The sequence below is a fragment of the Micromonospora sp. NPDC000316 genome (assembly GCF_042898885.1).
Taxonomy (GTDB): Bacteria; Actinomycetota; Actinomycetes; order Mycobacteriales; family Micromonosporaceae; genus Micromonospora.
In genome coordinates this window covers 114622-171298 of the sequence record NZ_JBIAZG010000007.1, presented here as the reverse complement: position 1 = coordinate 171298, position 56677 = coordinate 114622, and the positions used below count along the sequence as shown (strand labels likewise).

General features: G+C 70.9%; 56 protein-coding genes (2 of these 56 running past the window's edge). 30 read left to right on the top strand and 26 right to left on the bottom strand.

The genetic code is table 11. From position 1 onward, the window contains the following. Together ACFY2Q_RS17210 and ACFY2Q_RS17205 are read right to left on the bottom strand one after the other, a co-directional pair. Positions 1-349, bottom strand: partial view of an ABC transporter substrate-binding protein gene (locus ACFY2Q_RS17210; RefSeq protein ID WP_387131299.1) — the 5' portion only. 1241 nt of this gene lie to the left of the window's left edge; only the first 349 of its 1590 coding nucleotides appear in the window; its start codon is at positions 347-349; its stop codon lies off the left edge, out of view. Positions 350-672: 323 nt separating this feature from the next. Then, positions 673-1599, bottom strand: a complete 927-nt coding sequence (locus ACFY2Q_RS17205; RefSeq protein ID WP_387131185.1) for an NADP-dependent oxidoreductase — start codon at positions 1597-1599, stop codon at positions 673-675. A 206-nt stretch (positions 1600-1805) separates the two neighbouring features. On the opposite strand from ACFY2Q_RS17205, the gene ACFY2Q_RS17200 reads away from it, so the two are divergent. Then, entirely contained in the window at positions 1806-2189 is a 384-nt protein-coding gene (locus ACFY2Q_RS17200; protein ID WP_387131298.1) for a MerR family transcriptional regulator, read from the top strand. A gap of 67 nt (positions 2190-2256) precedes the next feature. Here ACFY2Q_RS17200 and ACFY2Q_RS17195 read toward each other — a convergent pair whose 3' ends face one another. Beyond that, positions 2257-2784, bottom strand: coding sequence for a cupin domain-containing protein (locus ACFY2Q_RS17195; RefSeq protein ID WP_387131183.1), 528 nt, complete (start codon positions 2782-2784; stop codon positions 2257-2259). A gap of 234 nt (positions 2785-3018) precedes the next feature. On the opposite strand from ACFY2Q_RS17195, the gene ACFY2Q_RS17190 reads away from it, so the two are divergent. Then, positions 3019-4254 (top strand): low temperature requirement protein A, encoded by a 1236-nt coding sequence (locus ACFY2Q_RS17190; protein WP_387131182.1) that lies wholly within the window; start codon positions 3019-3021, stop codon positions 4252-4254. Positions 4255-4269: 15 nt separating this feature from the next. Here ACFY2Q_RS17190 and ACFY2Q_RS17185 read toward each other — a convergent pair whose 3' ends face one another. After that, entirely contained in the window at positions 4270-4878 is a 609-nt protein-coding gene (locus ACFY2Q_RS17185) for a TetR/AcrR family transcriptional regulator (protein ID WP_387131180.1), read from the bottom strand. Positions 4879-5058: 180 nt separating this feature from the next. Between ACFY2Q_RS17185 and ACFY2Q_RS17180 the strand changes: the two genes are divergently transcribed. The 7 genes from ACFY2Q_RS17180 (at position 5059) to ACFY2Q_RS17150 (ending at position 13271) form a co-directional block, all read left to right on the top strand. After that, entirely contained in the window at positions 5059-5619 is a 561-nt protein-coding gene (locus ACFY2Q_RS17180) for a hypothetical protein (RefSeq protein ID WP_387131179.1), read from the top strand. A gap of 1 nt (position 5620) precedes the next feature. Then, on the top strand, positions 5621-7042 hold the full coding sequence (locus tag ACFY2Q_RS17175) for a dihydrolipoyl dehydrogenase family protein (protein WP_387131178.1): 1422 nt from the start codon (positions 5621-5623) through the stop codon (positions 7040-7042). A 55-nt stretch (positions 7043-7097) separates the two neighbouring features. Beyond that, a complete protein-coding gene (locus ACFY2Q_RS17170; protein ID WP_387131177.1) occupies positions 7098-7397 on the top strand; it encodes a hypothetical protein in 300 nt (99 codons plus the stop codon). A gap of 200 nt (positions 7398-7597) precedes the next feature. Further along, positions 7598-8347 carry an alpha/beta fold hydrolase gene (locus ACFY2Q_RS17165; RefSeq protein ID WP_387131176.1) on the top strand — a complete coding sequence of 250 codons (750 nt, stop codon included), beginning with the start codon at positions 7598-7600 and terminating at the stop codon, positions 8345-8347. Positions 8348-8564: 217 nt separating this feature from the next. Continuing rightward, positions 8565-10598, top strand: a complete 2034-nt coding sequence (locus ACFY2Q_RS17160; protein WP_387131173.1) for a hypothetical protein — start codon at positions 8565-8567, stop codon at positions 10596-10598. Positions 10599-10679: 81 nt separating this feature from the next. Continuing rightward, entirely contained in the window at positions 10680-11525 is an 846-nt protein-coding gene (locus ACFY2Q_RS17155; RefSeq protein WP_387131172.1) for an alpha/beta fold hydrolase, read from the top strand. A gap of 138 nt (positions 11526-11663) precedes the next feature. Continuing rightward, positions 11664-13271, top strand: coding sequence for a hypothetical protein (locus ACFY2Q_RS17150; protein WP_387131171.1), 1608 nt, complete (start codon positions 11664-11666; stop codon positions 13269-13271). On the opposite strand, the gene ACFY2Q_RS17145 is transcribed toward ACFY2Q_RS17150, so the two are convergent. Next, a complete protein-coding gene (locus ACFY2Q_RS17145; RefSeq protein WP_387131170.1) occupies positions 13232-15379 on the bottom strand; it encodes a hypothetical protein in 2148 nt (715 codons plus the stop codon). The two genes, ACFY2Q_RS17150 and ACFY2Q_RS17145, sit on opposite strands and share 40 nt — an antisense overlap. A gap of 279 nt (positions 15380-15658) precedes the next feature. On the opposite strand from ACFY2Q_RS17145, the gene ACFY2Q_RS17140 reads away from it, so the two are divergent. Next, entirely contained in the window at positions 15659-17152 is a 1494-nt protein-coding gene (locus ACFY2Q_RS17140; RefSeq protein ID WP_387131169.1) for a S8 family serine peptidase, read from the top strand. 83 nt (positions 17153-17235) lie between these two features. Here the strand turns inward: ACFY2Q_RS17140 and ACFY2Q_RS17135 are convergent, their stop codons facing one another. Next, the gene (locus ACFY2Q_RS17135; RefSeq protein ID WP_387131168.1) at positions 17236-18837 is read right to left on the bottom strand and encodes a ricin-type beta-trefoil lectin domain protein; all 1602 of its coding nucleotides are present in this window, start codon (positions 18835-18837) and stop codon (positions 17236-17238) included. Positions 18838-19052: 215 nt separating this feature from the next. Here ACFY2Q_RS17135 and ACFY2Q_RS17130 point away from each other — a divergent pair, with 215 nt between their 5' ends. The 4 genes from ACFY2Q_RS17130 to ACFY2Q_RS17115 all read left to right on the top strand — a co-directional run bounded on the left by ACFY2Q_RS17130 (position 19053) and on the right by ACFY2Q_RS17115 (position 23645). Next, positions 19053-20705 carry a beta-1,3-glucanase family protein gene (locus ACFY2Q_RS17130; RefSeq protein ID WP_387131166.1) on the top strand — a complete coding sequence of 551 codons (1653 nt, stop codon included), beginning with the start codon at positions 19053-19055 and terminating at the stop codon, positions 20703-20705. Positions 20706-21019: 314 nt separating this feature from the next. After that, on the top strand, positions 21020-21580 hold the full coding sequence (locus ACFY2Q_RS17125) for a sigma-70 family RNA polymerase sigma factor (RefSeq protein WP_387131164.1): 561 nt from the start codon (positions 21020-21022) through the stop codon (positions 21578-21580). Between the two features lie 127 nt (positions 21581-21707). Then, positions 21708-22622, top strand: a complete 915-nt coding sequence (locus ACFY2Q_RS17120) for a zf-HC2 domain-containing protein (RefSeq protein ID WP_387131297.1) — start codon at positions 21708-21710, stop codon at positions 22620-22622. A gap of 117 nt (positions 22623-22739) precedes the next feature. Beyond that, entirely contained in the window at positions 22740-23645 is a 906-nt protein-coding gene (locus ACFY2Q_RS17115) for a hypothetical protein (protein ID WP_387131163.1), read from the top strand. A 72-nt stretch (positions 23646-23717) separates the two neighbouring features. Here the strand turns inward: ACFY2Q_RS17115 and ACFY2Q_RS17110 are convergent, their stop codons facing one another. Next, positions 23718-24176 carry a DUF4913 domain-containing protein gene (locus tag ACFY2Q_RS17110; protein ID WP_387131162.1) on the bottom strand — a complete coding sequence of 153 codons (459 nt, stop codon included), beginning with the start codon at positions 24174-24176 and terminating at the stop codon, positions 23718-23720. Positions 24177-24211: 35 nt separating this feature from the next. Further along, the gene (locus ACFY2Q_RS17105) at positions 24212-25495 is read right to left on the bottom strand and encodes a CAP domain-containing protein (RefSeq protein ID WP_387131161.1); all 1284 of its coding nucleotides are present in this window, start codon (positions 25493-25495) and stop codon (positions 24212-24214) included. Positions 25496-25726: 231 nt separating this feature from the next. On the opposite strand from ACFY2Q_RS17105, the gene ACFY2Q_RS17100 reads away from it, so the two are divergent. The 9 genes from ACFY2Q_RS17100 to ACFY2Q_RS17060 all read left to right on the top strand — a co-directional run bounded on the left by ACFY2Q_RS17100 (position 25727) and on the right by ACFY2Q_RS17060 (position 35517). Next, positions 25727-26218, top strand: a complete 492-nt coding sequence (locus ACFY2Q_RS17100; RefSeq protein WP_387131160.1) for a hypothetical protein — start codon at positions 25727-25729, stop codon at positions 26216-26218. Then, positions 26215-26511 carry a hypothetical protein gene (locus tag ACFY2Q_RS17095; protein ID WP_387131159.1) on the top strand — a complete coding sequence of 99 codons (297 nt, stop codon included), beginning with the start codon at positions 26215-26217 and terminating at the stop codon, positions 26509-26511. The genes ACFY2Q_RS17100 and ACFY2Q_RS17095 overlap by 4 nt, the downstream gene beginning before the upstream one ends. Before the next feature lie 77 nt (positions 26512-26588). Continuing rightward, complete coding sequence (locus ACFY2Q_RS17090) at positions 26589-26948, top strand: hypothetical protein (protein WP_387131158.1); 360 nt, start codon at positions 26589-26591, stop codon at positions 26946-26948. Next, positions 26945-27685 carry a hypothetical protein gene (locus ACFY2Q_RS17085; protein WP_357483114.1) on the top strand — a complete coding sequence of 247 codons (741 nt, stop codon included), beginning with the start codon at positions 26945-26947 and terminating at the stop codon, positions 27683-27685. Before ACFY2Q_RS17090 ends, ACFY2Q_RS17085 begins: the two co-directional genes overlap by 4 nt. A 3-nt stretch (positions 27686-27688) precedes the next feature. Continuing rightward, the gene (locus tag ACFY2Q_RS17080) at positions 27689-28906 is read left to right on the top strand and encodes a hypothetical protein (RefSeq protein ID WP_387131156.1); all 1218 of its coding nucleotides are present in this window, start codon (positions 27689-27691) and stop codon (positions 28904-28906) included. Between the two features lie 49 nt (positions 28907-28955). After that, on the top strand, positions 28956-30449 hold the full coding sequence (locus ACFY2Q_RS17075) for an SCO6880 family protein (protein WP_387131155.1): 1494 nt from the start codon (positions 28956-28958) through the stop codon (positions 30447-30449). Continuing rightward, positions 30446-32149, top strand: a complete 1704-nt coding sequence (locus ACFY2Q_RS17070; RefSeq protein WP_387131154.1) for an ATP/GTP-binding protein — start codon at positions 30446-30448, stop codon at positions 32147-32149. Before ACFY2Q_RS17075 ends, ACFY2Q_RS17070 begins: the two co-directional genes overlap by 4 nt. Continuing rightward, a complete protein-coding gene (locus ACFY2Q_RS17065; RefSeq protein ID WP_387131153.1) occupies positions 32146-33909 on the top strand; it encodes a type IV secretory system conjugative DNA transfer family protein in 1764 nt (587 codons plus the stop codon). Before ACFY2Q_RS17070 ends, ACFY2Q_RS17065 begins: the two co-directional genes overlap by 4 nt. Before the next feature lie 405 nt (positions 33910-34314). Next, a complete protein-coding gene (locus tag ACFY2Q_RS17060) occupies positions 34315-35517 on the top strand; it encodes a hypothetical protein (RefSeq protein WP_387131151.1) in 1203 nt (400 codons plus the stop codon). Positions 35518-35572: 55 nt separating this feature from the next. On the opposite strand, the gene ACFY2Q_RS17055 is transcribed toward ACFY2Q_RS17060, so the two are convergent. Continuing rightward, a complete protein-coding gene (locus tag ACFY2Q_RS17055) occupies positions 35573-36208 on the bottom strand; it encodes a GyrI-like domain-containing protein (RefSeq protein ID WP_387131149.1) in 636 nt (211 codons plus the stop codon). Positions 36209-36335: 127 nt separating this feature from the next. On the opposite strand from ACFY2Q_RS17055, the gene ACFY2Q_RS17050 reads away from it, so the two are divergent. Further along, positions 36336-36623, top strand: coding sequence for a hypothetical protein (locus ACFY2Q_RS17050; RefSeq protein WP_327025697.1), 288 nt, complete (start codon positions 36336-36338; stop codon positions 36621-36623). 88 nt (positions 36624-36711) lie between these two features. On the opposite strand, the gene ACFY2Q_RS17045 is transcribed toward ACFY2Q_RS17050, so the two are convergent. From ACFY2Q_RS17045 to ACFY2Q_RS17035, 3 genes are all read right to left on the bottom strand, one after another. Beyond that, positions 36712-37152, bottom strand: coding sequence for a hypothetical protein (locus ACFY2Q_RS17045; RefSeq protein WP_387131147.1), 441 nt, complete (start codon positions 37150-37152; stop codon positions 36712-36714). A gap of 122 nt (positions 37153-37274) precedes the next feature. Next, a complete protein-coding gene (locus ACFY2Q_RS17040; protein WP_387131146.1) occupies positions 37275-37667 on the bottom strand; it encodes an ester cyclase in 393 nt (130 codons plus the stop codon). 24 nt (positions 37668-37691) lie between these two features. Further along, on the bottom strand, positions 37692-38378 hold the full coding sequence (locus tag ACFY2Q_RS17035; protein ID WP_387131145.1) for an SDR family NAD(P)-dependent oxidoreductase: 687 nt from the start codon (positions 38376-38378) through the stop codon (positions 37692-37694). A 110-nt stretch (positions 38379-38488) separates the two neighbouring features. Here ACFY2Q_RS17035 and ACFY2Q_RS17030 point away from each other — a divergent pair, with 110 nt between their 5' ends. Together ACFY2Q_RS17030 and ACFY2Q_RS17025 are read left to right on the top strand one after the other, a co-directional pair. Beyond that, complete coding sequence (locus ACFY2Q_RS17030; protein WP_387131143.1) at positions 38489-39097, top strand: TetR/AcrR family transcriptional regulator; 609 nt, start codon at positions 38489-38491, stop codon at positions 39095-39097. 155 nt (positions 39098-39252) lie between these two features. After that, positions 39253-40629, top strand: coding sequence for an AbfB domain-containing protein (locus tag ACFY2Q_RS17025; protein WP_387131141.1), 1377 nt, complete (start codon positions 39253-39255; stop codon positions 40627-40629). A gap of 70 nt (positions 40630-40699) precedes the next feature. On the opposite strand, the gene ACFY2Q_RS17020 is transcribed toward ACFY2Q_RS17025, so the two are convergent. Beyond that, positions 40700-41578: a fructosamine kinase family protein gene (locus ACFY2Q_RS17020; protein WP_387131140.1), complete on the bottom strand. Its 879-nt coding sequence runs from the start codon at positions 41576-41578 to the stop codon at positions 40700-40702. A gap of 10 nt (positions 41579-41588) precedes the next feature. Beyond that, complete coding sequence (locus ACFY2Q_RS17015) at positions 41589-42347, bottom strand: IclR family transcriptional regulator (protein ID WP_387131137.1); 759 nt, start codon at positions 42345-42347, stop codon at positions 41589-41591. 188 nt (positions 42348-42535) lie between these two features. Here ACFY2Q_RS17015 and ACFY2Q_RS17010 point away from each other — a divergent pair, with 188 nt between their 5' ends. Genes ACFY2Q_RS17010 through ACFY2Q_RS16995 form a run of 4 tightly spaced genes read left to right on the top strand, consistent with a single transcriptional unit; the run spans position 42536 to position 47213 of the window. Then, the gene (locus tag ACFY2Q_RS17010; RefSeq protein ID WP_387131136.1) at positions 42536-42739 is read left to right on the top strand and encodes a hypothetical protein; all 204 of its coding nucleotides are present in this window, start codon (positions 42536-42538) and stop codon (positions 42737-42739) included. Next, positions 42736-43932, top strand: a complete 1197-nt coding sequence (locus ACFY2Q_RS17005) for a fumarylacetoacetate hydrolase family protein (RefSeq protein WP_387131135.1) — start codon at positions 42736-42738, stop codon at positions 43930-43932. The genes ACFY2Q_RS17010 and ACFY2Q_RS17005 overlap by 4 nt, the downstream gene beginning before the upstream one ends. Continuing rightward, the gene (locus ACFY2Q_RS17000; RefSeq protein ID WP_387131133.1) at positions 43929-45443 is read left to right on the top strand and encodes an aldehyde dehydrogenase (NADP(+)); all 1515 of its coding nucleotides are present in this window, start codon (positions 43929-43931) and stop codon (positions 45441-45443) included. Before ACFY2Q_RS17005 ends, ACFY2Q_RS17000 begins: the two co-directional genes overlap by 4 nt. Positions 45444-45485: 42 nt before the next feature. Then, entirely contained in the window at positions 45486-47213 is a 1728-nt protein-coding gene (locus tag ACFY2Q_RS16995) for an IlvD/Edd family dehydratase (protein ID WP_387131131.1), read from the top strand. 73 nt (positions 47214-47286) lie between these two features. Here the strand turns inward: ACFY2Q_RS16995 and ACFY2Q_RS16990 are convergent, their stop codons facing one another. The 12 genes from ACFY2Q_RS16990 to ACFY2Q_RS16935 all read right to left on the bottom strand — a co-directional run. Then, positions 47287-48522, bottom strand: coding sequence for a cellulose binding domain-containing protein (locus tag ACFY2Q_RS16990; protein ID WP_387131129.1), 1236 nt, complete (start codon positions 48520-48522; stop codon positions 47287-47289). Positions 48523-48741: 219 nt separating this feature from the next. Beyond that, positions 48742-49713 (bottom strand): PaaX family transcriptional regulator C-terminal domain-containing protein, encoded by a 972-nt coding sequence (locus tag ACFY2Q_RS16985; protein WP_387131128.1) that lies wholly within the window; start codon positions 49711-49713, stop codon positions 48742-48744. 90 nt (positions 49714-49803) lie between these two features. Then, positions 49804-50412, bottom strand: a complete 609-nt coding sequence (locus ACFY2Q_RS16980; RefSeq protein WP_387131126.1) for a class I SAM-dependent DNA methyltransferase — start codon at positions 50410-50412, stop codon at positions 49804-49806. A gap of 40 nt (positions 50413-50452) precedes the next feature. Continuing rightward, on the bottom strand, positions 50453-50869 hold the full coding sequence (locus ACFY2Q_RS16975; RefSeq protein WP_387131124.1) for a RidA family protein: 417 nt from the start codon (positions 50867-50869) through the stop codon (positions 50453-50455). Then, positions 50866-51579, bottom strand: a complete 714-nt coding sequence (locus ACFY2Q_RS16970) for a 2-keto-4-pentenoate hydratase (protein ID WP_387131122.1) — start codon at positions 51577-51579, stop codon at positions 50866-50868. Before ACFY2Q_RS16970 ends, ACFY2Q_RS16975 begins: the two co-directional genes overlap by 4 nt. Next, positions 51576-52598, bottom strand: coding sequence for a 4-hydroxy-2-oxovalerate aldolase (gene dmpG, locus ACFY2Q_RS16965; RefSeq protein ID WP_387131121.1), 1023 nt, complete (start codon positions 52596-52598; stop codon positions 51576-51578). The genes ACFY2Q_RS16970 and dmpG overlap by 4 nt, the downstream gene beginning before the upstream one ends. Continuing rightward, entirely contained in the window at positions 52595-53506 is a 912-nt protein-coding gene (locus tag ACFY2Q_RS16960; RefSeq protein ID WP_357483177.1) for an acetaldehyde dehydrogenase (acetylating), read from the bottom strand. Before ACFY2Q_RS16960 ends, dmpG begins: the two co-directional genes overlap by 4 nt. Next, complete coding sequence (locus ACFY2Q_RS16955) at positions 53503-54297, bottom strand: 2-keto-4-pentenoate hydratase (protein WP_387131119.1); 795 nt, start codon at positions 54295-54297, stop codon at positions 53503-53505. Before ACFY2Q_RS16955 ends, ACFY2Q_RS16960 begins: the two co-directional genes overlap by 4 nt. Continuing rightward, positions 54294-55772 (bottom strand): 2-hydroxymuconic semialdehyde dehydrogenase, encoded by a 1479-nt coding sequence (locus ACFY2Q_RS16950; protein WP_387131295.1) that lies wholly within the window; start codon positions 55770-55772, stop codon positions 54294-54296. The genes ACFY2Q_RS16955 and ACFY2Q_RS16950 overlap by 4 nt, the downstream gene beginning before the upstream one ends. Before the next feature lie 47 nt (positions 55773-55819). Continuing rightward, complete coding sequence (locus ACFY2Q_RS16945; RefSeq protein ID WP_356999312.1) at positions 55820-56068, bottom strand: EutN/CcmL family microcompartment protein; 249 nt, start codon at positions 56066-56068, stop codon at positions 55820-55822. Beyond that, on the bottom strand, positions 56068-56394 hold the full coding sequence (locus ACFY2Q_RS16940; RefSeq protein ID WP_356999314.1) for a BMC domain-containing protein: 327 nt from the start codon (positions 56392-56394) through the stop codon (positions 56068-56070). The genes ACFY2Q_RS16945 and ACFY2Q_RS16940 overlap by 1 nt, the downstream gene beginning before the upstream one ends. A gap of 20 nt (positions 56395-56414) precedes the next feature. Then, positions 56415-56677: the 3' portion of a BMC domain-containing protein gene (locus ACFY2Q_RS16935; RefSeq protein WP_354824231.1), read on the bottom strand. It continues 28 nt past the right edge of the window; only the last 263 of its 291 coding nucleotides appear in the window; its start codon lies off the right edge, out of view; it ends in the stop codon at positions 56415-56417.

Here is a 56677-nt window from a genome sequence, read left to right as displayed (position 1 = left end):
ACACGACGTCCTGTGCGCTCAAGACGGTGCCGTCGTGGAACTGCACGCCGTCGCGCAGCTTCGCGGTGACTGTGCGCCCATCGGCTGACCTCAGCGGCAGGTCGGTCGCCAGGCCGGCGACGAGCCGGTTGTCGGCGGCCCGGGCGACCAGGCCGTCGAAGATCAGCGAGCCGCCGTCGACACCGTAGTTGAGCACCGGGTTCAACGCGTCCGGCTCGTCGGAGGTCGCCACGACAAGCGTTGTGTCGCCGGATGAACCGTCGGGGGTGCTCGGGGCCGAGCAGCCGGCGAGGACGAGTGCCCCCGTGGCCGCGGTCGACGCCACGAGGCGCCGGAGGATCGGACGCATCCGGGTCACAGACGGGCTCCTGTGGTGTGGGGATCATGGGGTGTCGGCGCTTGTTCCGACCGCCGCACCTTTGTTGATCACCGTGGCACAGTTGCAACTCATTGGCAATTGCCAGGTGTTTGCATCACAATCAGGGCGGCACGTACGTGCGGCGGCTTCTTCGTGGACCACGACGGCGAGCAGATCCGGGGCGCGTACCGGCGGATCCGGTCGAATGAGCAGGACGGGCCCCCGGCGACCTGCCGGCGGACCGCGACCTGTTCCGCCGGCACCGCACCCCGGCGTCTGCGTTTGCGTCTTGTCGCCGAGCTGAGCTGAGCTGATCAGGCGGCGACGGCGATCACCAGCTTGCCTGTGGTGTGACCGGTCTCGACGGCCGCCAGCGCCTCGGCGCTCTGGTCGAAGGTGAACGTCCGCGTGATCTGCGGATCAATGGTGCCGTCGACCATCAGCGCGGCGACTGCCTCAAGCGACTCTCTGCCGAGGCGGCGGGTCAGAAACTCGCCGCCCAGTTCGCTCACCGCGTTGTCTGCGGCCGACAGCAACTGCTTGGCATCCTTCACCAGTCCGGCGACCGTGCGCAGCGAGTCGCCGCCGACGAGGTCGATCAAGCCGTCGACGCCGGACGGGGCGAGCGCGCGAACCTGTCCGGGGACGTCGCCTGCTGTGTAGCTGACGAATGTCACGTCGAGAGCCTCGGCCACCGCCCGCTTGCTGTCGCTGCCGGTCCCGATGACCGTCAGTCCCCGCGCTCGGGCAAGTTGCGCCGTGGCGAGGCCCGTACTGCCACCAACGCCGTTGATGAGCAGCGTCGAGCCCTCCGGCAGGTCGAGCCGGTCGAGCGCGTCGAGGGCTGTCGTGCCGGACACCGGTACTGTCGCCGCCCACTCGTAGGGCAGTGACTCCGGCTTACGTGCCACGTTCGCTGCCGGCAGGGTCGTCGCCTCGGCATACGTGCCGGCGCCGTTGAGCGCGAACCCGAACACCGCGTCGCCCACCTCGATGCCTGTGACGCCGGCGCCGATGGCGAGCACGTCACCAGCGGCCTCCATCCCCATCACCTGTGGGAACGGCACGTGCCCGTTGAGCATCTGGACAGCTCCGGCTCGGAGCAGGTGGTCAAGGCGCGCTACTCCGGCGGCCCGAACCCTGATCAGAATCTCATCGTCGCCGGGCTGCGGGTCGGGCCGATCGAAGTACAGCTGGACCTCGGGGCCGCCGAAGGCACGGTATCCAAATGCACGGCTCATTGTCGTCACTCCTTCACTGGTTACTGACCAGCGACGCTAACTACTGACGTTGACGTCAGAGGCAACTAGGTGTGACGCGGCTCACACCTGCGCCAAGGGGCGGGGGGAGATGCCCCGCGTCACGGCGGCGACACCGGCTACCGTTGCTGACGGTGACGTCAGAGGTAGGAGCACCCGACGTGGTGTGGCGCAGAGGAGGGGCGGCCGTGCGCATCGGCGAGGTAGCGGAACGATCCGGGGTCAGCGTCCGTGCGCTGCGCTACTACGAAGAGCAGGGCCTGCTGTACGCCGAGCGCAGCGCCAGCGGGCAGCGCCACTACACCCCGGCGGCGGTGGAGCGGGTCCGCCTCATCCAGCAGCTCTACGCCGCCGGCCTGTCCAGCAAGGACGTCCTCGAACTCCTGCCGTGCGTCTACACCGGCAACGCCACACCCGACATGATCGCCAGGCTCGCGGCCGAGCGCGACCGCATCGACCGGCAACTGCGAGGGCTCACCGAAACCCGAGACCGGCTGGATTCGGTGATCCGCACCGCGTACCAGCACCTGACCCCCGAGGTCGGGCAGCGTACGGAGCAACAGGTGTCGTGATCGCCGGGTCGGCAGGGCCCGCGATGGCGCGGGTGGCCCGGGAGCGCGCTGATGCCCAGCCCGGCGGTCAGAGCATCTCGGTGCGGTATGCGGGAGCCAGGTCGGCCGCGCGTTGCCGGCGTTCCGCCATGTCCTCGTCGGTGAGATGCGGCGGCTGTGCGTCCTTGTCGGCGACTTCGTCGCCCACACGCAGGAAGTATTCGTCCTGACCCGCCGGGGTGCACATGCACAGCATGCGGGCGGGTGCGCCGGAGGCGTTCCGGAAGTTGTGCGGCGCGTTGGCCGGGATGTTCACCGTGGAGCCGGCCCGGACGGTGTGCCTCTCCCCGCGGAAGGTGAACTCGACCTCGCCCTCGAGAACGGTGAACATCTCCTCGAAGTCGTGCCGGTGCGGCGGCGGCCCGCCGCCGTCGGGGATGCGCATGTCGATGAGGCAGTACTGCCCGTTGGTCTGCTTGCCGGTGACCAGCATGGCGTAGGTGCCCCCGGCCAGGGAGATGTAGGTGGTTGCCGGGTCGTCGGGGTTGGCCACGGCCAGTGTGCGCGCCGGATCGTCGTCGGGGATGGCAGGGGTGGAACGGCCGAGGTCGGTCATGCTGCTCGTCCTCCCTGGTGTGGTCCTTCGTGGCGCAGTACGGCGCGGGATGCGGGAACGTGACATCGGCGTTGGTGAGACGCAGTCATGACCCGATCCTAGTGACGACGAGATCACGCGGCGCCACAGCACGAGAACATCCGTCCGCAGTGCACCTGAGCGGCGGGGCGCAGGCTGGCACAACTCCTGCGACACCGGTTCGTTGGTGCGACAAGGGGCGGACGGAGGCGGACGATGGCGGCACGCCGGGGTGCCGAACTGCTGCGCCCTCAGACGAGTTCGGGCCGCGCGACGTTCCTGGAGCTCTTCTTCGACCTGGCCTTCGTCGTGGCCCTCACCCGGGTCTCGCAGCGATTCGCCGGCCTGAGCGATGACGCCGGTTGGGAACTCGTCACGGGGTTCGGCCGTACCCTGCTGCTCTTTCTGGCGCTCTGGCTGATCTGGTCACACACCGCCTGGATCACCAGTCGCTACGAACCGGAGCGGCCGCTCATCCAGGCCGTCGTGGTCGGCACCATGTTCGCCGGTCTGATCATGGCGGTGACACTGCCGCACGCCATGGAGGAGCGGGCACTGCCGTTCCTGGCCGCGTACCTGATGGTGATGTTGGTGCGGCCGCTTGTGATCGCCGCCGCGCTGCACAGCCATCCGCGACGGCTGGTGCCGCTCCGGCTTGCCGCATGGGCTGCGGCGAGCGCGCCGCTCTGGCTGGCCGGCGCGCTGGGCCCGGACCATCTTCTTCTGCCGCTGTGGGCTGCCGCCCTCGCGGTGGACTACCTCGCGTGGACCCTGGGCTGGCCGCTGCCGAGGCTTGGGGCCTCGAAGGTGGGCGCCTGGCGGATCGCGGGGACGCACCTCGCCGACCGTTACCAGCAGATGGTCCTCATCGCGCTCGGTGAGTCGATTCTGGTCATCGGCGTGGTGTTCAGCGGCAGGGACTACTCGTGGGAGCGGGCAGCCGCCTTCACGGCCACCTTCGTCACAAGCGCGCTGCTCTGGCGGATCTACTTCTACCGCGCCGGTCTGCTGCTCATCGAGGCGTTCGAACGGGCGGCCCTGCCCGGCCGGTTGGGCGCGACGTCGGAACGGACGCATCTGTCGATTGTGCTAGGCGTCCTCGTCACATCGGTCGGCTACGAGCTGGTGATAGACCAACCGTTCGGGCCGGCGCGGCCCAGTTGGCTCCTGTTCGTGGTGGGCGGTCCGGTGCTCTTCCTCGTCGCCCGCGTGCGGCTGGAGTACGAGATCTTCGGACGGCTCACCTCATCCCGGCTGATCGGTGTGGCGGCCCTCCTGCTGCTCGCGCCGGCGTTGGCGCTCTGGGCGCCGATGGTCGGGCTGACCGCGGTGGCCGCAGTGCTGGCTGTTGTCGCGTTCCTCGACGCGCTGCGCGGCCGGAGGCGGCCGCTGGAGGTTGCCGCCTCGCCGATTGGTCGGGAGGCATCCGACGAGCGCGACGCCGAGGCGTGACCGCGCGGGGCCGCTCTAGCGGGCGGACCTGGTCGACTGACGCTCCGCATTGATCCGCAGGAGTCCTTCGACGCCGCGGAGAAACGTCTCGGACACCAGCGCCGGGTCGTAGAGGCATCCGGCTGCCATGGCGCCGTCGCGGAGCATGACGAAATGGCGCGCTGCGGGATCCGCCGTCTCCTCGTGGACCTGCGCCATCAGCATCGTGAGCGTGTCCAGGAACCACTGCCGGTGGGTGATGATCTCCTGGTTGACGGGATGGCCGTTGTCGGGATATTCCGCGGCGGCGTTGAGGAAGGCGCACCCACGGAACCCGGGGGACTGGATGTTGTGCGCGATGGAGCCAGCGATGGCCTGGAGGGCGTCGACAGGCGCCGGGTTGGCGGCGAGGGCCGCATCGACCGCGCGGCGATCCATCTGATGGACTTCTCGCAGGTAGGCGAGGATGAGGTCGTCCTTGCTGGGGAAGTGCCGATAGAACGTGGCCCGGGTCACCTTCGCCTCGGCGATGATCCGGTCGACGCCGACGGAGTGGATGCCCTCCGCGTAGAAGAGCCGGGTTGCCGTGGTGAGGAGCCGGAGTCGCGCCTCAGAGGGCCGAGTGTCGGATTCGCCGCGCGTCATGCACCCCATCTTAGCGAAAAGAACGTTCGGTCTGCGCACTGCGACCATCCCTGAGCTGCGGTGCCGCCTACTCCCGGCCCGAGATAGAACGTTCGGTCTTGACACGTGCCGCGCCCGGTGCCATGCTGGCACGACAGAACGTTCGATCTCCCGATAGGCCCCTCCGCTGAAAGGGTCACCGTGACCACAATTACTGCTCCGCCCGCCATCTCTCAGACGGCGTCCGCGCTGCGGCGGCTGTACTTCAGCCGCTTCGCGTTCGCCATCGTGTGGGCCGGCGTGACGATCGCTACCGCCAAGGAGATCGGCCCACTCACGGTGGCGCTGTTCGTTCTCTACCCGCTGTTCGACGTGGGCGCGGCGATCTACGATCTTCGCTCGTCGCGGACCACCGGCTCGCCTGCCCTGCTGTACGTGAACATCGCGGTCAGCCTGATCGCGGCGGTCGGCGTGGGCGTGGCCTCCGCGTCCGGCATCCCTGCTGTCCTGCGGGTGTGGGGCGCCTGGGCGATCGTGGCCGGCCTCGTCCAGTTGATCGTGGGTGTCACCCGTCGGCAGATGGGCGGCCAGTGGCCGATGATCATCAGCGGCGGGATCTCGGTGCTGGCTGGTGGCTCGTTCATCGCCAGCGCGTCCGCGGACAACCCGTCGCTGACAAACGCGGCCGGCTACGCCATCCCCGGCGCCATCTTCTTCCTCATCGCGGCCATCCGTCTCGGCCGCGCCGCGAAGGGCAACTGACATGACCACATTCGAGTACGACGTCGTCGTGATCGGTGCGGGTCCGGTCGGGGAGAACGTTGCCGACCGGGTCGTGAAGGGTGGCCTGACGGCCGCCATCGTCGAGCGGGAGTTGGTCGGGGGTGAGTGCTCCTACTGGGCCTGCATGCCGACCAAGGCGTTGCTGCGCAGCGCCTCCGCGTTGCGGGCGGCTCGCCAACTGCCGGGCGCGCGGGAGGCGGTGACGGGAGACCTGGACGCGGCCGCGGTGCTGAGCCGGCGGGACTCCTTCGCGTCGCACTGGCGCGACGACGGGCAGGTGTCGTGGCTGGAGTCGGTCGGGATCGCGCTGCACCGCGGTCGCGGACGGATCAGTTCCGAGCGGGTCGTCGAGGTGACCGGCGCCGACGGTGTCACGACGACGTTGACCGCGCGACACGCGGTGGTCGTCGCGACCGGCAGCAGCGCTCTGTTGCCGGACATTCCGGGCCTGCGTGAGGCGTCGCCGTGGACCAGCCGTGAGGCCGCCTCGGCCGCGTCGGTTCCCCGCCGGCTCGCCATCATCGGCGGTGGCGTGGTGGCGACCGAGATGGCGACCGCGTTCGCCGCTCTGGGGTCGTCGGTGACGATGCTGGCGCGCGATGCCGTGCTGCCGTCGGTGGAGCCGTTCGCCGCTGAGTTGGTCACCGAGTCACTGCGCGAGGCAGGTGTGTCGGTACGCCCCGGCGCGGAGGCCGTGTCCGTCGAGCGCGACGACAGCGGAGTCGTCCAGATCGTGACCGGCGACGGCGACCGGATCGAGGCCGACGAGGTGCTGGTGGCGATTGGTCGTACGCCCAACACTCAGGACATCGGCCTCGACGGCATCGGGCTGGCCCCGGGCGCCTGGCTGGCTGTCGACGACACCCTGCGCGTCGTCGGCGGCGGGGAGTGGCTGTATGCCGCGGGCGACGTGAACCGGCGGGTGCTGCTGACCCACCAGGGCAAGTACCAGGCTCGGGCGGTCGGCGACGTGATCGTGGCCCGGGCGAAGGGTGCGACTGTCGACGACGGCCGGTGGGGCCGGCACGTGGCGACGGCCGACGAGCGCGCGGTGCCGCAGGTGATCTTCACCGACCCGGAGATCGCGTCGGTGGGCCTGACAGCGGCCGCGGCCGAGGCAGCCGGGCTGCGGATCCGGGTCGTGGACTACGACCTGGGCGCCGTCGCCGGGTCCACCCTGCACGCGGATGGCTACAAGGGTCACGCCCGGATGGTCGTCGACGAGGACCGGAAGGTGATCGTCGGCTTCACACTGGCCGGCCCGGACGTGGCGGAGCTGATCCACGCCGCGACGATCGCCATCGTCGGCGAGGTCCCGCTGGACCGGTTGTGGCACGCGGTTCCGGCGTACCCGACCGTCAGCGAGGTGTGGCTGCGACTGCTGGAGACCTACGGCCGCTGACGGTCGATCGTGGCCCGCCAGCCACGACCACAATGCGAATTGCGAGGAGAATGTCATGCCCACGAAGATCACGTTGATCATCGGTAATCCCGAGAACCCCGACGAATTCGAAAAGACCTATGCGGAAGTGCGGCAGGCCGCAGACACGTTCCCGAAGGTACGGCGTGTCGAATCGGCAAAGGTGTGGCCGAAGGAGGACGGCACCGCCACCCCCGCCTACCGGACCCTCGACCTGTACTTCGACAGCTACGAGGACGCCTCCGCGGCGGTCGCGACGCCCGTCGCCGGTGTCGTCTTCGGCGGGCTCACGCAGGCGCAGGTGACGATCATGGGGCTGTTCTCCGACATCGAATAGCGGGGCCTCGGCGGGCGCCGGCCCGGTCGGCGGGCGGCTCGTGCATCCGCATCTGTGGATCTTGCTGACAGGCGTCTCGACCGTACTGGATATTGGGTTCTGCTGCACCGCATCGGTGCCGGAATGCCGACCGTCCTCGCCGCTCAGGTCCGCGCCGGCACCTGCTCCGGGCAGGAGCGGCCTATCGAAAGGAATGCCACATGAACGCTGCTCCTGATCGGTCTGCCCAGGAGGCAGGGAAGCCGACAATCGTTCTCGTCCATGGGGCATTCGCCGACTCGTCCAGTTGGAACGGGGTGATCGCACACCTCAAGCGTCAGGGCTATCCGGTCATTGCCGTCGCCAACCCGCTGCGTGGTGTGCAGAAGGACGCCGCCTACGTTCGCGCGCTCGTGGACAGCATCGCCGGGCCGGTAGTGATGGCCGCCCATTCGTACGGCGGGGTGGTCATGACCGAGGCCGCCGAGGGCGCCTCCAACGTCAAAGCTCTGGTGTACGTCGCCAGCGTGAGCCCGGACGTGGGCGAAAGCGTGGTCGGGTTGCTCACCACGCACCCCGGAAGTCAGCTCGCCACAAGCATCACAATGGTCCCGGTCCCTCTCGAGGACGGTTCCACGACCATGGACCAGTACGTCCAGCAGGACAAGTTCCCGGCGGTGTTCGCCGCCGACGTCGACCCCGACACCGCCCAGCTGATGGCGGCGACGCAGCGTCCCGCGTCGTCGGGCGCCCAGGAGGAGGCGGTGACCAGGGTCGCCTGGAAGACGATCCCGTCGTGGACCCTGGTCAGCACCCAGGACCAGGGCATTCCGCCGGACCTGCAGCGCTTTCTGGCCGAGAGGGCAGGGTCCACGACAGTCGAGATCGCCGCGTCCCACGCCGTGGCGGTCTCCCAACCCGGCCCGGTCGCGGACCTCATCGACACCGCCGCCCGCGCCACAGTGCACTAGCTGCCCTGCTCACGCTGACAAGGGGGTGGTCGCCCGTCGGGGCGACCACCCCCTTGCGCCGCCTGCCTCGCCGCGTTTCCCGAACGTCGGCGTCGGTGCGGTGGGGGAGCGAGGGCGCACCGGCCTTGCTGAGATCCATTCACGAGCGTAGGAAGAACACCACTCAGCACTGTCGGCCCTCGCGTCGATCCACAGTCCCGCGTCGAAGGAGATGCGTGTGCACACCCCCAGACGACTCCGCCTCGCCGTGTCCGTGCTGGTGACAGTGAGCGCCGTCCTGCTCGGCGCCACCGCCGCCATCGCCCATCCCGCGCGCCCCGCACCCGCCGGCCACGGGCCCTGCGACCCGATCGACACGACGGCGTGCCTGCTGCCGTTCCCCAACGACTACTTCACCGTGCCGGACCGGACCAGCCCCACCGGCAAGCGGGTGCGGTTCGCGGCCTCCGCGATGCCCGCGAGCGTCCAGGGGATCCCGATCGACCCGACGGAGTGGAACCGGCAGGACGGGTTCAGCCCCGGCTCGCCGATCCTGGTGCGCGTGCCCGGTCTCGACGCCGCGGCGACCGGGATCGCGCCGGTCACCGACATCGGCCGTTCGCTGGCGCCGGACGCGCCGATCGTGCTGCTCGATTCCCGGACCGGCAAGCGCATCCCGTACTGGGCCGAACTGGACGCACACGCGGCCGGCAAGCCCGACCGGCAGGTGCTGATCATCCGGCCGGCGGTGGCGCTGTCCGAGGGCACCCGTTTCGTCGTCGGTCTGCGCGGTATGCGCGACGGCAGGGGGGCGCCGATCCCGGCGCCGAAGGCGTTCACGGCGTACGTGCGGGGCGTCGGCCTCGACCACCGGGACAGTCGCGTACCGCAGATGAAGCGGATCCTCGCCGACCTGACCAGGGCCGGCGTCAAGCGGCAGAGCCTCTACCTGGCCTGGGACTTCACAGTGGCCAGCCGGCAGGGTCTGACCGGGCGGACGTTGTCGATCCGGGACAGCGCGTTCGCCGGCCTCCGCCGGGCCGCACCGACGTTCACTGTCACCCAGGTGACCGACTACCCGCCGGAGCAGGAGCCGCTGACCGCCCGGCAGGTGACCGGCACGATCGGTGTGCCGTCCTATCTCACCGGCGACGGCGGGCCGGGCTCCCGGCTGCACTACGGGCCGGCCGGCGGCAGCGGGGCACCGCCGACGCCGAACTCCCTGCCCACCCCGTCCGGCGCGACGGTGGCGGCGGACTTCGTCTGCAACATCCCGCGCAGCGCCTCCGCCGCCAAGCCGGCGCACCTCTCGCTCTACGGCCACGGCCTGCTCGGCAGACCGACCGAGATCAACGCTGGCAATGTCAAAACGATGTCGAACACGTACGACTTCACGTTCTGCGCGACGAGTTGGATCGGCATGGCTGCCGCCGACGTTCCCTTCGTGGCCGGCGCCTTCAGCGACCTCAGTGCCTTCCCGGCGGTGGTCGACCGGTTGCAGCAGAGCTACCTGAACTTCCTCTTCCTGGGCCGCGCGATGATCCACCCGGGCGGGTTCGCCGCCAACCCGGCGTTCCGGGACGCCGCCGGCCGGCCGCTGATCAACGTGGCCGGTGGGCTGCACTACGACGGCAACAGCCAGGGCGGCATCAACGGTGGCGCGCTCACCGCGATCGCCCAGGACTGGACCCGGTCCGTGCTCGGCGTGCCCGCGATGAACTACTCCACGCTGCTGCAACGAAGCGTGGCCTTCGCCCAGTTCCAGGCCATCATGGATGGCTACTACCCGGACAAGGCCGACCAGCAGGTGATCCTCGCGCTGCTCCAGATGCTGTGGGACCGCTCCGAGGCCAACGGGTACGCCCAGCACATGACCGACCGGCCGTTGCCTGGCACACCTGCGCACCAGGTGCTGATGCACGTGGCCTTCGGCGACAAACAGGTCTCGCCCGCGGCGGCGGAGGTCCAGGCCCGCACCATCGGCGCCCGCCTGCACACCCCCGCACTCGCCGACGGCTGGTCACAAGACGTGCGGCCGTACTGGGGCATCGAGCCGATCCGCAGATACCCGTACACCGGCTCGGCGATCGTGATCTGGAACAGCGGCACCGCCCACGCGCCGCCGCCGACAAACCTCGCCCCGACGGGGCCGGAGTACGGCGACGATCCGCACGAGTTCCCGCGCGCCCAGGCCGCGGCCCAGAAGCAGAAGGCGATCTTCCTGCTCACCGGCAAGGTCGTCGACGTCTGCGCGCGTACACCCTGCCCGTGACGCCCACCGGGCGGCCCCGTCGGGATCACGGTCCCGGCGGGGCCCGTCGGCGGCGCCGCAGCGGTCAGGCATCATTCGCGCATGACCGCACCAACCTTCGTCTTCGTCCATGGCGCCGCCAGTAACTCGTTCACCTGGGCACCGATGCAGCGGGAGTTGGCCCTGCGCGGGCATCGTTCCCTCGCCGTCGACCTGCCCGGGCACGGGTTCGGCGCGACGTTCCCGGCGGCATACCAGGCGCCGCAGGATCTCGCCGCCCTGGCAACCGTGCCGAGCGCGATGGCCGGCATCGGCCACGCGGACAACGTGGCGCACGTTCTGGACGTGGTGCGGCAGGTACGCGAGTACGGGCCGGTGATCCTCGTCGGTCACAGCCGGGGCGGGCTCACCCTGACCGGGGTCGGCAACGCCGCACCGGACCTGGTGGATCGGCTGGTCTACATCTCGGCGTGGTGCTGCACCGCCGACACCCCGGCCGGCTACCAGGCTTCCGCGGAGAACGCATCGAGCGCGTTGGCAGGTCTCGGTGGCCTGGTCGCCGGCAACCCGATGGAGCTCGGCGCGTTGCGCTTCAACTGGCGTACCGCCGACCCCGAACTGCTCGCCACGCTCCGGGAGGCCGTTCTGGCCGACGGCACCGACGACGAGTTCTACGCGTACCTCAACTCGCTGGAGCCCGACGAGAGTCTGGACGTCGGCGAGGAGCGGGCCGACCCCGAGACGTGGGGTCGCATCCCCCGCACCTACGTGCGGCTCACCGGCGACCTGTCGATGCCGATCGCGCTCCAGGACCGCTTCATCGCCGACGCGGACGCGCTGACCCCGGGCAACCGTTTCGACGTCCGGTCGCTCGATGTCAGCCACGCCGCTGTCCTGGTCCGCCCCGGTGAGGCCGCGGCACTGCTCTCCGAACTGCTGCCGAAGTGACCGCCCGTTGACGGCGCCCTCCTGCTGGTGTCGACACCGGACCGCCAACCGATCACTGTCACGTTGAACCGTCGCGACCCCGGCTCGTATTACAGGACCGGAACGGCAGGATTCGGATGGACCGAGGGTACGGAGGCGATGGTGCTGATACGGCGAGCCGTGGCAGCGGCACTGGTGCTGGTCGGGCTCGTCGTGGGTGCCCCAGCGGGGCAGGCGCGTGCGGCCCCCGCCGAGACCGGCCGCTACTACGTGGTCGGGCCGGCTGTCGACGGCCAGCGGGAGTACCTGTACGCCATCGCCCTGCGCACCCTCGGCAACGGCAACCGGTACCGGGAGATCGTCGAACTCAACGTGGGGCGCAAGCAGCCCGACGGTGCGACGTTCACCGACGGCCTGGTGCTCGAACCCGGCTGGATGTTGGCGCTGCCGGCGGACGCGAAGGGCCAGGGAGTACGCATCGGCAGGATGCCGACGATCGCCTCGCGGCCCCCGCGACCGGCGCCGAGTGCGGTGACGCCGAGCGCCGCACCGTCGAGCCCGGCGCCCCGGTCGGTCGCCCCGTCCACACCGGCCGCGTCCACGCCTGCCCCATCGACGGCCGCCCCGTCCACCGCCGCGCCGCAGCCCTCCTCGGTCCCTGCCGTGGCGACGGCGGAGACCGAGGCCCTCGCCCGGCCGGGGGACGAGCGGACGGCTGCCACCGATCCCGTCAACCCACTGCTGGTGCGGGGTGGTGCCGGCGTACTGGCGGTGGTCTTCGCCGTGGCGGCGCTGATGCTGCTGCGCCGGGTGGGATCACGCCGGGGTGCGCTCGCCCTCACCGACGACGGACCGTGGCCGCCGCAACGGCACCACACCCCGACCCCGGCCGATCTCGCGGCCGAATCCGGTGCCGGTCACGCCCCGTCGCCGGCCGCTGCGGGGCCACCACCCGCCGTCCTGCCGGCCTCGCCGATGTCGCCGACGTCGCCGACGTCACTGTCCACTCCGGCCCCGCCGGTCGCGGAGTCGAAGGTCGGGCCTCCGGGTCCGCTGCCGGAGCGCGCGGTCCGGCCGTCGGCCGCGCCGGCGGTGCCACGACCGGGGCGCACGGCGGTCGGGCCGCCGGGGCCGAGCAGTTCCGCGAGGCCGCCGGCCGAGCCGGAGCCGACGCCGGAGGTGCCGCGACCGACGGTGCCGAGCGGCGACGAGGTCCCCTACCTGAGCGCCGACCTGGACACCGAGGCCGGTCCGATGCGGGTCCGGCTGGCCGGGGTGGCGACGGGGCGCGGTTCCGCGCCCGCGTACGCCTGGCTCGGCGAGCGGGAACCCGCCCCGCCGGCCATCCTCCCGCTGGTGCTGGGCAGCCAGGGTCCCTGGCGGCTGCACGTCGACCTCGGGCGGGCCCCGGACGTGCTCACCCTCGTCGGGCCCGTCGACGACTGCCGGCGAGCGGCTGTGCTCCTCGCCCGGCGGCTGCACGCCTCTGGGATCGGCGTGGCAGTGGTCGGCGCGGCACTCGGCGCGGACGCCCCCGGCGGCACCCGGGTCCTGGACGCACTGCCGCAGCCGCCCACGCCGGAGGAGGAACTGCCGAAGCCGTACGTGGTGTTCACCGCCGGGTTGCCCGCGGGCGGCGCGGCCGGCGCGCGGAGCCTCGCCGCCACGACGGGCGGACGGTGCGTGCCGGTGGTGACCGGCCCGGTTCCCGGCGGCCGGTGGTCGATTCAGGTCGGGCCGGATGCCGTGGCGGTGGCGGCGGACTGAAGTCGACGCAGCGTGGCGGGCAGCGGCCCAGGGGTGACGCCACTGCTGCGCTGCCAGCCGCCGTCGCGGGCCTCGTGGACGCGCCGCACCTGGATCCGGTCATAGGAGCGGCTGCCCAGGATCAACTCCACCCCGGCCCGTTGCAGCGAGTCCGCACGGGTCCGCACCGAGGCGAGCGGGGCGAGCACGGCGGCGGTGGCGGCCACGTCGACGGTGCGGCTGCGGGGCACCCGCACCTCGACCAGCAGCCGGCCGGGGCGGGGCGCTGGCGGTTGCCGGTAGAGCCGCAGCCAGCCTCGGGGAAGACCGCGCGACCGCACCGGCAGGAGGGCGTACGCCTTCCGGGTGCCGAACTCGGGCCAGCGGCGTACGTCGTTCGGCAGGCCGGCGGTCGAGAGGGAGGTGGGGGCGGACCGGATCCGCGTCGCGCCGTGCGCCTCGCCGAGCGGCACGAGCCATCCGATGCCCTCGGTGCGGAACCCGCCGACCGGGCGCACCCGATCCAGTCGGGCCGCCGGGAGCAGGTAGGTGTCAGAGGTGCCGAGGAGGTACTGCAACCGGGCCGGTACGTGGGATCGCAGCGTGGCCACCGCGATCGCGCCGCCCGGCTCGATCCGTACGCGCAGCAGGTTGCAGCCCTCGGGCGCGGACCGGGGGTCGAGGAAGGCGATCAGGAACAACTCGGCGCTGGGCATGCCGTCGGCGACGACAGCGGCGGGGTCGCCCGGCGTGCGGACGAACGCTTCGAACGTCTCCGCGTTTACCTGCTGGCCACGGCGCAGCCAGGGCGGGCCGTAGTCCGACGCGCGGCGGCGCTCGGTGACAAGCGCGGGGCGGGGCAGCGGCGGGGTCAGCACCGCAGTGGGCGGACCGGCCGGCTGGGCTTCCGCCGCCGGTTCTGTAGGCGTGCCGTCCGTCGACGTCGTCGGCGGCGTACCGACAGCTGCCTCCGACGGTGTGGCCTCTGCCGCATCCGCGTCTGCCGGCGTTCCGGCCGCAGCATCCTGGTCGGCCGTCGGCGACCCGTCGACGCCCGACGCCGGGGCATCCACGTCGGACGTCGGGCCGTCCGCCTTGGTGGCGACAGCCGGACGAGTGACGGTAAGCGCGATCCGTTCCCGGGTGAGTCGCGACACCAGCAGCCCGTCGGGAGTGGCGTCGAGGGTCGCCGGACCGTCGGCGTACCTCGGCCGGTACGCCCGCCACGGCGCGACGGCGCCCGCGGCGTCGAGCGCCCGCAGGTCCCGGTGGTCGTCGATCAGCTCGGCGCGTCCACCCGGTGGCGGGGTCCAGACCGTGGCGCCTGTCGTCTCGGCCAGCTCGATGGTCTGCTCGGCGAGTCGGGCCTGCTCGTCGGCGTCGGAGGGCCACGTCAGCCAGAGCCGCAGGTCGGCGCCGTAGAGGGGAAGGTCGCCCACGAGGGCGGCGAGCTGGCGTCCGCTGTGCACGCCCTGGGTGCCGCTGTAGGTGCCCACCAGGAAGCCGTCGGCGCGGGCCGTGACGGCAACGGTGACGATGCCCTCGGAGACCAGGCCGAGCCGGTGCGCGGTGGCCCGGCGGGCCACGAAGTCGGCCCTGGTCGCCAGGGCGAGCCCGTCGGCGAGTGGCAGACGCACCACGCCGGTGCGGGGCCGGACCAGGCCCTCGTCCAGGGCGAACCAGCCGGGCAGGTGGGTGGCGAGGTCGGGTGGCTGGAGTACGAGCCAGTCCATCGGCTGTCGGGTGACCCGGTGCAGCGGCACCGCGTGCAGCGGCCCGGCGGTCCCGGCGTCGGCACCGTTGACCCGGGGGGCGGTGTGCCGGATGTCGGTGCCCTCCGGGCTGATCAGCACGTCGTGGCCGAGCAGCCCGGCCACCTCGGTGAAGAGGTCGACGTGCCGGGCGCCGTCGTCGGTGAGGATCCGGATGTCGTCGCCGGCGTCACCGGTGCGCCGCACGAGGTCGGCGATGGACCGGGCATCGAGCATCCGGTTCGGGTCGGTGGGCACCATGAGCCGGCCTTTCGGGCCCGGGGCCAGCCACAGGTCGAAAAGCCCGGCGACCCGCCGGTGCCGGCGCGGGTCGAAGCGCCGGGTCACCGGGACCCGGTCGATATCCCTGCTGGCCACCGCCCTGGCGGTACGTCCGAGTGCTGTCACCGCCGCCCTGCCTTCGTCCCCACCGGATCATCGTCGTGACCGAACCACTGTGCACGGTCGACGAGGCGTGCCGTCATGGTGAGTCCTGAGAAGTTCGTCTCTCAGGGCTCGCCGGTACGCTCGACCGACCTCATGACGAGGTTCGTCGGGGCCCGGTTCAAATTGATTTGAACTAACGCGGCGCGAATCCGCAATAGACGGTGGAACGCGGCGACGTTCATGGCCGTGGTGACTGAAGGAGGACACCCAGTGCTGGCGAAGCACCCCATCCTTGCCCGCCTGCTCGTGGTGGTGATGACCGGTTGCGTGCTCCTGGCCGTACCCCGGCTGTCCGCGGCGAGCCCCACACCCGACAGCCGGCCGTACGTGAAGTACTACGTGGTCGCGGCCCAGTACAAGGGCCAGCCGGAGAATCTGACCGACATCGCGTGGCGGCTGCTCGGCAGCGGCGAGCGGTCTGATGAGATTTATCACCTGAACACCGGACGGGTGCAGCCGGACGGGCTCCGGCTGACCGACCCGGGAGTCCTTACCGCCGGGTGGTATCTGGTGCTGCCCTGGGACGCCGCCGGTGAGGGGGTCAAGTACGGCCAGCTTCCGGCGCCACCGGCTCCGACACGGACGGCACGTCCCGGAGGCACACCGAAGCCCAGCGGCACCGCGAAGCCCAGCGGCACTCCGTCGCCGTCGGCGAGCGCGACGAGCGGCAGCCCTGGACCGGGTGCCACTGGTGGCACCCAGAAGTGCACCGCCGCCGCCGGGTCCAGCAGCCGCTCGGACTGGGCGCAGTTGCGGATGGCCGCCGACAGCGCGTGGACCCTGACCCGGGGCAACGGGGTGAAGATCGCGGTGGTCGACACAGGCGTCGACGCGACCCTCCAGCAGTTGAGCGGCCGGGTCGCCGTCGGCGCGGACGTGACAGTCGGCAATGGTCGCGGCGACACCGACTGCGTCGGTTCCGGCACCGCGATGGCGGGCATCATCGCCGCTGACAGCAGCGTCGACGGCAGCCCGGTCGGGATCGCCCCGGACGCCACGATCCTGCCGGTCCGGATGGTGGGGTCCGGTGCTGCCCGAGCGGCCGACGCGGCGACCGCCATCGAGGTGGCGGTGAGCGCGGGCGCGTCCGTCGTCGCGCTCGGCTCCCACGTCGACCTGGCGGCTCCGGCGGTGGCGGCCTCGCTGACCACGGCCCTCAACCACGACGTGCTCGTGGTGGCGGGCGCACCGACCAAAGCGACACCGTTGCCGTCCGCGGGCAGCGGGGCCGCCGGCGGTGCCCTGCTGCTCGCCGGTGGGGTGGGACCCGCGGACCAGCTCGCCGACGAATATCTGGAGGGGACCGTCGAGGTCGTCGCACCGGGTGTCGACGTGGCGAGCCTCGGCACCGGAGGCAGGGTGGCCGGCAGGACCGACACCGGGCTGGCAGTCGCCTTCGTGGCGGGGCAGGCGGCCCTGATCCGGGCGGCCGAGCCGAACCTCACCGCGGCCCAGGTCAAGGAGCGGATCCTCGGCACCGCCGATTCGCTCGGTGGGCAGGACCCCCACCCCACGTTCGGCGCCGGCATGATCAACCTGGCCGCCTCGGTGGCGGGTGCCCTGGACAACCAGGGTCCGGTGGCAGCGAGGCAGGACAGCGGAGGCTCCGGCGCGGCGATCATCGTCCTGCTGGGCCTGGCGCTTGTGTGCGCGGGTGGTGTGTTCTTCGGCCTTCGGATGCGCCGCCGCCGCTACGCCGGCTGAGCGTCCCGCCACAGACGGCGGTGCCCGGCGGTCGTCCCCCTTCGGGACGACCGCCGGGCACCGGCCGGTACGACAGACCCGGGCTACCTCTGGCTGAACGTCTGCTTCGGGTTGAACACGCAGATCCAGATCATCATGGGCGCGCCCGCCGCGTGGCCATCGACGTCCAGGCACTTGTCGGTCGCACGGTTGAAGAGTGAGCGGCGCCCGTTCATCTCGATCCACTCCCACTTCTGGGCGGGCACTGCGGTGCAGTGGGCGGACTGCACGGGAGCGCCGTCGCGCTTCTCACCCCAGGCGACGTCCAGGCAGAGGCCGTTCACCCGAACGGTGCCGTCGGAGGGGAAGGACCACCACTGGTTGCGCACCTCCTGGCACTTGCGCACAGTGGCCCGAACGCCGTCGCCCTCGCCGCCGCTGAGGCAGAGCCCGCTCTCCTGGGCGACGATCTGCTTGGTGCCGGCCGGCCGGACCGGTGGCGCCGGTGCCTTGGTGGGCTCGTTGGGCCGCTCGGGCTGCGCGGGCGGCACCGGAGGCTGGGCGACGGCCTTGCTGGCGGTGGGGGACGGCGACGCGGACGGCGATCCGCTTGGCGTCGGCGGTGTGGCCGGCGCGGTGGGCGTCGCCGGCTTCAGCCGGGCGTCGAGGGCGTAGAACTCGGTGTTCTCCCGGACGGTCCGCAGGAACACCTGGGTCGGGCCGTCGAGTTCCCCGCCGGTCTGCCGCACTGTGGTCGGCCCGTTGCGGAACGCGGCAAGCGCCAGCAGGTACGGGTCACCCTCGATGCCGTTCAGCTCGTTGCGCAGCGCGCACATCACGGTGCCGACAGCGGGGATGGCCACCTGCGGGTCCCAGACCGAACCGTCAGCCGGGCCGTGCTCCTGCCACAACTCGGGCAGGAACTGCGCGATCCCGCGCTGGCCCTCCTCGCCGAGCATGTTCGGGTCGAAGCCGGACAGGGCCATCACCTGGCCGGCGACCGCCGCGGGCGGCACCTCGGGGCAGGCCTCGCCGGCACGGACGAGCAGTTGGACGTACTCCGCGGGGACCGCCTTCGGCTGCTGCGGCTTGCTGTTCGGTCGGGGCTCGCCGGCACCGCCGAACGGCACCAGGTTGGCGTAGAAGGCGGCGTACCCGCTGGCGTGGTCGACGTAGTCGACGGAGCTGGCCGGCACCCCCTTGGCCTTGCGTACCTCGTCGATGCCGGCGTTGAACGCGGCCAGCGAGAGGCGCCAGGGGTCGCCTTCGATCTTGGTCACCCGGACCTGACCGCTCAGATCGCACATCTTGTGGGCCAGCGCGAGGATGTTGGCCGCGCTGTCCGAGCGTCGCGCACCTGGCCACGGCACCCAGGCTTCCCATGCCGCGTCGTCCAGGCCGGCGATGCCCTGGCCGCCGGAGGCTGTCTTCTTGGCCCGGCCGTCGAGCCCCGACTCGGCCATGAGCTGACCGGCGAGCCGGGCCGGGGTCAGGGCTGGGCAGGAACGGGCGGCGGACCGGATCGTGGTCAGTTGCTCGTCGGACACGGCCCGACCGACAAAGTCATCGTCCTGAGCCGAGGCGACTCCCCAGCTGACGCTGGCGACGACCGCGGACACCACCGCCAGGCCGGCGACCACACCGGCGGCAGCGCGACGCGAGATCGGACCCAGCCGGCTACGGGGGGAGGGCTGATCGGGTTCCACGGGAGCATCCCTTCCGGTGATGGCATTGCTGTCTCGACGGACGCGCGATGCCATCGGTTCACCGGGTCGTGATCGGATCGAACGAAATTTTCCTGCGGGGTATTGAACCGAGGGGCACGCCGAACCGTCAACGCTGCAACCGCCGGCGCGGGTTGTGTGTCACACCGCAGAGACGCCGTCGGCCGACATGCAGACCCTTTGATCGGAGTTGATAGATGCTGACTCGCCGCAGGATGCTCCGGATCGGACTTGTCGGAGCCGCTGTGGTCGGGGCACCCCTGGCGGCCGCACCACTGGTCTCGCGGGCCTACGCCGACGACGGGTTGCCGTTGACCATTGTGAACAGTACCGGCCGTTTCGACAGCACAGCCATCACCATGTATGTCGTCGGCACCGACTCGGCGACCGGCCGGCTGGGGTACGTCCGCGAGAGCGGCAGGTTCACACCCGCCAACCCGGCCGACAACGGCCCGGACGGCTTCGCCAACATCGGGGTACGCCTGGACGCCTCCGGCACGACCCGTTTCGTACTGCCCAAAATGTCCGGTCGGATCTACTTCGCAATCAACGAGCGGCTGAGGTTCACAGTGGTCAGCGGCGGTGACGGCCAGCCGGGCTTGCAGTACCCGGTGGGCTGGGCGGAGGGCGACCCGGCGTTCGGGGTGCTGCACGACTGCTGCGAGTTCACCTACAACTCCTCCGTGCTGGCCTGCAACACCACGACCGTCGACATGTTCAGCATCCCGATGGCGATCCGTCTGCGCGGCAACACCGAGCAGGTCACCGGCAAACTTGTCGACGGCGGACGCGAGGCGATCTTCGCGGAGTTGTCCCGCCAGCCCGGCTACGAGCGTCTCGTCATCGGAGACGGGCTGCGGGTGATCGCGCCGGGCAAGGGCATCGAAACGGGCCGGTTCGATCCGCACTACTACGACAGCTACGTCGGTGAGGTGTGGGACCGCTACAGCCGTACCGAGCTGCGGGTACACACCCCGTCCGGCACCCGCCGGGGCCGCGTGGCCGACGGGCGGCTTGTCTTCGACGGCGTGCGAGCCTTCGACAGGCCCTCGACGTTGGACGTTTTCTACTGCGCCGGCGCCCTCGGCACCACTGGTGACGAGGCCGCCAACCAGGTGGCGCGGGTCCTCGGCGCCGGCTTCAACAGGTCCACCCTGGATCAGCACGACCAACCGACCACCAACCGCAGCGCCTTCTACCAGCATCCGGTCACCAACCACTACTCCCGGGTGCTGCACCGATACGCCGCCGACGGCAAGGCGTACGGGTTTCCCTTCGACGATGTGATCGAGGATGCCTCGTACATCCAGGACACCGCTCCCGAGGAGATGACGATCACACTCACGCCGTTCGGGGGAGGAGCGGTGGCGGTGCCGCCGCCCGCGACCACCGAGACGGTGGTCGTGCCGCCGGTCGTGTCGGCGGCCCGCGTCGAACCGGGTGCCCGGGGGGTGGGCAAGGAGATCGCCGCCACGAGTTTCGACAGGCAGCACGGGGTCCGGACCGAGGCGTCCAGCGAGGGTGGAGAGCACATCGGCTTCCTCGCCAACGGTGACTGGGCCGGTTACCAGGCTGTCGACTTCGGCGCCACGCCGGTCACCCAGTTCCAGGTGCGTGTCGCCTCCGGAGCGCCGGACGGGATCTCCGGCCTGGTCGAGGTGCGCCTCGACGCTCCGGACGGCCCGCCGGTGGGCTCGATCGCGGTGGCCAGCACCGGCGGCTGGCAGAGTTGGACGACGGTGCCGGGAGGCATTGCCCCGGTCACCGGCACGCACGACGTCTACCTGACGTTCACAAGCGGGCAGCCGCAGGAGTTCGTCAATGTTCGCTGGCTGCGGTTCAGCACGTGAGCGCGGCAGTCCTCATCGACGCCGGTCGGCGCAGCGCGCTCACCACCACTGAGCCGCGCGAACAGCGGTCTACATCGGACTCGGCGGCTGCTCAGTCGGGTCCGGACGGACGCCGCCGACGGCCCGTCACCGGCGCACTCCGGTCACCCGCCGGCAACGCCGACCCACGCCCGCGTGAACCCGTTGGGCGGCGGCCACGATGGACGTCCGTCGGTTCCAGCTATCCTTCCCCCCAGGGTGTGATCGACGTTGACACGTCGGCGCGACCGCACGGGCACGATCCGTGCGTGAGGGGGAGGCGTTCTGTGTCGGCGGTGCCCAACGAAGCGCTGGGATCTGAGGTCGTCGGCGACACCGTGACCGGGCAAACCTCGCCGGATGCCCTGATGCGGTCGATCCACGAGCAGTACCGGGGGCCTCTGCTGCGGTTTCTCACCCGGCTCGTCCTCGGTCAGCACGAGCTGGCCGAGGATCTGGTGCAGGAGACCTTCCTGCGGACCTGGCGAAACCTGGATACGCTTGCCGCCGATCCACGGCGGATCGCCCCCTGGCTCTACACAGTCGCCCGGCACGTGGCGATCGACGCGATGCGCGCCCGGCAGGCCCGGCCGCCCGAGGTCGCCATCCCCGACCTGAACCGGCTCTCCGTCCCGACGGACGACATGGACCGGGTGGCGTCCGCCCACACGGTCCGGTTGGCGCTGCAACGGATCTCGCCGGAGCATCGCGCGGTGCTGATCGAGATGTACTACAAGGGCGCGTCGGTCGCCGAGGCCGCGGAGAGACTAGGAATACCGGAGGGTACGGTAAAGTCCAGGACGTACTATGCGGTGCGCGCGTTGCACGCGGCAATTGGTCCGATCGAGTCGTCCTGATGGCACCTCACCTGATGCCTCTCCTGATGCCTCGTCGCCCCGGGGCCTCGCCAGGTCTCCGGCACGGAGGTCGTTGCGGGCGGCGACACGCCGTTCGCGGTGCTCTGGGTCCGAGATGGGGGGCGTGATGCGAACCGGCGAGGAGAATCCGACTGCCGAGCACGCCACGCTGGCCCGCTATCTGCTCGGCGCTCTCGACGACGCCGAGCGCGTCGAGTTCGAGGCGCACCTGGCCGGCTGCTGGGAGTGTCTGTCGGCGGCGGGGGAGATGGGCAGCGTGACAAGTGCCCTCCCCGAGTTGGACTCCGCCGACTGGGAGGCGCTCGCGTCCCTTCCACCGGAGTTCGCGCCGCCGATCGAGCCCGACACGTCAGCTGTCGTGCCCCCGGCTCCCCGATCGTCCCTCCCGCCTGGCAGCCTCGCGGTCGACACCGCCGCCGACCCGGCCGAGCCCGCAGCCGACCCGGCCGAGGTGACCGCTCCCGCGCCGGCAGGCGCCGCGGCTGACGTCGTGCGCCGCAGGAGCACCCGTGGCGGCTCCGGTCCACGTACCGGCGGGTCGGTTCGGCCGACCGGAAGCCGACCGGGAACGCCAGCCGCACCCGAGAGCCGCCCGGGTCGGCCACCGGGTGACCCACGGCGTCGCCGGCTCAAGCTCTGGGCCGGTGTGGCCGCCGCGGTCCTGGCCGTCGTCATCGCCGGTGGTGGTGTCGTGGCCGGCCTCGGCCTCACGAACAGCGACGTGGTGCTCACCGCAAACGGGGAGGCAACCGCCCAGGGCGTGAGTCTCGCCGTCACGATCACCACAAACGAGGACAGGTCCAGCATCGAGGTCACCGCCATCGGTCTGCGTCCGGGCCTGCGATACCGCCTCTTCGGGGTGACCCGGGACGGCGCCACCCACGTGATCCGCGACTGGACGGCGTCGTCCGGGCCGCAGGATGTGGCCGCCGAGCTGTCGCTGCCGGTGAACGACCTCGCGTTCGTCACTGTGGGGCTTGTCGACGGCACGGCTATCGTCACCGCCCCGATCTCCCGCTGACCGACCTGCCGGCGGCTGACCGGCGGGTCGGCGGCTCCTCCGGATCGGTGCTGAACCGAACGGCGCTTGCAGCCGTAGGGCCTGCGACGGCGATGACCGAGGCCACCGGAGGTGTCCATGCCTGAGCAGACGCGAGCGCCCAACCCACACGTCGAGCGGCTGGCGCTGAAGATCGTCGAGAACGATCTGCGCACGATCAAGCGCACGGCTCGCACCCGCTCGGCGGATCTGGCGAACAAGTGGAGCGACGCGGCGAGATTCGTCGACGACAAGCAGCGCAAGCTCGACCGCGGAGGGCCACCCCCGCCCGGCGGGACGCGGCGACGCGACAGGGATCCGGGTCAGGATCTGGACCCGGAGGAAGCGCAGTGGCAGCCGGAGGCCGCTGCCCACCAGGGATCGGCGAGCACCATCGGGCGCCTGGCACGGAAGCTGTTGCAGATGCTGGACGGGCCTCCGACGCAGCCGACGGCGACGTATCCGGCCGCCCAGGGGCCACCGCGCGGGGCGCCAGGGTCGTGGCCGGCCCCGCCTGCGACGCCGTACGGGCTGCCTCTCCACGACTCGCCGATGGACATGCGACCGATGTCCGCAATAGAGGAGGCGGAGCTGCGCAGCCACCTCACCGAGGCCGTGGACTCGATGCTGAAGGAGAGCCCCGCGCTGCGCGAACTGTACGACCAGCTCGACCTGCCCACGGTGTCGCACTTCCTCAAGGGCCGCGCGGACGGGGCCGAGGCGAAGCCGGAGGGTGCCGAGACCCGGCTCGACCGGGCGGCGGGTGAGACCCGGGCGGCGGGTGAGACCCGGACGGCGGGTGAGCCAACCATCGCCGACCTGGCCGCGCTCACCAGCCCGGGTGGCGGCCGACCGCCGCTGTCCCGGCGCGCCTCGGACGTGTCGGTCGCGAGCCTGGCCGCCTTCCGGTCGTCACCGGACGTCACGCGGGACAGCCCGCCCATCTCGCCGATCAGGCGACAGCCGAGCATCGCCGCGTCGAGCCGGAGCGTGAAGGGGCGGTAGCCGCGCGCTGACCCGTGGCCTCCCGTCCCACGCGGCCTCCCGTCCCCCTCGGCCGGGAGGCCGCCTGCGGACTCAGTACGGGTCGACCTGCGGGATCTCCTTCGCCCGGTGCGCGCCCGCCTTACAGCCGGCGAACGGACCGGACGGATCGCGCAGCGCGTTCATCACCGGACCGAGGTGGTCCCGGTGCCAGTTCGCCGGCCCACTCAGCCCGGCGTTCGGGCCGGTGAGCTCCTGCCACGCCAACCACAACCCGTAGAACTGGGCGATCGCCTCGGGATGCAGCCACCACCGGGAACACCAGGGCGCGGTCGAGGAGACCTCCCGGGCGTAGACCGGCACGAGCAGGTGTCGTACCCACAGCGTCAGCATCCGCAGCGCCTCGGCGTACTCGTCGCCCTCGAGATAGAGGATGAACGGCGGCTTCCTCGGCGCGGGTGGGGTTGACGCGTCCGGGGCGGTCGGCAGAGCCGGTTCCCCGGCCGGCGGTGCGGGCTCGCCGGCCCACTGCTGCTCCTGTGATGACAGCATGTCCTCTCCTTCTCGCTTGGTCGATGTGCTCACGGTCAGCTCGGCGCGGCGAAGTTCTGCGTCCAGTACGGGCCGTCCCCGGTGTCGGCCCGGCCGACCCCGATCTCGGTGAACGCGCAGTTGAGGATGTTGGCCCGGTGGCCAGGGCTGTTCATCCAGGCGTCCATCACCGCCTCCGGCGTCGGCTGGTTGTACGCGACGTTCTCCCCGTAGGTGCGCCACGCGTAGCCGGCCCGGTCCAGCCGTTGGCCCACGTCGCTGCCGTCGCTGCCGGTGTGCGACATGCTCCGGTGGTCGGCCTGGTCCTGACTGTGCCGCTGCGCTGCCGTGGTCAGCTCCGGATCGCTGTGCACCGGCGCGCAGCCGGCCTCGCTCCGCCTCGCGTTGACCAGTTCGAGGACCCGGCCCGTGGCGGCAGCGCTGGTGCCACCACCCGCATCGTCGGAGTCGTCGTCCACGACGGCAGCCCTGACGCCGCCGTCATCGAACGTGCTGTCGTCGTCTGCGTCGGTATCGGTGTCGGTGGTCGCCTCCGGGCTCGGGCCGGTGGTCGTCGGCGTGGCGTACGGCTCACCGAGGATCCCCATGTACTGGCCGAAGTACGCGCGTACCTTCGCGGTGTAGGCGCGGGTGTTCGTGCTCGGGCTGACCCCGCCGGCGTCGCGCACCGCGTCGATCCCGTCCTGGTACGCCGACAGGGTCAGGTCGAGGGCGTCGCCGATCACCTGCCCGTCGTCGAGTAGGGTCTGGACCTCCTTGGCGAGCGCGCACATGTACTTCGCCTGCGCCATGATCGAGTCTTTCGGGTCCTCCGGGCGGGTCTTGTCGTTGTCGTCGGTGTCCTCGCCGTACTTCTCGAAGATCTCGGGATCGAGCTGGGAGATGCCCACCTTCCCGTCCTCGCCGACCTTCGCCGTGTACCACCCGGAGCCCACCTGGATCTGGGCGGCGATGACCACCGGGCCGATCTCGGTGCACTCCTTGCCGGCGTCCTCGATGGTCTCCAACAGCGAGGCCGGCACCTGGTCGGTGTCCAGTTCGCCCTTGCCGTCGCCCCGACCCGCCTCGATGGACTGTCGGGCGGCGTCCTGGACGTCGATGTCCGGCCCGCCGCCGCTTCCGCTGAACCCACCGAAGAGCCAGATGAGCAGGATCAGCGGGAGCAGCAGGATGTAGAGCGCGCCGACCACGACGACCAGGGCGCCGCCGAGCGCCAGCGCGATCGGGCTGGACATCAACGCCATGCCGCCACCGATCGCCGCGCCGATCACGGCGATCCGGGTGCCGCTGCCCTCCCCACCCGCACCGGAACCACTCACGTCGCCTCCCGCCCTCGGGTCGCTTGAAAAATCTGGAACTCGTCTTGAACCGGGGCGTCGGACGCCCCGTAGAGGCGTCCGTCAACGAGCCGGACGGCCGCACAACGGGGCCGAGGGCCTGTCGGTTCAAACCCGGTCGGGACAGATCAGATCGGGATTCACGAGGAGGAGGTGGATGGCATGATGCCCGCGACGACGGTAGGGCCGGCATCGCGCGTGCCACCGGGATCGGTGTCCGGGCGACCGCCGGGTCACAGCCCCGCCCCGCCGCCCCGCCGGTACCTGTCCGACGAGGGGATCGGCTGGATCGCGGCGCACGGGGGTGCCGGCACGACGACACTGGCCCGGCTCCTCGGCGGCACCGACCTCGGCTGCCGATGGCCGGACGCCGCGTTGGCCGAACCCGCCACGGTCATGCTTGTGGGCAGGACCAACGCGGAGGGGATCCGGGCACTGTCGCGGGCCCTCAACGCGCTGCGGGAGGGCCGGCACCCACCCGGCATGCGGCTGACCGGCCTGGTGCTGCTCGCCGACGCCCCGGGCCGGTTGCCGATGGCGCTGTCCCGGCGGATCCGGGTGCTGCGCTCGGTGGCCCCGGTGCACCGGGTGCCGTGGGTCCCGGAATGGCGTCTGGGCCGCCAGGCGCGTACGACGCCGAAGGCGATGCTGCGGCTGGCCACGGCGGCCGGTCTCCGTTCCGACACGCGGGGGAGACCGTCGTGAACCTCGATTTCGAATCTATCCGCGCGGCAGATCCGAGCCCGTTCGTGCCGCCGCCCGGGTACACCCCGGTCTCCGAGGCGAACGACCTGCTCGGCCTGCTCGCCTGGTGTGTGACGGCGGCTGCGATCGCCGGTCTCATCGTCGTCGGCATCCAGATGGCCTTGCAGTTCAACCGTGGTACGCCGGGCGAGGGTGCCGAACACTTCCGTGGCCTGGCCGTCGTCGCGCTCGCCTGTGTCCTGGGCGCCTCGGCCGGCCCGCTCGTCGCGTTCTTCGGCGACCTCGGTCTCTGACCAAGTCGTCACCGGTCGACCGGGAGCCCCCGGATCGCCGATCGTCCTGATCCGCTTCCTCCACAAGGAGTTTTCCGATGTCGCTCACCAGCCTCAGCCAGTCCGCCGCCGCCCACGTCCTCGCCCGGCTGCCGATGGAGCCGGCTCCCGACGGCGGTGGCGTGGTCAACCCGACGCCGAGTGCCCCCACCGCGCTCAGCAATCTGGTCAACAAACTGCTGGGGTTGATCGCCTGGGGCGGCACCGCCGCGGGGGTGGCCGGGGTGCTGATCACCGGCACGATGATGGCGATCTCGGTGAAGCGGGGCGAGAGCTCCGAGCACATGTCAAGGCTCGGCCTCGTCCTCGGTGGGTGCATCCTGATCGCCGTCGCCGGCCCGGTGGCGAACTGGTTCCTCGGCGGCGGTGGGGACACCACCCAGAGCGGGGCCCAGTGACCGACGGCGGCCGACGATGGTCGGAGGACGGGAAACCGCCCTTCTGGACGGAACGGGGGTGGATCGTCTCCGCGGTCTTCCTCGCCGGGGCGGTCCTGCTCTCCGGGATGGTCTGGATCGGCGGGCTGGGCGGAGACGACTCGGCCGACCTGGGGGGTCAGGCCGCCGCGGGGCCCGCGAAGCAGCCGGCCCCACCCTGTCCGACGACCTCCACAGTGGCGTCCGCTCCGGCGCAACCACCTGCCCCGACGAAACCACCCGCCGACGTGTCCTGGCGGGCCGTCGACGTCGGCTACCAGGTGCCGGTCTCGGCCAGCCAAGGGCCGCTGCGCATCGAGGGCGGGGTGCTCCGCTGCTTCGCCCACACTCCTATCGGTGCGGTGCTCGCGGCGCACATCATTCCGGTCAAGTTGGACGGCCCCGACTGGCAGACAGTTGCCGACCTTCAGGTTCTGCCCGGCCAGGGCCGGGAGGTGCTGACCGCCCGGCTCGACCGGGTGGTCAACAACAACCGTCGGGGTGGGGGCAACTACGCCGGCTACGCGGTCGACGCGTACACGCCGGAGGCGGCCACCGTGCAGCTACTCGTGCACGGCGCCGGGTCGTACATGGCGAGCCGGATCGAGCTGCGCTGGGACGACGGCGACTGGAAGCTCGCGCCGTCGCGGGTCGGCGTGGTGTTCGAGTCCATCGGCACGGTCGCCAGCAGCCGTGGCTTCAGTGTGTGGAGGCAGTGACACGTGTGTGACACGAATCCGCTGAACAGCCTGAAGGACATCTTCGAGCTCATCATCAACCCGGTCGGGATGTTCGTCCGGATCATCGCCAACCTGATCCTCGCCGGGGCGATCTCGATCTTCGGTGAGCTGACCGACGAGGTGCCCACCCTCTCTGCGGAGGCGGACGGCGAGCCCTCCATGGCCGTCCCCGGGATGATCAGCGACCAGATCGAGTGGCTCATCGTCTACCTGGCGGTCGGCTCGATCCTCTTCGCTGCCGCCAAGATGGCGATGGATCGGCGCGCCGAGGCCGGCAAGGTGGCGCTGCGCGGCTTCCTCCGGGTGATCCTGGTGGCCGGGGCCGGCTCGTGGATAGCGATCAAGGCCGCCGCCATCTCGGACGACTACACCCGGCACCTCTTCTCCACGGCCTCCCTGAACATCATCAAGAGCGTGCCGTGCATCGACGACGGCTCCGGGATGGAGGCGTTCCTCCTCCTGGTCCTGGCCTTCCTGTTGCTGATCTCGGCCATCGTGCACGTCCTGCTGCTCTACGTCCGCCTCGGCGTGATGATCCTCCTGCTCGGCACCCTGCCGCTGGCCGCCGCCGCCTCCATGACCAACTGGGGTGCCGGCTGGTGGCGCAAGCACATCGGCTGGACGGTCGCCTGGCTGCTCTACAAACCGGCGGTCGGGCTGATCATGTATGCCGGCTCGCAGATGATCGCCCAGGGAAACAACTACGAGAACGGCATCCACAGCCGAATAGCCGGGGTCGGCGTACTGCTGCTGTCGGCGATCGCGCTCCCCGCCCTGCTCAAGCTCGTGGTCCCGGCAACGGCGGCGCTGGGCACCGGTGACCCCGCCGGCACCGCCATCTCCGCGGCCGGTGGCGCTATCGCCTCCGGTGCGAAGAAGATCGCCAGCGGTGCCGCGTCGTCGTCCGGCGGCAGTGTCGGCCCGTCCGGGTCACGCGCGCCCAGCGGTGCCTCCGGCCCCGCCGGCCGCGACGGTGGCTCCGCGAGCGGGGGTCGCGACGGAGCGTCGGGCCGCAACGGTGCCGGCGGGCGACCCGCCCCGAGCAGTGCCGGTGCCGCGACGAGCGGCGCTGGCGCCGCAGCGAGCGCCGCCGGACCCGCCGCCGCCGTGATCGGCGCGACGTACCAGGCGGCCCAGGTCGGCCGGCGCATGGTGTCCGGCGCGGTGGAGCGAGCCGACGGCGACGCGGGCCACAACTGACGGTGCGTCGGCGGCCGACCGCCGACCAGAAGAGGCGAGGGAGAGGTCTATGTCGACGGAAGCCGCCATCGAACCGACGTACGGGAACTGGCGCCGGCCACGCCGCGCCGGGCTGGGGCCGTTCGGTCTGCTCGGCACTGTCGGGGTCTTCGGCGGGCTGGTGGTGGTGCTGCTGGCGTCCCTGGCATCGCTGCAGGCGGCGATGGTGATCGGTACGCCGTTCGTGCTGGGCCTTGTTCCCATGGCGGTGCGCACCCCGGACGGCCGCAACCTGTACCAGCTCGTGACGCTGCGCATCGGCTGGTCCCGGCGCCGGGCCCGGGGCGAGCACCTGTACGTCTCGGGGCCGCTGTCGGCCCGCCCCGAGGGCCGGTTCGCCCCGCCCGGCATGCTGAGCGGAGTGGTCGCCCTGGAAGGGAGGGACGCCTACGACAGGCCGTTCGGGGTGCTGCACCACCGCCGCCGCAACCTCTACACGATCGTGCTGCGCTGTGAACCCGACGGCGGGTCGCTCGTCGACCCGGACCAGGTCGACACCTGGGTGGCGCTCTGGGGCGAGTGGCTGTCCCGACTCGCCCACGAGCCGGGGCTGCGCGGCGCGTCGGTGGTGGTGGAGACCGCGCCCGACCCGGGCACCCGACTGGCGACCGAGGTGCTGCCCCGGCTCGCCGCCGACGCCCCGCCCGCCGCCCGCGCGGTGATGCAGGAGGTGGTCGACGACTACCCGTCGGCGTCGTCGGAGATGAACTCGTACATCACCCTGACGTACGCGCCCGTGGGTGGACCTCGCCGCGACCCGGAGGACGTCGTCACCGACCTGGCCATCCGGGTGCCGAGCCTGCTGACCGGGCTCGTCAGCGCGGGCGGTGGGGTGGCCGAGCCGCTCGACGTCGAGCAGATCGCCGAGGTGGTTCGAGTCGCGTACGACCCGGCCTGCGCCGCCGACGTGCTCAGCGTGCGCGCCGAGCACGGCCGCACCGGTTTGGAGTGGATCGACGCGGGGCCGGTGGCGGCGGTGGAGACGGTCGACGCGTACCAGCACGATTCCGGTGTGTCGCGGACCTGGCTGCTCACCCTGGCTCCTCGGGGCACGGTCCGGTCCAGTGTGCTGCGGACCATGCTTGACGCCTCCGCCGGCACCCGCCGCAAGCGCGTGGCGCTGCTCTACCGGCCGATCGACCCGGCCACCTCCGCCCGGATCGTCGAGGCGGACCGGCGGACCGCCCAGTTCATGGCGACCTCGGGTCGCGGCATGGTGCAGGCGCGGGCCGCTGCCGAGGTACGCGCCGCCGAGCAGGCCGCCTCCGAGGAGGCCACCGGGGCCGGGCTTGTCGAGTTTTCCCTGATGCTCACCATCACCGTCGACCGTCCCGACCAACTCGACGACGCGTCGGTGGTGGTGCGCAACCTGACCGGTGCCGCCCGGATCTCCATGCGTCAGGCAAACCGGATGCAGGCCGCGGCGTTCAGTTGCACCCTGCCGACCGGAATTCTGCCCTGGGAACAGACCATGCTGCCGCACGAACTCCAGGAGGCGATGTGAGCACCCCACTCAGTGCGGGCTGGCCGGTCGGGCACGCCGGGGCGTCCACGGCGCTCACGGGCCTGGTCGGTGACCCGGACGACGAGGCCCCGAAGCCGGTCAAGGCCACGCCACCGAAGCCACGCCGGGACGCCCCGGTCTCGGCGCGGGGCTGGGACGGGCCGGGCGGCGGCAAGGTCGGTTACCTCGACGCGCCGACGATGTGGCGGGCCACCACCGTGCAGGCGTGCGGGCTCTGGCCGTTCTCGGCCGGCTCCGGCGCGCCGATGTCCGGGGTGCCGCTCGGCCAGCACCTCTTCACCGGCGCGACGGTCTGCGGCGACCCGATCTCCTGGTTCACCCGGGCGAAGTACATCTCCAACCCGTCGCTGTTCATGCTCGGCATGCCCGGCCTGGGCAAGTCGACCCTGATCAACCGGATGGCGGTGGGGCTTGCCGCCACAGGTGTGGTGCCGCTGGTCCTCGGCGACCTGAAGCCTGACTACGCGGACACGGTCCGCGCCCTCGGTGGTCAGGTCATCTCGATCGGCCGCGGGGTCGGTGGCATCAACGTGCTGGACCCGGGAGCGATGGGGCTTGCCGCCGAACGGATCGGCGGTAAGGCCGGTCAGGCGTTGGCCGCCGAGACCCACGGCCGGGTGCTCAACATGGTGGCGGCGCTGCTGACGATCGTGCGGGGCCGGGCCCTGGACGACCACGAGCAGGCGGTGCTCTCCGCGTGCCTGCGGCACCTGCGGGAACGTACCCCGAACGGTCGTGCCCCGGTCCTGCCCGACCTGTTGCGGGTGTTGGAGGAGGGGCCGGACCGGGTCCGGGCGGTGACCCTGGACCGGGGGCAGGAGACCCGGTATCGGGACGCGGTGGATCCGCTGCACCGCTCCCTGCTCGGCATCCTCGACGGGGCGCTCGGCGACACCTTCGGCTCGACCACCTCGACCCGGATCAACCTGGACGCGCCGGCCGTCTGCATCGACATCTCTCGGATCGGCGAGTCCGACACCCAGCTCACCGCCGCGGCGATGCTCGCCGCCTGGTCTGACGGACTGGGCACGGTGGCCGCCGCGCACGCCCTGGCCGACGCCGGACTGGCGCCGCGCCGCTGGTTCTTCACCATCCTGGACGAGTTGTGGCGTCCGCTGCGGGCGGCCTCCGGCATCGTCGACCGGATCGACGCGCTTACCCGGCTCAACCGGTCGCTCGGCCTCGGCGACGCGAAGATCACCCACACCCTCAAGGACGCCGAGGCGCTCGGCACCGATGCCGACCGGGCCAAGGCGCGTGGTTTCGTGGAGCGCGCCGGGATCGTCGCCTGCGCCGGGCTGCCGGCCGCCGAGATGACCGACTTGGGCCGGGTGATCGGCCTGTCCCGCCGGGAGATCGAGCTGGTCTCGTCCTGGTCGTCCCCGCCGGGCTGGGCGAGCAGCAGCAGCAACGAGGAGCCGCCCGGCCGGGGCCGTTTCCTGATCAAGGTGGGTGGTCGGCCCGGCATCCCGATCCGGGTCTCGATCACCGACACCGAGCGCCGGCTGCACGACACCAACTTGCGCTGGGTGCAGAACGGGTACGCCGAGCAGCAGGCCGCCGAACGGGCCGCGGCTCGGAAGGCGGTCTTCGAGGCCGAGGCCGAACTGGGCAACCTGAGCACCCAGCCGGAGTACGCCCAGATGACCGAGGGACCCAGCGGGGGGTGGGAGGCGTGAGCGGGAAGATGTCCTCCGGCCCGCCACGCGGGTCCGACCTGTTCTTCTGGGCCTTCAGCCTTGTCGTCCTCGCCAACCTCGGGCTCTTCATCGTCGCCTGGACCGGCGGCACGCTCGGCGCCGGGGTGACCGGGCACGGCTGGCACGCGCCGCCGTTCACCGTGGGCTCGTACTTCGCCCTGGTCTCCGGCGACCTCGACACGCTCTGGCCCGGCGCGTCCCCGTACGCGGTCTACGGCGGGATGGTCGTGGTGGCCGCGCTCCTCGTCGTGCCTGTCGTGCTCGCCGGGCGTTGGCTGCTCGACCGTCGCAACAAGGGCGTCGGGCTGGCCCGCAGGAGCGATCTCGCGTCGTTGGCCCCGGCCGGCATCGCCGCCCGCGCCCGGGAGTTGCGTCCCTCGCTGGCCGGGATGAAGCACCTACCACCGGACGAGACAGGCAACCTGCTGGGCGACCTGTCCCCGAACGGCCCGGAGCTGCGCTCCTCCTACGAGGACGTGGAGCTGGACCTGATGGCACCCCGGGCCGGCAAGTCCACAGGCATCGCCATTCCCCGGGTGCTGCGCGCCCGGGGCGCGGTCCTGCTCACGTCCAACAAATCCGACGTGTACGCGGTGACCCGCGCCGAACGGGAACGCGTAGGCACCGTCTGGACGTTCGACCCGCAGGGCATCGCGCACGCGCCTCGGGAGATGTGGTGGGACATCCTCGGCGACTGCGTCACGATCGAGGGCGCGCGGCGGCTGGCCGGGCACTTCGTCGCCTCGGTAAACGACGACAGCTCGAAGAAGGACTTCTGGATCTCGGCGGCGCAGAACACCCTTACCGCGCTCTTTCTGGCCGCCGCCCGGGGTCGGGCCCCGGTCACCGACCTGCTCGGCTGGCTTGCCGACCCGGCCGACCGTACGCCGATCGACCTGCTGCGCGACGCGGGCATGCAGGCGATGGCCGAGCAGTTGCAGGGCACCGTACGCGGGGCGGTGGAGACCCGCGACGGCATCTACGAGACGGCCCGGCAGTGTGTGGCGTGCCTGCTCGACCCGGAGATCCTGGCCTGGGTCAGCCCGGACCCGTACCTGCCGCAGTTCCGTCCGGATCGGCACGTGCTCGGCCGGGACACCCTCTATCTGCTCTCCAAGGACGGCGGCGGCTCGGCCGCCGGGGTGATCGCCGGACTCGCCGACGCGACGCTGCGGGCCGGGGTGGTCGCCGCGGAGCGGATGGGCGGCCGGCTGGACCCGCCGATGACGGCGGTGCTCGACGAGGCGGCGAACGTGTGCCGGATCTCCGACCTGCCCGACCTCTACTCGCACCTCGGCTCGCGGGGAATCAACGTGGTGACGCTGTTGCAGAGCTACCGGCAGGGCTCCCGGGTGTGGGGCGAGGCGGGCATGGACGCGATGTGGGGCGCCGCCACAATCAAACTGCTCGGCGCGGGGCTCGACGACGCCGACTTCGTGGAGAAGATCTCCAAGCTGGTCGGTCAGCACGACGTGAGCACGGTAAGCGTCTCGCGCAGCAGGGACGGCTCGTCCCGGTCCGTCTCCTACCGCCAGGAGAGCGTCCTGCCGGCCGACCGGATCCGGGCGCTGCCGAAGGGGACCGCGCTGCTGCTGGCCACCGGCGTCCGACCTGCGGTGATCAAGCTGCGGCCCTGGTACAAGGAGCCGGACGCGGGACGAATTTCGGCGCTTGCCAAGCAGGAGGTCGCGGCCATCACCGAGCGGGCCGCCGCCAAGCTCGGCGCGGGATGGACGTAGGCCTGGCCTCGTCCGACCTGCGGGCCCCGGTAGAAGATCTTGTATTCGGGGTGAACCGGGGGGCGCGGCGCCGCGTAGAGCGGGAATCCACTTCCACCGTCGACAGGAGACGATGAGATGGAACGAGACCAAGACCCCCGACAGCCCTACTACGACAGAGGCAACGGCGGCAGCCGCCGCAGCGGTGACGACACCTACTTCGCGGACCCCGGCCCGGCACCCGCCGGGAGCCCGTACCGGTCGCCGGCGAACGTGAGCGTGTCGTCGTGGGCGAGTGTGCCGTTGCCCTCGACCCGCATCGACGACTCCGCACTGCGCCCGTACGAGAGTGCGCCGTCGCTCCCGACAGGCGGCTTCGGCCTCGACCCGGCGCCCGACGAGAGCCGGCACTGGTCGCCTCCGAACGTGAGCGTGTCTTCGTGGGCGAGCCTGCCGATGCCCTACGAGAATGCGCCGTCGCTCCCAACAAGCGGCTTCGACGTCGGACCGTACCCGTACCCGTACCCGTACCCGCCCGTCGCCTCGCAGTCGCCGCAGGGGCCGTACGACTATCCGCCCAGCCCCGAGCAGCCCGTCGCGGTCGACGACCCCGCCACCACAGAGTTCGAGCGGTGGGCTGATCAGGAGGTCGCCAACGGGCTCACCGCCGTCGCGAACGGGGACGAGTTCCAACTCGGGACGTACCCGCACCGTCCAGGGGAAATGGTGGTCGTCCCCACCGGCTCCCCGCTCGCCACCCCCAACCACACCCCGAGTGGATCTCCGCCCCGCTCGACCCACAGCGGGCATTCGCTTGGCGCCCCCGCGGGCGCGCCTGCCGGGGATGGCGCGGGCGCGTCGTGGGCGGACACGTTCCGGCTATACGCCGGGCAGCTCCAGCAACGTGGAAGGAGAGGCTGGGAACTTGTCAGGAATGAGGCCGTCGGAGGCAATGTCTTGTACGCGGTCGGCAGCGCGCTCGAGGCGTTCGGGCGATCCAACGGAGTGCCTTACGCCATCTCGACCGGAAACGCTGTGATCCTCAGTGCCGACATCATCCCCAAAGTCCACAGCATCTACACGAACCTCACCTCGCCGCAGGTCAACATGCCGCGTCTGGCCAAGGACGCCGTCAACGTCGTAGGCCTCACCGCCGGTATCGCGGCCGGCTACACCCTGATCTCTGGTGTGAACCGGGATTTGTCCACGAACGATCACCTCACCATCGACAGGAGTCACGTCCGAGCGGCGGGTTATCTGGGCGGCGGCTCTGCGGTCGCGTTCGGCGCCGGTGCAGTTTTCGCTGGCATGGAAAATAACAGGGCGGCAGCCCGGCCCGCCGATACCGAAACCGGCAGCGAGCGGCATCGGTCGGAGTCGCATCGGCCGGAGTCGCATCGGCCGGAGTCGCATCGGCCGGAGTCGCATCGGTCGGAGCGGCATCGGTCGGAGTCGCATCGGTCGGAGTCGCATCGGTCGCGCGGGAGGACCAGCGAGACTGCCGGTATGGCCGCTCCCCGTACCTCCCGTGAGCACGGCGAGAGGCAGCCGGCGGAGTCGAGCTCCCTCGCGCCCAGTCAGCACGAAAGCCGGCACCGCGACAAGGGCAAGGCGCGGGCGACACGCTGACGCTCAGTCTCCGCCGAGTGGGGCAGAGGCGCGTGTCCGGCCTCTGCCCCACCCCCTACCCGCTGGCTGCGTCCCCGGTGGTGACGGGCTGTCGGAGGATGGTGCGCTGCCTGTCGGGGGCAACTCTGCGGAAGTCGCTCAGATAGATCTCGTGGTGCTGGCCGACCAGCTGGAACCCCTGGCTGGGAATGAACTCGTGATGCAGCTGCGCGAGCACGTCCGCCTCGTCGTCGAAGGAGCCGACGTGCAGTGTCTGCACGGACCGCCCCTCGGACAGCGTCGCCAGGCGCACGTCATCGAGACGCCCTGACGGGTTCTTGGCCCCGGCCCGCTCGATGGCGGTGGTGAACATGGCCCGGGTGATCCAGTCGGGGACCATGAGCAGCAGTGTCCAACTCCACAGCGACTTGTCCCGCGCCGCGGTGAAGGCTTCCATGTCGTCGGCCCACCACAGACCCTCCAGGGGCGGCACGACGTAGTCGCGCCCGAGGTCCACCTTGCTGGCGAACTTCAGCGTGTACGCCACTGGATAGAGCGCCTCGACCGCCGTGGTGAAGGCCGGCGCCGTGTTCGGGTCGCCCTGCCCGTCGATCATGAGGTATCGCATGTCCGGCACGTCGACGATCCGAAACCGACCCCGTGGTGCCCGGTACGTGTCGAGGGTCTTCTTGAAGTCGATTTTGTCGCTCATGCGGTCAACTCCACAGCCGCACTCTAGCGTTGGAGGATCGCCGCACTGTCGCTCTCCGAGGCCGATCGCGTTGCGGCGCGGATGTCGTGGCGGCGAACAAGCGTGGTCCAGGATAACCTTGCCGGATATGGCTACCTATCGCAGCGCCTCAGTGCTTCTCTCCTCGGACGGCACCAGGACCCCCGGCACCGCCGCGCTCTTCGCCGAGCCCGCCCGCAGGGGTGGGATCCCGCCGTGGGCCGGCGACTTCCGACCCGCCAACAGTGCCGGCAACGGCCCCAAGAACGCGGTCGGGAAGACCTTCACGTTGGAGCTGCCCGACGGCAGCACTGGCAAGGTCGTGGTCCAGGGCCTCAAGCGGGGCAAGGGCGGCGTCGTTCTGGCCTTGATGGGCGAGGACGCGCCCCCGTTCTGATCAACGAAAACTAGTCGCCGCCGCCAGTGGTGGTGGCTCGGACCGGGCTGCCCTGGCCGGCGGGCGGCCCGCCGACCAGGGCCGTCGGTCAGCGGCGACCGGCGGCCAGGGCGACGAGGTATTGTCCGCCGCCCGCGTCGACGCTTGCGGTCACCGGCAGCCCGGGCACCAGCCGGGAGAACCTGTCGACCAGCCAGTCCGCAGCCGCCCGGGCGTCCTTCTCGCTCGGGCAGCGGGCCACCAACTCCCGGCCGCCCTTGCGTTCGAGTCGCTCGGCGACGGCGATCAGCGGTGCGGGCTCCACCACGTGCAGGCGGTCCGGCCAGGCGATGACCACCTTGACCGCGCCCTTGCGGGTGTTGCAGGCCCGGTGCGCGAGTCGCTCGGCGACCTTGGCCTTCTTGTCGGCGGTACGGCTGTCGACGCTGGGACCACGCGGGTCGTTCACCGACCTGTCGGCGTCGACCGGCTCGTCACACACCCAGCATCGCCAACTGTCACGCCTGGCGACGTCATCGAGGAGACTCATCAGAGCAAACTAGCCTGTCAGCCTCTGGTCGACGTCAGCCGACGTCGGTAACCGACGCGGACCTCGGCTCTGCCGCGTCCGCCCCGCGGAAGGAGCGGACGCGGCAACATGGATCCCTGGTCTCAGGCAGTCAGCTGTCGAAGCATCTCGGCTGAGTCGTGCAGGGCGGTCATCTGCACGAACCGGCCGTCGCTGACCTTGTAGATGGCGTACTCGACGATCTCGAACGACTTGCCGGACGGCTGGACGCCGAGCCACTCCTTCACCGGAGTGCCGGTGTTGATCGCGCGTACGGCGATGCGGTCACGGTCGAACAGCAGTTCCTTGACCTCCCAGTGCAGGTCCGGGACGGCGTCGACGTCGTGCCTCTGAACTGCCAGGACGTCGTCTCGGGTGCCGGGCTCGCCGTTGAGCATCACCGTGTCGTTGATGAACTCGTCCATGCCGTCGAACTTGTGGGCGTTGAGGTCGGCGACGTAGCGCAGGTACCAGTCACGCAGGTTGTTCTCGGTCATCAGATTTTCTCCTGTTTCTTTCGATTACCAGCTCAGCGGGCCGAACTCGTCGGTGAAGGTCCCGGTCGGGCCGTCGGGGCCGAGCGTGGCCAGGCGTACGACAGTCTTGGCGCTCTCCTCGACGGGCCTGCCGATTCCGTAGGCGGCGGTCATGTCGGTGGCGGTGGCACCGGGTTCGATCGCGTTGAACGTGATGCCGGGCTGGGACTTGGCGTACTGGATGGTGAGCATCGTGGCTGCGGCCTTGGACGCCGAGTAGAGCGCGACGGGAAGGTTGTACTCCGGTCGTTCGGGATTGGTCACGGCCCAGAAGGAACCCATGCTGCTGGAGACGGTGACGACCGTCGGGTTTGACGACTTTCGCAGCAGGGGCAGCGCTGCCTCGGTGACTCGGACGATCCCCACCGCGTTGGTGTCGAACACACGTAGGGCATTTGGTCCGTCCATGGGGCCGTCTCCGAGGACGCCCGCGTTGTTCACCAGGACGTCGAGCCGGCCCTCCGCAGAGTCGATTGTCGCCAGCGCATCGGTCACCGATGTGTCGTCGGTGACGTCGAGCTGCACGAACCGTGCGCCCAACTCGGCTGCGGCCTTCTCGCCTCGCTCGACGTCGCGTGCGCCGATGTAAACGGTGTGACCCAGGTCGAGAAGCTGCTTGGCGGTCTCGAACCCGATGCCCTTGTTCGCACCGGTGATCAACGTGATTGTCATGTCTTCCCCTGCTCTTTTGTACCGCTCGGTTGCCGGGTAACCGTAACAGATTCTGTACCGATCGGTAGGTGAGCCGGCTCACGATCTGTACCGCGCGGTAGGATGGGGTCATGAGCAGTGCGACACCCACCACCGGACGACCCCGGGCCTTCGACGAGGAGACGGTCCTCGACCGGGCTGTCGAGGTCTTCTGGCGACACGGTTACGAGGGCACGTCCCTGAGCACCCTCACCAGTGCCATGGGCATCAACCGGCCGAGCCTGTATGCCGCGTTCGGCAACAAGGAGCAGCTGTTCCAGCGTGCCTTCGACCGTTACCAGAAGATCCAGCTGGACAGCGCCCGCGTCGCACTCGAACAACCCACCGCGTACGCCGCCATCGAGGCATTTCTGCGCGCCAGCGCCGACGGCCTGACCGCCGGCGACCACCCCGCCGGGTGCCTCTCCATCCAGGGCGGCCTGGCCTGCTCGCCGGAGAACGCCCGCATCGCCGAGATCCTGGCCGTCGGCCGGGCCGCCACCGAGTCCGCCGTCCAAGAGCGGCTGACCCGCGCGGAGAAGGAGGGCGACCTGCCGGACGGCATGGACGCCCGGGCGCTGGCGCGATTCGTGATGGCGCTCAGCGAGGGTCACGCCGTCCACGCCGCAGCCGGCGCGTCCCGCGACGATCTCCAGGCCTCGGTCGACATCGCGATGCGGGCCCTCGCGCCGCACTCCTAGCGAGGTAGCCCCGGGACGCGCGCTGGCGCACGGCTGGCCGCGGGCGCACGACGGCGCGATCCGACCTGTCGCACCTATCCTCTAGGAGGCGGCGCGTTTTGACGCGCGTCGATGCCTACTCGGCACCAGCCCGCCCTCCGAGAGGAAGCCGTCCCATGAGACTGACCGCCCGCTGGCGCGTCATCGCGTCCGCGATCATGTCCTTCGCCATGGTGACCACGGCAGTGGTCGCCATGCCCGCACAGGCGGCGAACCCGATCGTGACTCGATTCGCCGGGGACCCGTCGATGCTCGTCGCCAACAATCGCGTGTACGTCTACGCCACCGACGACCAGGGCAACAGCGGGACGTACTGGGACTCCAACGCGTGGCGGGTCTACTCGTCGAGCAATCTCGTCGACTGGACCGACCACGGCGCGCCCTTCTCGGTGAGCGGATTCTCCTGGGCGACGCGGTACGCCTGGGCGCCGTCCGCGGTGCAGCGCAACGGCTACTACTACCTGTACCTTCCGGTCGACCGGACGAAGATCGGTGTAGCGCGCAGCACGTCGCCCACCAGCGGCTTCAGCGACCCCCGTGGCAGCTCCCTCGTAGAGCGCGGACGCGACGCCAACACCGGCGACGAACCGATCGACCCGGCGGCCTTCGTCGACGACAACGGGCAGGCGTACCTGTACTTCGGCGGCGCCCGCGCGCCCAAGGTCGTTCGCCTCAACGCCGACATGATCTCGACCTCCGGCGGTGTCCAGAACCTCACGATCACGGGCACCGGCAGCAGCACTGCCTTCGGCGAGGCCGGGTTCGTGCACAAGCGCAACGGGATCTACTACTTCTCGTACTCCACGGGCTGGCCCGGCCAGATCGCCTACGCCACCGCGAGCAGTCCGCTCGGCCCGTTCACCTACCGCGGGATCCTGCTGGACTACACGAACAACAACACCAACCACCACTCGATCGCGGAGTACAACGGCCGCTGGTACATCGCCTATCACCGCAACGCCCTGCCGGGGAGCAACGACTACCGGCGGTCCCTGGCGATGGACTATCTGAACTACAACAGCGACGGCACCATGCAGCGCGTCACCCAGACCAGCGTCGGCGTCGGCACGCCCACGCTGCCGGTCAACCGTTTGCAGTCGTACAACTTCGCCGACCGCTATGTGCGGCACGCCAGCTACGACGTGCGAATCGACGCGAACGTGAGCCCGTCGGCCGACAGTCAGTGGCGGATGGTGCCCGGCCTGGCCAACGCGTCCAGTGGCTACGTCTCGTTCGAGTCGGTGAACTTCCCCGGCTACTATCTCCGGCACTTCGACTACGACTTCTCGCTGGCACGTAACGAGGGCACTGCGCAGTTCGCCGCGGACGCCACCTTCCGGCGGGTGGCCGGGCTTGCCGATTCCAGCGCGGTGTCGTTCCAGTCGTACAACTTCCCGGACCGCTACATCCGGCACTGGGAGTACCTGTTGCGGCTCGACCAGATCACCACCTCCACCGGCCGCGCGGACGCCACCTTCCGCGTCACCGGCTGACTTCCGGAGCCCGACTCGACTCTCCGGCCGACCTGACCGGCCCCGGCCCCGGCCCTCTGAGCCTGATCGGTCAGGGCCGGGTCCGGAACGGTGCGAGGGTGGCACGAATCTGGTCGGCCGCGCCCCAGTCGTCGTCGAACTGGGCCAGCACGGCGAGGTGCTGTCGCAACTGGACGATCGGCATGCGGGCCCGCCAGTCGGTGTCGAGCGAGGTCAGCTCCGCGTAGACCGCGAAGAACCGCTGCGCCTCGGGCGGAGACGCGGTCGACCACACGTGGGCGAGGTCGACCTCGGCCCATATGTAGGACACGGCCGGGTCGATAAGCGCCGGCTGCCCGTCGGCGGTGGCCAGGATGTTCTGTGCCCACAGGTCGCCATGCGTGAGGCACGCCGGCCGCTCCGGCAGCAGGTCGGGCAGCCGGTGACACAGCCGCTCCAGCGCCGCCCGGTCCGCGGCGTCGAGTGCCGCCTCGACGCGTGGCTCTCCGAGCCACCGAAGCAGGCGGTGCTGGGCGAAGAACGCGAACCCGTCGTCAGCCCAGGTGTTCGTCTGACGGCGGCGGCCCAGCCAGTTGTCGTGGTCCCAACCGAAGCGCGGATGGGTCGTGCTCAGGTGCATCCGGGCGAGCACGTGTGCGAACTGCTCCCAGAAGTGCTCGCTTGGCGGTCTCGGCCGCAACAGCGACAACACCAGCAGGTCCCGGTCGGCCAGGATCACCTCGGGTGTCGCCACGCCGCCGCGTTCGCGTAGGGCGGCCAGCCCGTCGGCCTCCACGACGAAGACGTCGTCGGCTGGCGCGTCGGTGAAGGCCTTGACGAACACCGGCGGCGCGTCCCGGCGGGCGGCTATGCCCGCGAGCGCCGCGAGCCCGCCAGTTGCCGGCTCGACGCTGACCACGTCACGCAGCCCCGCTCGACGCAGGCGCTCCCACAGGATCGTCGAGTGCATCAGGACGCACTCAGGAGGGCGGGGGTGTGTAGCCGAGCTCGCGCGAGATCTTGTTCGCGGTCTCCAGCAGGAGCGGAAGGGCGCTGCTCAGTTCGTCGAGGCTCGCGATGACCTCGATGGCCGTCATCGAGGCGGCGGCGATGACCTGCCCCCGCGAATCCCTGACCGGTGCGGCCACGCACATCACGTACGCGTCGTGCTCGCCGTTGTCGACAGCCCAGCCCCGCTCGCGGATGCCGGCGAGCTCGGCCTCGAGGGAGTCGTGGTCGGTGATCGTGGTGTCGGTGAACCTCTCGAAGACCACGTGCGACAGCAGGCGGTCGCGTTCCTCCGACGGCAGATACGCCAGGATGGTCTTGCCGACGGCGCTCGCGTAGATCGAGACGGCCCGGCCCACCCGGGACGGCAGCTTCACGGCGTCGAACGCCTGACTGTCCACTTTGTCGATATAGATGATCTCGTCACCGGTCAACTGCGCCAGGTGCACTGTGTGGCCGGTCTCCCGCTGGAGCGCCCGGAGGTGTGCGGCGGCGAACTGCCGCATATCCATCGAGCCGAGCGCCAGTTCGGACAACTCGATGACCCCGCTGCCGAGCACGTAGGTGCCCGCGCCGGTCCGGCGCACGAAGCGGGCTGCCTCCAGGGTCTGGAGGATCCGCAGAGCCGTGGACTTGTGGACGCCGAGCACCTCCGCCGCCTCGGTGAGTGACAGCGGGTGCTCCGCCGATCGACGGATGAGGTCGATCGCGCGGCGAATGGATTGCGCCAAGACCCTGTCTCCCCTCGCACGCCGGGTTGGCCCGTCGCGGTCGTTGCGTCATGTGCAATCTAGTTCACGCGGTACGCAACCTCCGCTTGACACCGTTGCACATGGCGCTACGATCGTTGCAATTTACTTCGATTGACTTTGATGCGTATGGGTCGCCCCGTCGATCGTGGCGAAGGGCTGAGCGAAACATGAAGATCGTCGCTGTCGACACACCTGTCATCGACTTGTGCCGCACCAACCTCGTCATCGCGCGTGTCCGGGCGAACGGCTGGTTCTCCGGAGCCGGCATGCCGGAGACCCACGAGGATGCGACGCGCGGGGCGGGGGAGTCCGGTTGCGACATCCGCCCTCGGGACGAGCGGCCCTTGCACAGCCTGACGAGCGGCTCATGACGGAACTGGCCGCTGGCGGGGACTGGTTCGGATCCCCCGCCGAGGCGCTGCCGCACGACGCCGACCAGAGCGTCCTCATCGGCCGGGTCTGGGTCCCGTCCGCCGACGGACCCTCACCCGTCACCGTGCGGGACGGCGAGGTCATCGACCTCAGCCACCTGATCCCGACCATCCGGGACGTCTGTGAACTGCCGGATCCCGCCGCGACGGTGGCCGGGCTCGACGGGCCGCGGCTTGGCGACTTCGGGGAGATCCTTGCCAACACGGGTGCCGCGTCCCCGGACCGTACCCGGCCCTGGTTGCTGGCCCCGGTCGACCTCCAGGCGCTCAAAGCCGCAGGTGTGACATTCCCGGTCTCGCTTATCGAACGCGTCATCGAGGAGCGGGCACGGGGAGACCTGGCGGTGGCCTCGGACATCCGTCGGCGCATGTCCGACGACATCGGCACCGACCTCTACAGCCTGACGCCGGGCTCGGCGGAGGCGGAGAGGCTCAAGGACCTGCTTGTCGGCGAGGGCCTCTGGAGCCAGTACCTGGAGGTGGGGATCGGCCCGGACGCGGAGATCTTCACCAAGGGGCAGATCCTCTCCGCCGTCGGCACCGCCGTTCCGGTCGGTGTGCTCGCCGCGTCGACCTGGAACAACCCGGAGCCCGAGGTCACGCTCATCGTCCAGTCCAGCGGCCGGATCGTCGGCGCCACCCTCGGCAACGACGTGAACCTGCGCGACGTCGAGGGCCGCTCGGCGCTCCTGCTGCCGCTGGCAAAGGACAACAACGCCTCGTGCGCCCTCGGCCCGCTCATCCGGCTCTTCGACGAACGCTTCGGCCTGGAACAGGTGCGTGAGCTGAAGGTGGGCCTGGAGGTCTGCGGGGTGGACGGCTTCCGGCTGGAGGCGGTCTCGGAGATGACGCGGATGTCGCGCGCCCCGGAGGCGCTTGTGCGTCAGATGATCGGCCCACACCACAGCTACCCCGACGGCGCGGCCCTGATGCTCGGCACCATGTTCGCGCCCATCCAGGATCGGGACCGCCCCGGCGAGGGCTTCACCCACAAGGTCGACGACGTCGTGCGGATCAGCTGCCCGTCACTCGGCACCCTTGTCAACCGTGTGCGGCACGCGGAGATGTGCGAGCCCTGGCAGTTCGGAGTCCGGGATCTGATGGCCAACCTGGCAAAGAGAGGACTGCTGTGAACGTGGTCAGCACTGTCGATCCCCGCGACGGCCGACGTCGCCCGACGGATCTCACTGAGACCGACGAGTCCCGGCTGGCGGCGATCGCCGGCCAGGCGTCCGGGGCGGCGCAGTGGCTGTCTGACCTGGGCCGAGTCGGCAGGGCGGGGATGCTCGACGCGATCGCCACGTCCCTGGAGTCCCGCCGCGCGGAGCTGGTCGCCACCGCGGAGGCGGAGACCGGGCTGAGTCACGCGCGACTCGACCAGGAACTCACAAGGGCCGCGCTCCAGTTCCGGCTGTTCGGCGAGGTGCTGCGCGACGGCGCGTACGTCGAGGCGGCCATCGACCACGCGGCAGACACACCGCTCGGGCCCGGCCCAGATCTGCGGCGGATGCTCGTGCCCCTCGGGCCGGTCGCCGTCTTCGGGGCCAGCAACTTCCCGTTCGCGTTCTCGGTCGCCGGGGGCGACACCGCCGCCGCCCTCGCCGCCGGCTGCCCCACCATCCTGAAGGCACACCCGTCGCACCCGCTGACCTCACGCGCCTCCGCCGAGGCGATCGGGTCGGCGATCCGCGACCTGGGCGGCCCCGACTGTGTGATCGCCACCGTGTACGGGGAGCAGGCCGGCCGGGCACTTGTGCGCCACCCCGCGATACGGGCGGCGGCCCTGACCGGCTCCGTCGGCGCCGCTCGTGCCATCCAGGCGGCCATCGACGAACGGCCCGATCCGATTCCCTTCTACGCCGAACTGAGCAGCGTGAACCCGATAGTCGTCCTGCCCGGCGCGTCCGCCGACCGGGCAGAGCAGATCGCCGAGGGGCTGTACGCGTCCTTCACCGGCTCGGGCGGTCAGCTGTGCACCAAACCCGGTCTGGCGTTCGTCCCGTCGGATCCGGACGGTGAACACCTGGTCGACGCGCTGCGGGGCAGGGTTGCCGCCTCGGGCGGCGCGGTGCTGCTGAACGAGCGCATCCGGGACGCGTACGAGAGCGGGGCCCGGGCGTTCGAGCGGGCCGGTGCCGAGGTCCTGGCGCGGCCGGTTGTCGATCCTGGCGCGGGCTTCACCGTCGCCCCGACGCTTCTGGAGGTCGGTCTGCACGGCCTGACCGCCGAGATCACCGACGAGTGTTTCGGCCCGATCATGGTCGTCGTCCGCTACGGCGATGTCGCCGACCTCAACGCCGTGCTGTCAACCGTCGCGCCGTCGTTGACCGGCTCCCTCCACATCGGCCCGAGGGACGACGCGGCTGTCGTGCGCCGGCTCGTCGACGCGCTCGCCGCCACCTCGGGTCGCATCGTCTTCGACGGCTATCCCACTGGTGTCCGGGTGTCGTGGGCCCAACACCATGGCGGCCCCTGGCCGTCGACAAACGCCGTGCACACCTCGGTGGGCGCCACGTCGATCCGGCGGTTCCTTCGACCGCTCGCGTGGCAGAACGCCCCGGAATGGATCCTCCCCGAGGAGTTGCGAGACGCGTACACAGCCATTCCCCGGCGCGTCGACGGGAGGTTGGTGTCAGCCCTCTGAGGCCGACGCCCGTCAACAGATGGATGACAGAGAGGTGTGCTGATGTCGACGACAGATGGACCGCTGCGCAGCGCCCAGTGGTTCGGCGCCGAAGGCCGAAACGGGTTCGTCCACCGGTCCTGGATGCGCAACCAGGGGTTCGCCGACGACGTCTTCGACGGACGCCCGGTGATCGGCATCGCCACCACCTGGTCGGAGCTGACGCCCTGCAACGCCCACCTGCGCGACCTGGCCGAATCGGTGAAGCGCGGCGTGTGGGAGAGCGGCGGCCTGCCGCTGGAGTTCCCCGCGATGAGCCTCGGCGAGCCCCTGATGCGACCCACGACAATGCTCTACCGCAACCTGCTGGCGATGGAGCTGGAGGAACTTGTCCGGGCCAACCCGCTCGACGGGGTGGTGCTGCTCTCCGGCTGCGACAAGACCACCCCCGGCCTGCTGATGGGTGCGGCAAGCGTCGACCTGCCGACTCTCATGCTGACCGGCGGCCCGATGCTCAACGGCAAGTTCCGCGGCCAGGACATCGGCTCGGGCACCGTCGTCTGGCGCTTCACCGAGGAGGTGCGGGCCGGCCGGATGACAGTGGCCGACTGCGCGGAGGCCGAGGTCGGCATGTCCCGCAGCCGGGGCCACTGCATGACAATGGGTACGGCCTCCACGATGGCCTGCGTGACCGAGGCGCTCGGGGTGCAGATGCCGGGGGCCGCCGCCGTGCCCGCTGTCGATTCGCGCAGGTACGCGCTCGCGCACGCCGCCGGCCGTCGGATCGTCGCCATGGTCTCCGAGGACCAACGCCTGTCCACTGTGCTCACGAGGCAGGCGTTCGAGAACGCCATCCGGGTCAACGCGGCGATCGGCGGCTCCACAAACGCCGTCGTACACCTGCTCGCGATCGCCGGCCGACTCGGCGTACCACTGACCCTTGAGGACTTCGACACCCTCACCGCCGACGTACCCATGATCGTCAACCTGATGCCGTCCGGGACGTACCTCATGGAGGACTTCGCCTATGCCGGCGGCGTGCCGGCGGTGATGACGGAGATCGCCCCGCTGCTGCACCTCGACCACGTCACCGTCAGCGGAAAGAGTGTGGCCGACAACATCAGCGGCACCCAGTGCTGGAACCGGCAGGTCATCGGCACCCTCGCGGCGCCGTTCCAGCCGGCCGGGTCGGGCACCGTGGTGCTGCGCGGGTCGCTCGCGCCGTCCGGGGCGGTGCTGAAGGTCTCCGCCGCCTCAGCCCACCTGCTCACGCACACCGGGCCGGCGCTCGTCTTCGACCGGATCGAGGAGTACGTCGTCGCCGCCGACGATCTGGACCTCGACGTCACCCCGGACACGGTGATCGTGGTGCGGAACGCCGGACCACGGGGCTACCCCGGCTTCCCGGAGGTGGGCAACGTGCCCATGCCACGGCGGCTGCTCGCCGACGGCATCACGGACATGGTGCGGATCTCCGACGCCCGCATGAGCGGCACCGGGTACGGCACATGCGTCCTGCACGTGGCCCCGGAGGCGTCGGTGGGTGGCCCGCTCGCGCTTGTGCGTACCGGTGACCTGGTCCACGTCGACGTCCCGACGCGCCGTCTGGATCTGCTTGTCGACGACACGGAACTCGCCCTACGCCGGGCGGCCTGGCAGCCACCGCCGCCGACGGCCGACAGGGGCTGGACACGGCTCTACAGCGAGCACGTCCTGCAGGCCGACACGGGAGCCGACCTCGACTTCCTCGTCGGCGGCAGCGGCAGCGCCGTGCCCCGACACTCACACTGACCGGCGGCGGAACACCCTCGGCGGGCCGGTGATCGGGCACCGGCCCGCCGAGGGGCTCACGCGGTGGTGGAAATCAGCTTCCGGTGCAGGTGGCGGTGGCGCCGCTGCCGTTCCCGGTGCCCTGGAACCCGAACGTGGCAGTCTGGCCGGCGGCCAGTCGCCCGTTGTAGCTCTGGTTCGTGACGGTGATGGTGCCGCTCGTGCCGCTGTTGACGCCGTTCCACAGCGAACTGACCGACGCCCCGCTCGGCAGGTTGAGGGTGACCCGCCAGCCGGTGAGCGCGCTGGCTCCGGCGGTCACGGTGACGTTGGCGACGAAGCCGCCGTTCCACTGGTCCTGCACGGCGTAGACAGCGGTGCAGGCCGGGCTGCCTGTCGGCGGCGGCGTGGTGGGCGGTGGGGTGGTGGGCGGTGGCGTCGTGGGCGGCGGCGTCGTGGGTGGCGGGGTGGTGGGCGGTGGGTTGTCGCCGAGCGTCAGGTTCTTCTGCTGGACGGTCCACTGGGTGCGGCACAGCCCGCAGTTCGCGCCGACGAAGTTGCCGCCGGCGGTCGTGTCGCCCTTGAGACGCCACTTGAAGTAGAGCACCGCCACGCGGCCGAACTCGCCGCCGTTGGTCTGGTCGTAGGTGCCGCCGTGACCGACGTTCAGGTTGCCCATGAAGGCCGGCAGCCCGGAGGGCAGCTTGCCCCAGTCGTCCATGGCGTTCGGGTAGGCGATGTCGCTGGGACCGCCGACGAAGTAGGCGATCGGCTTGGTCAGTCTTCGCAGTTGGTAGTCGTCGGCGTCGTTCAACAGGCCGCTGCTGAAGATGCCGGTCGTGGTGACCCGGGGGTCGCCTGAGACGGCGTACGCCTCCAGACCTCCGCAGGAGAAGCCCGCGACGGCGACCTTGGACGTGTCGATCTTGTTGTAGTACTTGCTGCCCTGCCGGGAGTTCTCCGCGACGGCCCAGTCGATGGACTGGGTGAGCATCTGGGAGTTGGTGGAGCCGGACCCGTTCGGGGCGCCGTTGGCGATGGCGAGGAAGCCGTGGGAGGCGATCTCGCGGAGGAAGTTGCCCTGGGAGAGGCCGTTGGCCGAGCAGGCGCCGTTGCCCCACACGACGATCGGAAGGCGCTCGGACGGGAGCGTCTGCGGGCGGAAGATGGTGTGGTTGGCCAGGGTGGCCGACGTCTCGTAGTCGGCCGGATAGGGCCCGGAGCCGCCGACCGCGGCGCTGGCCGGCGTCACGCCGATCGCCATGATCACGGACGCGACCGGGACGATGGTGGCCGCCAGCCCGGCGTAGACCTTCGATCTTTTTCGCATTGACCCCTCCAGGGATGTCGCGACGGCGCTCCCTTGACGGCGGTGGCGATCGTGCGGTCGCGTCGCGACAAGCGTGGTCGGCGCGGGCCACGGGCCGGGTGGATGTGGGCGGCGTCCACCATCCGGCCGCGGTCGCCACGGGCGATCCGACGGGAGCTGTATGCACTTACTATCACCACCGTAACGAAAAGTGTCAATGTCTGGTCTGCTGGGCCGCTGTCAGCCTGGGCGAGGCCGGCTGCCGTGCGTACCGCCCGTCGGCTCCGGTCGCGCGGGATCACGCGAAGCCTGGAAGTGGGTGATCCAGGACGCGGCGTCCGGCCAGTGCGGTGATGCCACCTGGACGAGACGCGCCTGTGCGAGCGAGCCGAGCGTGGAGTGGATGTCCAGGAAGGTCTCCCTGGCCTGCTGGCGGGGCCAGGGCTGCGGCAGCAGATGCGGTGGCAGATCCGGGTCGGCGTCCGCGAACTTCCGCCAGGAGTCCATGGCGGAGGTCCGCGCCACCAGTGCCCTGGCCGGGGCCACCTGCCCGGCGAGGGCGTCAACCCGCAGTTCCGCGTACTGCTGGATGAAAGTCGAGTACGTGGCAGCGAGACCGGTCAGGTCGTACGCGGAGGCGGGGCCGTGCGGCCCCGACTCGTCGTCGAACCGGACGTGCATGACCGACCACCGCGCACCCTCGACGTGGTGCAGCAGCTCGGTCAGCGACTCCTTCACCGGCGCGGCGTCGGTTGCCGGCCGGATCCACACGCTGTCGTACAGGCCCACGAAGCGCAGCGCGCTCAACGCCTTGCGTACGGCGTGGCGGGATGCCTGGCCGGCGTTCGGAATCGAGAACGACACCAGCACCCACTCGCCGGTCCAGTGCGGCTGGTGGGCGCCGAAGGTCAGAAAGTGACGCATCCGGGAGCGGTGCTTGGCGATCGCCTGGGGCGTGAGGTGATAGACCGGCGACCGTCCGGTGCCCCGGACCGCGATGAGACCACGTTTGACCAGGCGGGACAACGCGGCGCGGGCACTGGCTTCGCTGACCCCGAACTCCCGCAGGATCGCGATGACCGCCGACGACGGCAGGTCGGCGTCCGAGGAGTCGAGATATTCGCCGAGCAGGGTCGTCAGCAGATGCTGCGGGCTGGGCCCGACCTGGGCCCGGGGAACTCGGACGTCGTCGGCCGGCTCTGGGGCGTTCACCCCATCAGATTGCCCCACCGCGTTGCGCTCATCTCGCCGGCCTGCGGTGAGACGGGCCCTGAGCGCGGCAGACCAGGTCGGCTGGGCGGCTCACCTTCCGGTGGCGATGGCCGCGATGGCACCATGCGGTCGATGCTGGCCGTCGCCCGGCCGCAGCAGGCGCTCGACCTCCGTGAAACCGGCTCGTGCCAGCCGCGTGGAGACCTCGTCGAAGGGCCAGCGGTAGGCCGTCACGACCTTGTGGTCGAATGCCGCTACCTCATCGCCCTCGAAGAGGCCGAGCACCAGCATCCCGGAAGGGGAGATCGCCCTCCGGAACGTGGCCAGCACGCCGTCGAACTCCTGCGGCGGCAGATGGATCAGCGAATACCAGGCCAGGATGCCGGCCAGCGAGTGGTCGGCGACGGCGAGGCTCTCCAACGATCCGAGCTGGTACCGGCCGTCCGGGTGGGTCTTGCGCGCGTGGGCGATGAACTCTCCGACCGGGTCGATGCCCGTCGCGTCGACGCCCAGCGAGCGGAGGTGGTCGGTGAGATGACCGGGCCCGCAGCCCAGGTCGAGCACCGGGCCCGGTCGGCCCGCCAAATGCCGCCCGATGAAGGCGAGGTCGTCGGGGTGTACCTGCTCGCGGGTGCCGAACAGCCCGATGTAGACCTCGGCGACGGACGCGTACGCCTGCCGAACCCGCTCCACGTTCACCGCACGACTATATGACCCTGGGTGCCCCACGCAGCCCAGGTCACCGGACCGGCAACACCGCGATCCCCTGCATCTCGATCAGCAGGTGCGGGTGGGGCAACTGGTGCACGGCCACGGTGGTGCGCGTCGGCCCGGTCTCGTCGAAGAACTCGGCGTACACGTCGTTGTAGCCGCCGAAGTCGTTCATGCTGACCAGGTACGTGGTGACCTGCACGAGGTCGGACAGGTCCGCTCCGACGTCGCGAAGGATGTCACGCATGTTCTCGACGACGGCGCGGGTCTGCGTGGCGATGTCCAGCGACGTGGTGCCCATGGCGTCCACCGTCGCACCGGCGATCGTGTTGTCGGGGCGGCGGCTGCTCGTACCGGACACGAAGACGAGACCGCCCGCGACCTTGACGTGCGGGAACCGGCCGCGCGGCACGGCCTTGCCGGCGACGACCCGGGCCCCGCTCATGCCGACGCCCGCAGCGACGCCGTGCCGAGCTGCTCGACGGTGACCCGCACGTGCGCGCCCGGCCGCAACGGCACGGCGGCCGTCGCCGCGCCGGCCAGCAGCACCCAGCCGTCGCGCAGCTCCCCGGCGAGGCGGGCCGCCGCGGGCAGGGCGCGGCGCGGGTCGCCGAGTATCGCGGCGGTGGAGCCGACCTGCGCGACGCGGCCGTCGACCTCCAGCAGCACGCCGAGGTTGTCGACGCCGTCCGGCACCGGCCGCCACGGCCCGACGACGAAGCCGGAAGCGGACGTGTTGTCCGCGATCACCTCCGGCAGGGTGAACCGGAAATCCACGTAGCGGGAGTCGATCAGCTCGATGGCCGGGGCGATCGCGGCGATCTCGCCGCCCTCGACGAGGAACGCGACCTCCGGCTCGACCTTCGGGTGGATGCGCCCGGACAGGTCGACGGTGCCGCCGTCGGGCACGTGCATCGCGTCGGTGAGCCGACCCCAGATCACCTCGTCGACGCCCATCTGGGTCATCTTCGCGCGGCTGGTCAGGCCCAGCTTCAACCCGACCAGGGCCTCGCCGCGGTCCAGCCGTCGCGCCACCAGGGCCTCCTGCACCGCGTACGCGGTGGTCACGTCGAGGCCGGCGTCCGCGCCGAACTGCGCGACCGCGGTGTGCGACACGGCGGCCTCGTCGAGGCGGGCGGCGAGGGTGTCGATCACTTCGGGTCCTTTCCGGCGTCCCGGACCAGGTCCAGCGCCACGTCGACGATCATGTCCTCCTGGCCGCCCACCATCCGGCGGCGGCCCAACTCCATCAGGATCGTGCGTACGTCCACCCCGTAACGCCCCGCGGCGCTCTCGGCGTGCCGCAGGAACGACGAGTAGACGCCGGCGAAGCCCAGCGACAGCGTCTCCCGGTCCACCCGCACCGGCCGGTCCTGCAACGGGCGCACCAGATCCTCGGCGGCGTCCATCAGCGCGAACACGTCGCAGCCATGCTGCCAGCCGTTCAACTCGGCCACCGCGATGAACACCTCCAGCGGCGCGTTCCCCGCCCCGGCGCCCATCCCGGCCAGCGAGGCGTCCACCCGGCGCACCCCGTGCTCGACCGCGACGAGGCTGTTCGCCACCCCCAGCGACAGGTTGTGGTGCGCGTGGATGCCGATCTCCGTCGCGGGGTCGAGCACCTGCCGGTACGCGTCGGCCCGCTGCGCCACGTCCGCCATGGTGAGCCGGCCACCGGAGTCGGTGATGTAGACGCAGTGCGCCCCGTACGACTCCATCAGCTTCGCCTGCGCCGCCAGGGTGCCCGGGTCGGCCATGTGCGACATCATCAGGAACCCGGCCACGTCCATGCCGTTCTCCCGGGCCCAGGCGATGTGCTGCGCGGAGATGTCCGCCTCGGTGCAGTGCGTCGCCACCCGCACGCTTGTGACGCCGAGATCGTGGGCGGCCCTCAGGTCGGCGATCGTACCGATGCCCGGCAGCAGCAGCGTGGTCAGCTTCGCGCGGGTCAGCACGGACGCGGCAGCGCTGATCCAGTCGGCGTCGGTCGCGGCGCCGTGGCCGTAGTTGACGCTGGATCCGGCGAGGCCGTCGCCGTGTGCCACCTCGATCGCCGCCACCCCGGCGGCGTCCAGCGCCGCCGCGATCTCGGTGACCTGCCCGACCGTGTAGCGGTGCCCGATGGCGTGCATGCCATCGCGCAGGGTGACGTCCTGGATGTAGAGGTCGGTCACGACGAGGCCATCCGTTCGGCGGTGCGCAGCGCGGCGCTTGTCATGATGTCGAGGTTGCCGGCGTACGCGGGCAGATAGTGACCCGCGCCGGAGACCTCCAGGAAGACGGCGACCTGCAGGCCGGTGAAGTGCCCGCCGAGCGCCGGCACGTGCGCGTCCACCTCGGTGAACTGCACGTCCTGCTTGAGCCGATAGCCGGGCACGTACTGCCGCACCGCCGCCGCCATCGCCTCCACCGACGCGGCGATCGCCGCCCGGTCGGCGTCCACGTTCGGGCACAGGCAGTAGACGGTGTCGCGCATCAGCAACGGCGGCTCGGCCGGGTTCAGCACGATCACCGCCTTGCCGCGGCCCGCCCCGCCGACCACCTCGATGGCACGGGCCGTGGTCTCGGTGAACTCGTCGATGTTGGCGCGGGTGCCCGGCCCGGCCGAGCGGGAGGCGATCGAGGCGACGATCTCGCCGTACGCCACGGGCGCGACCGCGGCGACGGCCGCGACGATCGGCACGGTCGCCTGGCCGCCGCAGGTGACCATGTTGACGTTGCGCTCGCCCAGGTGGGCATCCAGGTTCACCGGCGGTACGACGTACGGGCCGATCGCGGCCGGGGTCAGGTCGACCACCCGGATGCCGTGCTGGCGAAGCACCGCGTCGTTGTGCCGGTGCGCGCCCGCGCTGGTGGCGTCGAAGACGATGCCGACATCGGCGAACTCCGGCATCGCGACGAGCCCGTCGACGCCCTTCGCGGTGGTGGCCACGCCGAGGCGGCGAGCCCGGGCCAGGCCGTCGGAGGCCGGGTCGATGCCGGCCATCGCCACCATCCGCAGCGACTCCGACAGCCGCAGCACTTTGATCATCAGGTCGGTGCCGATGTTGCCGGAGCCGATTACCGCCACGCCGGTGGTCATGCGTCACCCTTCGAGAAGCAGGCCCGGACGCTGCCCAGGCCGGAGATCCGAGCCTCGTACGCGGCACCCGGGGTGACCGTCACCATCGGCCCGAGCGCGCCGGACAGCACCGTGTCCCCGGCGCGCAGCGGCCGACCGTTCGTGGCGAGCGTCGCCGCCAGCCAGGCGACGGCGTGCAGCGGGTTGCCCAGGCACGCCGCCCCGGCTCCGACGGAGACCGGCTCGCCACCGTGCTCCAGCACCGCCCCGCACAGCCGCAGGTCGACGTCGCGCACCCGGCGTGGGGTGGTGCCCAGCACGTACCTGCCGCTGGAGGCGTTGTCCGCCACGGTGTCCACGATGGAGATATCCCAACCGGCGATCCGCGAGTCGACGATCTCGATGGCGGGCAGCAGATGGTCGGTGGCCCGCACCACGTCGGCGACGGTGACCTGCTCGTAGGAGAGGTCCCGGCCGAGCACGAACGCCACCTCCGCCTCGACGCGCGGTTGCAGCAGGCCGCGCAGGTCGACGTCGGCGCCGTCCGGGACGGCCATGTCGCCGAAGAGGACCCCGAAGTCGGGCTGGAAGACGCCGAACGCCTCCTGCACCGTCCGCGACGTCAGGCCCACCTTCGCGCCGACCGGCCGGCGGCCCTCGGCGAGCCAGGCCGTGACCTGTGCCTGCTGCACGGCGTACGCGGTCCGCAGGTCGCCGGCCGGCAGTAGGTCGTCGCGCAGCGGAGCCCGGGCAACCCCGGTGGCGTACGCCTCGCGCAGCGCCGCCGCCGCGGCTTCGATGTCGGCGCTCATCCGAGGTCCACGCAGACGTTGGTGAGTTCGGAGTAGAAGTGCAGCGAGTGCGTGCCACCCTCACGACCCACACCGGACGCCTTCACCCCGCCGAACGGGGTGCGCAGGTCCCGCAGGAACCACGTGTTCACCCAGACCAGGCCGGCGTCGAGCCGCGCCCCGGCCCGGTGCGCGCGGCCCACGTCGCGGGTCCACACGGTGGCGGCCAGGCCGTACTCGCTGTCGTTGGCGAGCGCGAACGCCTCGTCCTCGTCGTCGAACGGCGCGATGTGGCAGACCGGCCCGAAGATCTCCTCGCGGACCGTGCGGGCCTGCTGCCCAAGTCCGGTCAGGACGGTGGGCTGCACGTACGAGCCGCCGTCGCGATCGTCGCCGAACACCGGCACACCACCGCCGGCCAGCACTGTCGCACCCTCGGCGCGGGCCAGTTCGTAGTGGCCGAGCACCTTCTCCCGGTGCTTGGCGGAGATCAGCGGCATCGTCATCGTCGCCGCCTCCGACGGCCAGCCGAACGCCAACTCCTCGGCACGCTTCGCCAGTCGGGCCGCGAACTCGTCGAAGACCGGCCGCTGCACGTACAGCCGCTCGGTGCACAGGCACACCTGACCGCCGTTGGTGAAGCTGGACCGCACCGAGCCCTCGACTGCCGCGTCCAGGTCGGCGTCCGCGAAGACCAGCCCGGCGTTCTTGCCGCCCAACTCGAACGAGACGGCCTTCACGCCGTCCGCGGCGGAACGCATGATGGCCGAGCCGGTCGAGGACTCGCCGGTGAAGGTGATCGCGTCCACACCGGGGTGCCGGGTGAGCGCCTCGCCCGCCGAGCCGGGACCGAAGCCGTGCACCAGGTTGAACACCCCGTCGGGTACGCCGGCCGCGGCCATCACCTCGGCCAGCACGGTCGCCGACGAGGGCGTCTCCTCGCTGGGCTTCACGACCACGGCGTTGCCGCACGCCAACGCGGGCGCCACCTTCCAGGTCAGCAGCAGCAGCGGCAGGTTCCACGGAACGATGATCGCCACCACGCCGACCGGCTTGCGTACCGCGTAGTTCAGCGCCCGCCCACCGCCCGCCGTGACGGTGGTGAACGACTCCGTCGGCGTGGCCGTGATGACGTCGGCGAACGCGCGGAAGTTCGCGGCGCCACGCGGGATGTCCAGGGTGCGGGCCTGCGACACCGACTTTCCGGTGTCGGCGACCTCGGCCGCGACGAGGTCGTCGAAGCGGCGTTCCAATTCGTCGGCGACCCGGCGGAGTACGACGGCCCGTTCGCCCTCACCCATTGCGCCCCACGGCCCGCGCAGCGCAGCCCGTGCGGCGGCCACCGCCGCGTCCACCGTGGCGGAGTCCGCTTCGGCGACGTGCAGGATCGTCTCGCCGGTCACCGGCGACACCTTCGCGAACGGGGTGCCGCCGGTGACGAATTCACCACCGACGTAGTTGGGCAGCAGCAGGTCGCCGCTCGGACGGCCGTCGATCAGGCCGCTCGGCCAGCGGGTGGTACGCCCGGATGTCATGGCGGTCCTTATCGTTCGATCGTGGAGTCGGCGACGAGTGCCACGATGGCCGCGTCGGCCGTCGGCTCACCAGTCGCCGCGGCGGCTGCCTCGTCGGTGGCGACCAGCACGACGGTGCCGACGCCCACGTTGAGCGGGTCGATCGCGACGAGGTCGGGCCCGTCGGTGCGGGGCCGGACCAGCACCAGCCGGCGGCCCTGCAACGCCGGCAGGATCTTGTCCGGCCAGACCTTGGCGATGACCTCGCCGAGCATCATCAGGCGTCTCCCCGCAGGCTCGCCATGACCTCGCGGATCCGGGAGGCCTCCGGGTCCTCCAGCAGCGCGGCAGTGGTGGGGTGGGGCTTGGGGTACACCTGCGAGCTGCGCAGGTCGCCGTGTGCCCGGATGGCGGCCTCGCCGGAGGCGACGGCCTGTCGAACGGCCGCGAGGGTGCCCTGCACGGCGACGGCGAGGTAGCCGCTGGTCACCCGCTCCACGGCGATGCAACGGACGTCCGCAGTTTTGATCATGGCTTCGATTCCGGCGGACAGGGCGACGACGCCCCGGGTCTCGACGATGCCGATGGCGATGTCAGAAGGCATGTGCTGTTCTCCTTACCGGGTCAGTTGCCGACGAGACGGGGGTCGACGGCGAGCGCCGACACCGCGTCGCAGGGGCTGGCGAAGACGATGGAGTGGACCGTCCGGCTCTTGGCCTTGGCGGTCGCCTCGCCGATGTCGACGGCCTCCTCGACGGTGGCCAGGTCGCCGCGCAGCGCGACGGCGACGATGCCGCCGCCGAGGCGGACGACGCGGGTCACCTCGACCTCGGTGGCCTTCACCATCGCATCGACCGCGTCGAAGATGGCGGTGTAGCCCTCGGCCT

Coding starts and splice junctions, on each gene's coding strand:
- ACFY2Q_RS17205 (WP_387131185.1), bottom strand. CDS start 1,599: ATGAGCCGTGCATTTGGATACCGTGCCTTCGGCGGCCCCGAGGTCCAG.
- ACFY2Q_RS17195 (WP_387131183.1), bottom strand. CDS start 2,784: ATGACCGACCTCGGCCGTTCCACCCCTGCCATCCCCGACGACGATCCG.
- ACFY2Q_RS17190 (WP_387131182.1), top strand. CDS start 3,019: ATGGCGGCACGCCGGGGTGCCGAACTGCTGCGCCCTCAGACGAGTTCG.
- ACFY2Q_RS17185 (WP_387131180.1), bottom strand. CDS start 4,878: ATGACGCGCGGCGAATCCGACACTCGGCCCTCTGAGGCGCGACTCCGG.
- ACFY2Q_RS17175 (WP_387131178.1), top strand. CDS start 5,621: ATGACCACATTCGAGTACGACGTCGTCGTGATCGGTGCGGGTCCGGTC.
- ACFY2Q_RS17170 (WP_387131177.1), top strand. CDS start 7,098: ATGCCCACGAAGATCACGTTGATCATCGGTAATCCCGAGAACCCCGAC.
- ACFY2Q_RS17165 (WP_387131176.1), top strand. CDS start 7,598: ATGAACGCTGCTCCTGATCGGTCTGCCCAGGAGGCAGGGAAGCCGACA.
- ACFY2Q_RS17155 (WP_387131172.1), top strand. CDS start 10,680: ATGACCGCACCAACCTTCGTCTTCGTCCATGGCGCCGCCAGTAACTCG.
- ACFY2Q_RS17150 (WP_387131171.1), top strand. CDS start 11,664: ATGGTGCTGATACGGCGAGCCGTGGCAGCGGCACTGGTGCTGGTCGGG.
- ACFY2Q_RS17130 (WP_387131166.1), top strand. CDS start 19,053: ATGCTGACTCGCCGCAGGATGCTCCGGATCGGACTTGTCGGAGCCGCT.
- ACFY2Q_RS17120 (WP_387131297.1), top strand. CDS start 21,708: ATGCGAACCGGCGAGGAGAATCCGACTGCCGAGCACGCCACGCTGGCC.
- ACFY2Q_RS17115 (WP_387131163.1), top strand. CDS start 22,740: ATGCCTGAGCAGACGCGAGCGCCCAACCCACACGTCGAGCGGCTGGCG.
- ACFY2Q_RS17110 (WP_387131162.1), bottom strand. CDS start 24,176: ATGCTGTCATCACAGGAGCAGCAGTGGGCCGGCGAGCCCGCACCGCCG.
- ACFY2Q_RS17090 (WP_387131158.1), top strand. CDS start 26,589: ATGTCGCTCACCAGCCTCAGCCAGTCCGCCGCCGCCCACGTCCTCGCC.
- ACFY2Q_RS17075 (WP_387131155.1), top strand. CDS start 28,956: ATGTCGACGGAAGCCGCCATCGAACCGACGTACGGGAACTGGCGCCGG.
- ACFY2Q_RS17055 (WP_387131149.1), bottom strand. CDS start 36,208: ATGAGCGACAAAATCGACTTCAAGAAGACCCTCGACACGTACCGGGCA.
- ACFY2Q_RS17050 (WP_327025697.1), top strand. CDS start 36,336: ATGGCTACCTATCGCAGCGCCTCAGTGCTTCTCTCCTCGGACGGCACC.
- ACFY2Q_RS17045 (WP_387131147.1), bottom strand. CDS start 37,152: ATGAGTCTCCTCGATGACGTCGCCAGGCGTGACAGTTGGCGATGCTGG.
- ACFY2Q_RS17040 (WP_387131146.1), bottom strand. CDS start 37,667: ATGACCGAGAACAACCTGCGTGACTGGTACCTGCGCTACGTCGCCGAC.
- ACFY2Q_RS17035 (WP_387131145.1), bottom strand. CDS start 38,378: ATGACAATCACGTTGATCACCGGTGCGAACAAGGGCATCGGGTTCGAG.
- ACFY2Q_RS17030 (WP_387131143.1), top strand. CDS start 38,489: ATGAGCAGTGCGACACCCACCACCGGACGACCCCGGGCCTTCGACGAG.
- ACFY2Q_RS17025 (WP_387131141.1), top strand. CDS start 39,253: ATGAGACTGACCGCCCGCTGGCGCGTCATCGCGTCCGCGATCATGTCC.
- ACFY2Q_RS17020 (WP_387131140.1), bottom strand. CDS start 41,578: ATGCACTCGACGATCCTGTGGGAGCGCCTGCGTCGAGCGGGGCTGCGT.
- ACFY2Q_RS17010 (WP_387131136.1), top strand. CDS start 42,536: ATGAAGATCGTCGCTGTCGACACACCTGTCATCGACTTGTGCCGCACC.
- ACFY2Q_RS17005 (WP_387131135.1), top strand. CDS start 42,736: ATGACGGAACTGGCCGCTGGCGGGGACTGGTTCGGATCCCCCGCCGAG.
- ACFY2Q_RS16995 (WP_387131131.1), top strand. CDS start 45,486: ATGTCGACGACAGATGGACCGCTGCGCAGCGCCCAGTGGTTCGGCGCC.
- ACFY2Q_RS16990 (WP_387131129.1), bottom strand. CDS start 48,522: ATGCGAAAAAGATCGAAGGTCTACGCCGGGCTGGCGGCCACCATCGTC.
- ACFY2Q_RS16975 (WP_387131124.1), bottom strand. CDS start 50,869: ATGAGCGGGGCCCGGGTCGTCGCCGGCAAGGCCGTGCCGCGCGGCCGG.
- ACFY2Q_RS16960 (WP_357483177.1), bottom strand. CDS start 53,506: ATGACCACCGGCGTGGCGGTAATCGGCTCCGGCAACATCGGCACCGAC.
- ACFY2Q_RS16955 (WP_387131119.1), bottom strand. CDS start 54,297: ATGAGCGCCGACATCGAAGCCGCGGCGGCGGCGCTGCGCGAGGCGTAC.
- ACFY2Q_RS16945 (WP_356999312.1), bottom strand. CDS start 56,068: ATGATGCTCGGCGAGGTCATCGCCAAGGTCTGGCCGGACAAGATCCTG.
- ACFY2Q_RS16940 (WP_356999314.1), bottom strand. CDS start 56,394: ATGCCTTCTGACATCGCCATCGGCATCGTCGAGACCCGGGGCGTCGTC.